Origin of the sequence: Cellvibrio sp. BR (assembly GCF_000263355.1) — a bacterium.
In the GTDB taxonomy this organism is placed as follows: Bacteria; Pseudomonadota; Gammaproteobacteria; order Pseudomonadales; family Cellvibrionaceae; genus Cellvibrio.
This window is the reverse complement of record NZ_JH668200.1, coordinates 980,414-1,038,084: the sequence shown is the minus strand read 5'-3', so window position 1 is coordinate 1,038,084 and position 57,671 is coordinate 980,414. Positions and strand designations below refer to the sequence as shown.

45 protein-coding genes (2 of these 45 running past the window's edge) are annotated in these 57,671 nt (G+C 49.6%); 15 read left to right on the top strand and 30 right to left on the bottom strand.

All coding sequences use genetic code 11. The annotated features are described in order from the left end of the window. Together O59_RS04275 and O59_RS04270 are read right to left on the bottom strand one after the other, a co-directional pair. On the bottom strand, window positions 1-163 hold the beginning of the coding sequence (locus tag O59_RS04275) for an MFS transporter (protein ID WP_007639845.1). Its footprint begins 1,250 nt before the window's first position; the window shows 163 of its 1,413 coding nt (coding positions 1-163); the start codon lies at window positions 161-163; its stop codon lies off the left edge, out of view. A 35-nt stretch (window positions 164-198) separates the two neighbouring features. Further along, a complete protein-coding gene (locus O59_RS04270) occupies window positions 199-873 on the bottom strand; it encodes a M15 family metallopeptidase (RefSeq protein WP_157152448.1) in 675 nt (224 codons plus the stop codon). A 230-nt stretch (window positions 874-1,103) separates the two neighbouring features. Between O59_RS04270 and O59_RS04265 the strand changes: the two genes are divergently transcribed. The 6 genes from O59_RS04265 (at window position 1,104) to O59_RS04240 (ending at window position 6,189) form a co-directional block, all read left to right on the top strand. Beyond that, complete coding sequence (locus tag O59_RS04265) at window positions 1,104-1,391, top strand: TfoX/Sxy family protein (protein ID WP_007639843.1); 288 nt, start codon at window positions 1,104-1,106, stop codon at window positions 1,389-1,391. A 107-nt stretch (window positions 1,392-1,498) separates the two neighbouring features. Continuing rightward, window positions 1,499-2,293: a Crp/Fnr family transcriptional regulator gene (locus O59_RS04260; protein WP_007639842.1), complete on the top strand. Its 795-nt coding sequence runs from the start codon at window positions 1,499-1,501 to the stop codon at window positions 2,291-2,293. A 358-nt stretch (window positions 2,294-2,651) separates the two neighbouring features. Next, complete coding sequence (gene htpX, locus O59_RS04255) at window positions 2,652-3,527, top strand: protease HtpX (RefSeq protein ID WP_007639841.1); 876 nt, start codon at window positions 2,652-2,654, stop codon at window positions 3,525-3,527. Between the two features lie 16 nt (window positions 3,528-3,543). Then, the gene (locus tag O59_RS04250) at window positions 3,544-4,587 is read left to right on the top strand and encodes a S1C family serine protease (RefSeq protein WP_007639839.1); all 1,044 of its coding nucleotides are present in this window, start codon (window positions 3,544-3,546) and stop codon (window positions 4,585-4,587) included. A 21-nt stretch (window positions 4,588-4,608) separates the two neighbouring features. Continuing rightward, window positions 4,609-4,938 carry a Rieske (2Fe-2S) protein gene (locus O59_RS04245; RefSeq protein ID WP_007639834.1) on the top strand — a complete coding sequence of 110 codons (330 nt, stop codon included), beginning with the start codon at window positions 4,609-4,611 and terminating at the stop codon, window positions 4,936-4,938. Window positions 4,939-5,034: 96 nt separating this feature from the next. Next, the gene (locus O59_RS04240; protein ID WP_007639832.1) at window positions 5,035-6,189 is read left to right on the top strand and encodes an iron-containing alcohol dehydrogenase; all 1,155 of its coding nucleotides are present in this window, start codon (window positions 5,035-5,037) and stop codon (window positions 6,187-6,189) included. Between the two features lie 94 nt (window positions 6,190-6,283). Here the strand turns inward: O59_RS04240 and O59_RS04235 are convergent, their stop codons facing one another. From O59_RS04235 to glnE, 8 genes are all read right to left on the bottom strand, one after another. Beyond that, complete coding sequence (locus O59_RS04235) at window positions 6,284-7,831, bottom strand: methyl-accepting chemotaxis protein (protein WP_157152447.1); 1,548 nt, start codon at window positions 7,829-7,831, stop codon at window positions 6,284-6,286. Window positions 7,832-7,939: 108 nt separating this feature from the next. Then, window positions 7,940-9,364 carry a bifunctional D-glycero-beta-D-manno-heptose-7-phosphate kinase/D-glycero-beta-D-manno-heptose 1-phosphate adenylyltransferase HldE gene (gene hldE, locus O59_RS04230; protein ID WP_040391153.1) on the bottom strand — a complete coding sequence of 475 codons (1,425 nt, stop codon included), beginning with the start codon at window positions 9,362-9,364 and terminating at the stop codon, window positions 7,940-7,942. A gap of 100 nt (window positions 9,365-9,464) precedes the next feature. Then, the gene (gene msbA, locus O59_RS04225; protein ID WP_007639827.1) at window positions 9,465-11,225 is read right to left on the bottom strand and encodes a lipid A export permease/ATP-binding protein MsbA; all 1,761 of its coding nucleotides are present in this window, start codon (window positions 11,223-11,225) and stop codon (window positions 9,465-9,467) included. Further along, entirely contained in the window at window positions 11,222-12,433 is a 1,212-nt protein-coding gene (locus O59_RS04220) for an O-antigen ligase (protein ID WP_007639825.1), read from the bottom strand. The genes msbA and O59_RS04220 overlap by 4 nt, the downstream gene beginning before the upstream one ends. 15 nt (window positions 12,434-12,448) lie before the next feature. Further along, window positions 12,449-14,407 carry a lipopolysaccharide core heptose(I) kinase RfaP gene (gene rfaP, locus O59_RS20890; RefSeq protein WP_007639824.1) on the bottom strand — a complete coding sequence of 653 codons (1,959 nt, stop codon included), beginning with the start codon at window positions 14,405-14,407 and terminating at the stop codon, window positions 12,449-12,451. Next, complete coding sequence (gene waaF / locus O59_RS04210; protein WP_007639821.1) at window positions 14,404-15,510, bottom strand: lipopolysaccharide heptosyltransferase II; 1,107 nt, start codon at window positions 15,508-15,510, stop codon at window positions 14,404-14,406. Before waaF ends, rfaP begins: the two co-directional genes overlap by 4 nt. 64 nt (window positions 15,511-15,574) lie before the next feature. Beyond that, window positions 15,575-16,504, bottom strand: a complete 930-nt coding sequence (locus O59_RS04205) for a branched-chain amino acid transaminase (RefSeq protein ID WP_007639820.1) — start codon at window positions 16,502-16,504, stop codon at window positions 15,575-15,577. 87 nt (window positions 16,505-16,591) lie between these two features. Then, on the bottom strand, window positions 16,592-19,576 hold the full coding sequence (gene glnE / locus O59_RS04200; RefSeq protein WP_007639819.1) for a bifunctional [glutamate--ammonia ligase]-adenylyl-L-tyrosine phosphorylase/[glutamate--ammonia-ligase] adenylyltransferase: 2,985 nt from the start codon (window positions 19,574-19,576) through the stop codon (window positions 16,592-16,594). A 315-nt stretch (window positions 19,577-19,891) separates the two neighbouring features. Here glnE and O59_RS04195 point away from each other — a divergent pair, with 315 nt between their 5' ends. Both O59_RS04195 and O59_RS04190 read left to right on the top strand, forming a co-directional pair. Further along, window positions 19,892-20,428 carry a glycine zipper 2TM domain-containing protein gene (locus O59_RS04195; RefSeq protein ID WP_007639817.1) on the top strand — a complete coding sequence of 179 codons (537 nt, stop codon included), beginning with the start codon at window positions 19,892-19,894 and terminating at the stop codon, window positions 20,426-20,428. 271 nt (window positions 20,429-20,699) lie between these two features. After that, entirely contained in the window at window positions 20,700-21,482 is a 783-nt protein-coding gene (locus tag O59_RS04190; RefSeq protein ID WP_007639816.1) for a sulfite exporter TauE/SafE family protein, read from the top strand. A gap of 77 nt (window positions 21,483-21,559) precedes the next feature. Here O59_RS04190 and O59_RS04185 read toward each other — a convergent pair whose 3' ends face one another. Further along, the gene (locus tag O59_RS04185) at window positions 21,560-23,323 is read right to left on the bottom strand and encodes a GspE/PulE family protein (protein ID WP_007639814.1); all 1,764 of its coding nucleotides are present in this window, start codon (window positions 23,321-23,323) and stop codon (window positions 21,560-21,562) included. Window positions 23,324-23,611: 288 nt separating this feature from the next. On the opposite strand from O59_RS04185, the gene O59_RS04180 reads away from it, so the two are divergent. From O59_RS04180 to ilvD, 5 genes are all read left to right on the top strand, one after another. Then, entirely contained in the window at window positions 23,612-24,289 is a 678-nt protein-coding gene (locus O59_RS04180) for a TIGR00153 family protein (protein ID WP_007639812.1), read from the top strand. 23 nt (window positions 24,290-24,312) lie between these two features. Then, entirely contained in the window at window positions 24,313-25,587 is a 1,275-nt protein-coding gene (locus tag O59_RS04175; RefSeq protein ID WP_007639810.1) for an inorganic phosphate transporter, read from the top strand. A 132-nt stretch (window positions 25,588-25,719) separates the two neighbouring features. Continuing rightward, complete coding sequence (gene argE / locus O59_RS04170; protein ID WP_007639806.1) at window positions 25,720-26,874, top strand: acetylornithine deacetylase; 1,155 nt, start codon at window positions 25,720-25,722, stop codon at window positions 26,872-26,874. 41 nt (window positions 26,875-26,915) lie between these two features. Next, window positions 26,916-28,229 (top strand): amino-acid N-acetyltransferase, encoded by a 1,314-nt coding sequence (gene argA, locus O59_RS04165; protein WP_007639804.1) that lies wholly within the window; start codon window positions 26,916-26,918, stop codon window positions 28,227-28,229. Between the two features lie 169 nt (window positions 28,230-28,398). Then, entirely contained in the window at window positions 28,399-30,243 is a 1,845-nt protein-coding gene (ilvD, locus tag O59_RS04160; protein ID WP_007639802.1) for a dihydroxy-acid dehydratase, read from the top strand. Window positions 30,244-30,376: 133 nt separating this feature from the next. On the opposite strand, the gene O59_RS04155 is transcribed toward ilvD, so the two are convergent. From O59_RS04155 to rppH, 11 genes are all read right to left on the bottom strand, one after another. Beyond that, complete coding sequence (locus tag O59_RS04155; RefSeq protein ID WP_007639800.1) at window positions 30,377-31,753, bottom strand: lipopolysaccharide assembly protein LapB; 1,377 nt, start codon at window positions 31,751-31,753, stop codon at window positions 30,377-30,379. An 11-nt stretch (window positions 31,754-31,764) separates the two neighbouring features. After that, entirely contained in the window at window positions 31,765-32,391 is a 627-nt protein-coding gene (locus O59_RS04150) for an energy transducer TonB (RefSeq protein ID WP_007639798.1), read from the bottom strand. Window positions 32,392-32,397: 6 nt separating this feature from the next. Next, a complete protein-coding gene (locus O59_RS04145) occupies window positions 32,398-32,802 on the bottom strand; it encodes a biopolymer transporter ExbD (RefSeq protein WP_040391150.1) in 405 nt (134 codons plus the stop codon). A 39-nt stretch (window positions 32,803-32,841) separates the two neighbouring features. Beyond that, complete coding sequence (locus O59_RS04140; RefSeq protein ID WP_007639790.1) at window positions 32,842-33,369, bottom strand: MotA/TolQ/ExbB proton channel family protein; 528 nt, start codon at window positions 33,367-33,369, stop codon at window positions 32,842-32,844. A gap of 10 nt (window positions 33,370-33,379) precedes the next feature. After that, the gene (locus O59_RS04135) at window positions 33,380-34,747 is read right to left on the bottom strand and encodes a MotA/TolQ/ExbB proton channel family protein (RefSeq protein ID WP_007639789.1); all 1,368 of its coding nucleotides are present in this window, start codon (window positions 34,745-34,747) and stop codon (window positions 33,380-33,382) included. Then, window positions 34,744-35,526: a DUF3450 domain-containing protein gene (locus O59_RS04130; protein ID WP_007639787.1), complete on the bottom strand. Its 783-nt coding sequence runs from the start codon at window positions 35,524-35,526 to the stop codon at window positions 34,744-34,746. Before O59_RS04130 ends, O59_RS04135 begins: the two co-directional genes overlap by 4 nt. 275 nt (window positions 35,527-35,801) lie before the next feature. After that, window positions 35,802-36,299, bottom strand: a complete 498-nt coding sequence (locus tag O59_RS04125) for a dihydrofolate reductase (RefSeq protein WP_007639786.1) — start codon at window positions 36,297-36,299, stop codon at window positions 35,802-35,804. A gap of 57 nt (window positions 36,300-36,356) precedes the next feature. Next, complete coding sequence (locus O59_RS04120) at window positions 36,357-37,196, bottom strand: thymidylate synthase (RefSeq protein WP_007639785.1); 840 nt, start codon at window positions 37,194-37,196, stop codon at window positions 36,357-36,359. Window positions 37,197-37,221: 25 nt separating this feature from the next. Then, window positions 37,222-38,025, bottom strand: a complete 804-nt coding sequence (gene lgt / locus O59_RS04115) for a prolipoprotein diacylglyceryl transferase (RefSeq protein WP_007639784.1) — start codon at window positions 38,023-38,025, stop codon at window positions 37,222-37,224. Between the two features lie 77 nt (window positions 38,026-38,102). Continuing rightward, window positions 38,103-40,370 (bottom strand): phosphoenolpyruvate--protein phosphotransferase, encoded by a 2,268-nt coding sequence (gene ptsP, locus O59_RS04110; RefSeq protein ID WP_007639783.1) that lies wholly within the window; start codon window positions 40,368-40,370, stop codon window positions 38,103-38,105. A gap of 36 nt (window positions 40,371-40,406) precedes the next feature. Beyond that, complete coding sequence (gene rppH, locus O59_RS04105; RefSeq protein ID WP_198284738.1) at window positions 40,407-40,910, bottom strand: RNA pyrophosphohydrolase; 504 nt, start codon at window positions 40,908-40,910, stop codon at window positions 40,407-40,409. A gap of 246 nt (window positions 40,911-41,156) precedes the next feature. Between rppH and O59_RS04100 the strand changes: the two genes are divergently transcribed. Next, window positions 41,157-41,813, top strand: coding sequence for an HAD family phosphatase (locus O59_RS04100; RefSeq protein WP_007639781.1), 657 nt, complete (start codon window positions 41,157-41,159; stop codon window positions 41,811-41,813). Between the two features lie 25 nt (window positions 41,814-41,838). Here the strand turns inward: O59_RS04100 and O59_RS04095 are convergent, their stop codons facing one another. After that, on the bottom strand, window positions 41,839-43,032 hold the full coding sequence (locus tag O59_RS04095) for a class I SAM-dependent rRNA methyltransferase (RefSeq protein ID WP_040391149.1): 1,194 nt from the start codon (window positions 43,030-43,032) through the stop codon (window positions 41,839-41,841). A gap of 345 nt (window positions 43,033-43,377) precedes the next feature. On the opposite strand from O59_RS04095, the gene O59_RS04090 reads away from it, so the two are divergent. Next, window positions 43,378-46,944 (top strand): hypothetical protein, encoded by a 3,567-nt coding sequence (locus O59_RS04090; RefSeq protein ID WP_007639777.1) that lies wholly within the window; start codon window positions 43,378-43,380, stop codon window positions 46,942-46,944. An 84-nt stretch (window positions 46,945-47,028) separates the two neighbouring features. Here the strand turns inward: O59_RS04090 and O59_RS22175 are convergent, their stop codons facing one another. The 7 genes from O59_RS22175 to O59_RS04060 form a co-directional block, all read right to left on the bottom strand. Further along, window positions 47,029-47,157: a hypothetical protein gene (locus O59_RS22175; protein ID WP_255321694.1), complete on the bottom strand. Its 129-nt coding sequence runs from the start codon at window positions 47,155-47,157 to the stop codon at window positions 47,029-47,031. Between the two features lie 450 nt (window positions 47,158-47,607). Beyond that, the gene (locus O59_RS04085; RefSeq protein ID WP_040391147.1) at window positions 47,608-50,625 is read right to left on the bottom strand and encodes a TonB-dependent receptor; all 3,018 of its coding nucleotides are present in this window, start codon (window positions 50,623-50,625) and stop codon (window positions 47,608-47,610) included. 477 nt (window positions 50,626-51,102) lie between these two features. Next, window positions 51,103-51,642: a glutathione peroxidase gene (locus O59_RS04080; RefSeq protein WP_007639771.1), complete on the bottom strand. Its 540-nt coding sequence runs from the start codon at window positions 51,640-51,642 to the stop codon at window positions 51,103-51,105. A 456-nt stretch (window positions 51,643-52,098) separates the two neighbouring features. Beyond that, on the bottom strand, window positions 52,099-53,109 hold the full coding sequence (locus tag O59_RS04075; RefSeq protein ID WP_007639765.1) for a cupin-like domain-containing protein: 1,011 nt from the start codon (window positions 53,107-53,109) through the stop codon (window positions 52,099-52,101). Between the two features lie 32 nt (window positions 53,110-53,141). Further along, complete coding sequence (locus tag O59_RS04070; protein ID WP_007639763.1) at window positions 53,142-54,653, bottom strand: tryptophan halogenase family protein; 1,512 nt, start codon at window positions 54,651-54,653, stop codon at window positions 53,142-53,144. A gap of 27 nt (window positions 54,654-54,680) precedes the next feature. Continuing rightward, window positions 54,681-56,231, bottom strand: a complete 1,551-nt coding sequence (locus O59_RS04065) for a tryptophan 7-halogenase (RefSeq protein ID WP_040391145.1) — start codon at window positions 56,229-56,231, stop codon at window positions 54,681-54,683. After that, on the bottom strand, window positions 56,228-57,671 hold the 3' portion of the coding sequence (locus O59_RS04060) for a tryptophan halogenase family protein (RefSeq protein WP_007639758.1). 167 nt of this gene lie beyond the right edge of the window; only the last 1,444 of its 1,611 coding nucleotides appear in the window; the start codon falls outside the window, past its right edge; the stop codon is at window positions 56,228-56,230. Before O59_RS04060 ends, O59_RS04065 begins: the two co-directional genes overlap by 4 nt.

The following is a 57,671-nucleotide window of genomic DNA, read 5'->3' as shown; positions in this document are numbered from 1 at the left end:
AGACAAAATAAGGCCCGAAAATAAAGGTAATCACCACCGTAAAAAATGGCTGCGCGGCCCAATCAAATAACATCCAGGAGCGAATAGCCAATTTAGATACCGGTGGCTGATGTTGCACTGGCGAATTATTTACACGCGGCGAGGCGATAGAAGAATCAGTCACACTGCAATCCTGTCATGTGGTTGGTGGCTTTTGGGTTAAGGTTTACTGATACAAATAAAACGCTGATAAATTTCACTCAGGCTTTCCAGTACAGTATTTTTTAATTGCAACTCCGTCTTCTCCAATTGCTCACGCAACAAGGTTTCGGAATATTCCCGGGCAAATTCATTGGCCAGTGGTGCATAACTTAAATGCCAGGGCTCGGGGGCTATGCCGCCGCAATCCTGCGCGTAAGGGCGAAAAAAATTACCGGTAGAAGTACACAACTCCTCGCTCAACCAGCAATGAAATTTTGCGAAAGGGCCATCACCTTCCGTCTCTGCCACCGTAAGTTGCAATTGATAATCAGGCGCAATGCGCGATGCATCATACACATCAATATCGGTGCCCCAGTGATGGCGCGATGCGCCGGGCAATGCCGACCAGCGCAGAATCGCCAGGACAATATCCCGCTCGCTCATTAGGCTTAAATCCAGCGGTGCTCCGGCGCTATCCAGCACCGGACGCAACCCCAATGCCTTGTTATTCCAGATCATCCGCTGGCGCTCAAAACTGCGATAACTGCTGGCAATTCGCAAATCAAAACCGGCGGCTGCCGCGCGTGTTTGCAAACCTAGCAACGGGGTTTCCAACGCGCGATGCACACGGCATTGCAGCGCAGGTAATTCAATTAACTCGCGCTCATCCAGCCCGAGTAATAATTGTTTCATCCAATTGTGCATAGCTATTAATTATCCAAATTTTTCCACGCTCATGATCACCGACACTAAGCGCGGTAGCGCACAAACTTCGCGCTGGCACTCAATATTGCGTAGCTAATTTTTTGACCGAAGCCCCATAAAAAGAATTGCACCACTAAATCAAGCCTGTAAGATAAGGCCCGCAGTAAACGGAAAATTTGAACACAACATCCGACAACAATAATGGAGAGTCGCACTGTATGACAGCCTGTCAAAGTGAGTTATTACAGTTAAAGAATCTGGGCGTAGCATCGGTCAATATCCTCCGCGCAATAGGGATTAATACCCACGCGGATCTCAAGCGTCTGGGGGCAGTAGAAACTTATCGCCGCATTCGCGCCCGCAATATTAATGTATCCAAAGTCATGCTCTACGCCCTTGAGGGTGCACTGATGGATATTCACTGGAACGACATTCCCCCTGACCTTAAAGCCCGCTTGGTGCAAGAAGCCGAACAACCCGACGAGCTAACTCACGCCACCGCATAAATAAAAACCACATCTGTGCGCAGATGTGGTTTTACACGCAGTTTTTTCTCCGTCACAGGCTACACTAAAACTTTGCCTAATTTAGTGTTTTTGTCGCCGGGGATTCTATGTACCTTTCAACCAAACAATCCGAATTAATGTCCGAGCTGGCCGCCAAACTGGGTGCGCTGACTGAACTCATCTGCACACCGGTAACACCGGCTGAGGAGCCTTTTCGGGTCGCCGCGAGCGATGACATTTTTGCCGATATCGCCCCCACCCGCCTACTGCGCCTCATGGAAGGCCAGGTCGATTATTACCTGCAGGGCAAGCTGGTCATGCATTTTGAGGCGGGCGACCTGCTCGGATTACCGCGCTCACTGAACTTGCCGCAAGGCCAATTCAGCTGCAGCAGCCCGGTGGAACTAGTGGCCTACGAACGCGACGCGCTGGTCGAGCAGGCCAACAGCGACCTGAAATACCAGCGCAATTGGACTTACTTTTTGGTCTGCTCCATCAGCTACTTTGAGCAGGCACTCACCCAGGAACTGCGTGGTGAATTCCAACCTGCCGCTGGTTTTTTACACTTCCGCAGCGGTGAAACCATTATCCAGCAAGGCGATACCGCGGATCAGGTTTATACCCTGTTGGAGGGTTCCGCCAAGGCAGTATGCGATGGTGTCACTGTGGGGCAGATCCACCCGAACGAAATTTTTGGCGCCCTCGCCGTATTCACTCGCCAACCACGGATGGCTTCGGTGGTGGCGACCAGTGATTGCACTGTACTGGCGGTACGCAAAGAGGAGTTTATCGCCTTGATTGAGCATCAACCCCAGATTTGCTTGGGGCTTATCGAGGAAATGGCCGCCAAAATTAACCAGCTAAATAGCCAGTTGCTGCAACTCAAAAGCCCGGAACTTTAAAACACAACCTCACAAACAAGAATTATTCTCAAAAAAGACTTGACCGAACAAATGAGAACGATTATCGTTAATTCGTTGCTGCGGATTTCTCCCCACAGCAGCTGAGCGGAATTGATGATCGCCCTGCAAGTCGATTGTTAAAACGGCTCACCCCTTGGGACTTTCTCTGCGAGCATTTCTGCACAAGTCTCTTGGCTAACACGGTTGCTTGGGCCGCCCCTGTGGCGGCCATTTTTCTTTTGCCGTGATTTTTTGCGATTCTTAACCTGCCGCGATTGAAATAATCCCTCCCTGCACACATATACTCCCCCGACGCTGCGTATAAACCAGCGCATCAACTTCTATGGGAGATCCTATCGTGTTACGTATTGGCTTGTTTCTGTTAACGAACATCGCGGTTCTGGTTGTTGCCGGCATTGTGCTCAGCCTTTTGGGTGTAGGCAGCTATCGCACAGCAGGTGGACTGGATTTGCAGAACCTGCTGGTATTCTGTGCGGTCTTTGGTTTTGTCGGCTCCTTTATCTCGCTGTTCATTTCCAAGTGGATGGCAAAAAAGACCATGGGCGTGCAATTGATTGACCAACCCCGCAATGCCGATGAGCAATGGCTGGTTGATACCGTGGTAGAGCTGTCGCAAAAAGCTGGCATTAAAACCCCGGAAATCGGTGTATTCCCCGCACAGGAATCCAATGCCTTTGCCACCGGTTGGAACCGCAACGCGGCGCTGGTGGCGGTGAGCCTTGGCCTGCTGCAACGCTTTGAGCGCGACGAAGTGAAGGCTGTGTTAGCGCACGAAATCGGCCACGTTGCCAATGGCGACATGATTACTCTCAGCCTAATCCAGGGTGTGGTGAACACCTTTGTGATGTTCTTTGCGCGCATCATTGGCGACTTTGTCGACCGTGTATTGCTCAAGAATGAAAGCGGCCGTGGCTTTGGTTTTATGATCGCCACCTTTGTCGCTGAAATCGTACTGGGTGTTTTAGCCTCGATGATTGTGGCGGCCTTCTCCCGCTACCGTGAATTCCGCGCCGACCACGCCGGTGCTACGCTGGCGGATCGCGGTGCCATGATTCGCGCCTTGCAACGCTTGCAAGCTGAAAGCGGCGCCGGTGCAGAAAGCCAAATGCCAAGCAGCATGCGCGCCTTTGGTATCAGCGGTGGTATGCGCAGCCTATTTGCCAGCCACCCACCGCTGGAAGCGCGTATCCAAGCCCTGCGCGACGCCGCCTAAGTACGAGGATCGCCGCATGACACTCTGGCGCTGGCTGCTTGTTACCTTAATGAGTGGCGCCAGCGCCTTGAGCGCTGTCGCCAATGCTTTTTCCACCGATGATGAGCGCAATAGCATGGAGGTGTTTGACGCCGCTCGCCCGAGCGTCGTTTTTGTCACCAATCAACAGCTGGCGCGCAACCCCTACTCGTTTGATCTCGTCACGGTGCCACGCGGTTCCGGCACCGGTTTTGTGTGGGATGAACGCGGTTACATAGTCACCAACTACCACGTGGTAGAGGGCGCCCGTCAAATCACCATCACCCTGCAAGATCAATCCAACTGGCCCGCCGAAGTGGTGGGTTTAGCACCGGAGCGGGATTTAGCCGTACTGCGGATTAAAGCGCCCGCCGACCAATTAACCGCTTTGCCACTGGGTGACTCAGCCGACCTGCGTGTTGGCCGCAAGGTGTTAGCCATTGGCAACCCTTTTGGGTTGGATGCCACCCTGACAACGGGTGTGGTAAGCGCCTTGGGGCGTGAAATTGAATCGCCCAACCAACGCAAAATTACCAATGTGATCCAGACAGACGCCGCCATCAACCCCGGCAACTCGGGCGGGCCGCTACTCAACTCCGAGGGCAAGCTGATTGGTGTGAATACCATGATCTATAGCCCCAGCGGTGCGAGCGCTGGCATCGGCTTTGCGATTCCAGTGAATACCGTAAAAGAAGTGGTGCCGGAGCTGATTAAACATGGCCGCATCGTGCGCCCCGTATTGGGCGTAGCGGTGGCACCCGATCACTGGGCGCAACAAATTGGTATTCAGGGCGTGCCCATTTTACGGGTAGAACCCAACTCCGCCGCCGCGCAAGCCGGTCTGCAAGGCGCCAAACGCAATAGTTGGGGGCAAATCAGTTTGGGCGATGTGATTGTGGCGATTGAGGACTATCCAGTCACCAACGACGATCAACTACTCAGCGCTCTGGAACACTACAAACCCGGTGATAAGGTTAATGTCAGTGTGGTGCGCGATGGCAAACTACTCACCCGCAAATTGCGCCTGACTAGCCCTGACTAGCCCCAACCTGAGTTGATATCTGTGACTGCATTGATCCCCCTGTGCACGCTTGACGAAATACCCGAGGGCAGTAGCAGAGGGTTTGTACAGGGCGATCTCAAACTGCTGGTGGTCAAGCAGCAGGACAAGATAGTTGTCTATCGCAATGCCTGCCCCCATTTGGGCATACCGCTGGAATGGGTAGAACACCAGTTTCTGGATAGCAGCGGCACCATGATCCAATGCGCCAACCACGGCGCACTGTTTGTGATCGACTCAGGTAAATGTGTGGCTGGGCCCTGCGCTGGCCGCAAGCTTGAGGCGATTCCTTTTCGCATCGACGGCAACCAGCTGTCGATTATTCGCTCGTAAATTTGGGTAAACCCCATCGTGTTAATGCAGTGCAACAGCTAAAGTGATAGCCAATTTGTAATACAATATTAATTATCTTTTACCGGATTATATGCCATGCAAAATTTTACTTTTTCCAACCCCACCAAAATTGTTTTTGGTGAAGGCCAAATCAAAGAAATTGCCAACCTGATTCCCGCCAATGCCCGCATTCTGGTGACCTATGGCGGCGGCTCCATCAAAAAGAACGGTGTTTATGATCAAGTTGTTAAAGCACTGGAAGGCAAAACCTGGTTTGAGTTCTGTGGTATCGAACCCAACCCCCATTATGAAACCCTGATGCAAGCAGTAGAACTGGTCAAAAAAGAGCAGATCGATTTCCTCTTGCCCGTTGGTGGTGGCAGCGTGATTGACGGCACCAAACTGATTGCAGCGGCGGTGAATTTTGACGGTGAACCCTGGGATATTCTGGCTAAACATGCGCCGTTTAATAGCGCCCTGCCTATTGGCTGCATCTTGACACTGCCTGCCACCGGCACCGAAAGCAATGGCAATTCGGTGATCACCAAAGCAGCCACCCACGAGAAACTGGCGTTCGGCAGCCCGCTGGTGTATCCACAATTTGCAATTCTCGACCCCACCACCACTTACAGCCTGCCACCGCGCCAGATTGCCAACGGTGCAGTGGATGCCTTTGTGCACATTATGGAGCAGTACCTGACTTACCCGGTAGACGCCAAGGTGCAAGATCGTTTTGCCGAAGGCCTATTGATGACCTTGATCGAAGAAGGTCCGCGCTCGCTGAAAGAGCCGACCAACTACGCCGTGCGCGCCAATGTAATGTGGGCCGCGACTATGGCGCTCAACGGTTTGATCGGTGTGGGTGTACCGCAAGACTGGGCGACCCATATGATCGGCCACGAACTGACGGCGATGCATGGCTTGGATCACGCCCAAACCCTGGCGGTTGTTTTACCGGCAGTGATGCAACATCAGCGCGCGAAAAAACACGCCAAGCTGGTGCAATACGGTCGCCGCGTATGGAACCTGAATCACAGCGATGAAGAGGCTTTGATCGATGCCGCCATCGCCGCCACCCGCGGTTTCTTTGAGCAGATGGGCACCCCCACCACGCTCAGTGGCTACGGTGTAGGCCGCGACTCCATCCCCAAGTTGGTCGATATGCTGATCAAACACGAGCTGCTGGCACTGGGTGAGCACGGCGCCATCACCCCGGAAGCCTCCCGTGAAATTCTGGAGCTGGCGGCTTAATCGCCGCGCCCTATAACCCATAACCCATAAAACAAAGCCCCCGCCAGTTGTGCTGACGGGGGCTTTTTTTATGCTGCCGAATCGACACCATCGCTTAGTGAAATTTGGTCAAGGCTTGTTGCAGCTCCGCAAATGCACTTTGTAAATGCGCAATCATCTGGCGATTCTGCGCCACAATGCGCGCCGTTTCCTCACTCAAACTATCCAATTGTCCGGTTTGCTGGGTAATGGACTCGGAAGCCTGGGTCTGCTCTTCAGTGGCGGCCGCGATTTGTTGGCTAATTTTATTGATCTCGGTAACTGCTTTGGCAATACGGCCAAAGATCTGCTCTACCGCCTCGGAACTGGTGACATTCGCCAGTACGCGCTGTCGACTTTCACTCATCGCCTGCACCGATGCGCTTGAGCCTGACACCAAACGACTGACGATCTGTTTGATATTTTCGGTGGAGACCTGGGTGCGTCGCGCCAAGGTGCGCACTTCATCCGCAACTACGGCAAAACCACGGCCCTGCTCTCCGGCACGAGCCGCCTCAATCGCCGCGTTGAGCGCCAGCAAATTGGTTTGTTCAGCTATGCCCTGTATTTCTGTCAGGGTAGACGTAATGGCAGCACAATCACTCGCCAAGGTATCGATAGAGTGGGCGGTATCCCCCAAAATACGCGACAACTCGGCAATCCCCTCGCGCGCGACCTTCACTGCCACTTGCCCCTCGCGCTGGGCATGAACCGTCTCCTCGGTGAGCACGGCCGCGCGCTGGATCTGCGCGGCAACCTCCACAAACGATTGATGCATATTGTCCATAGCATGGCGAATGACTTGCGCGCCACGGCGCGATTGCCCCGCCATATTTACCAGCTCACCGGCATTAGCAGCGAGCACACTCAGGTTTTTATCCGCCTCATCCTGTGCGGACAAGGCAGAGCGAACCGCTTGGGCAATAGACTCCAGCAGCCAATTTAATCGATCCAAAATAGCATTGTTGCGCGCGCGGGAGCGAACCCCCAGATCGATACGGCTATCATCAACCACCATCGTTTCGGTGACCTCAACCAACTCGTGAGCCACTATTAACAAGCGACTGGCAAGCCGCACCAGAACCACCAGCACCGCGGTTTCAATAACCACATAAAAGGCGTGCATGGCCACTATCGACCAGGAGTGCATATGATCAGGGAAAAGATAAATCGGGACGCCCGCCTCTTGCAGCAGGTGAATAACCACATGCAACACCGCAGCGGCGACAGCAGCCCAGATTAAGGGGCGCCAATCAAGGTAGGTAAAAAGTGCAGCCAGAAATACAAAATAACCAAAATGCGCCTCAATCATGCCCTTGAGTTGATGCACATGAAGCGAAACAAACAACATATAAACAATGGCAATGATTGCCGGTGTGATCTGTGGATGATTCACCAGTTTGATGGCAAACCAGTTAATGCCCATAAACAAACCACCGACAACCAATGCCAGCATCCAGGTGCCATGTACCGCTGCGTAGAGCAGCGACATAAGCCACGCCAGCCCCGTTACCCAAAGCATGATGTTATCGATGTGGTGACGATAGTTAATCACAAAATCAACCAGACTACTGGTTCGGGAAGAGGATGGATAAGCAGAACGAGAGGGGTATGAGGTTTTCACAGGAACACCTTGTTGTCGGATAAGACACTATACGAAGTCTAGTCAATATCTGATGACAAGGCGGCACCAAAAATGTGCAGCCATAGCGGTTATAGCTGCACTGTGAGATTACTGATGCAGAATTTTATTCACAATCGAGGTAGTCGAGCAGTTTTCGACAAAACCCAGCACCCGTACCTCGCCGCCGTAAGCTTTGACCAGCGGTGCGCCAACTACCTGATCGGCGCGGTAATCACCACCTTTGACCAATACTTCAGGTTTGACGCGGCGCAATAAACGTTCGGGGGTATCCTCCTCAAAAGGCACCACCCAATCGACAGCTTCCAGACCTGCCAGCACCGCCATGCGGCGATCAAGCGGGTTGATGGGGCGACCTACACCTTTGAGTTTACGGATGGAAGCATCGGAATTCACCGCCACAATCAGGCGATCTCCCTGCTTGCGCGCCTCCTCCAGGTAACCGACATGGCCGGCGTGGATAATATCGAAACAGCCGTTGGTGAATACAATGCGCTCGCCAGCGGCGCGGGCATCTTCTATCGCCAACAGCAGCTGCTCTTCGCTCACCACCCCCCTTTGCGCACCCTGATCCGCAATAATGGCGCGACGCAACTCCGGGCCACTCACAATAGCCGTACCCAATTTGCCCACCACTATACCGGCGGCAATATTCGCCAGCGCCGTTGCCTCAGGCAGGCGCTGCCCGGATGCAATAGCAGCGGCCAGTGTCGCGATAACGGTATCGCCCGCGCCGGTTACATCAAATACTTCGCGGCCGCGCGCTGGCAAATGCAGCTCCGCTTGGCCGGGGCGCAACAGGCTGAGGCCATGTTCGCCGCGAGTCACCAGCAAGGCCTGCAAGTCAAGGCCAGCCATGAGGGTTTCGCCGCGGGCGACGATTTCTTCCTCACTCGCACACTCGCCCACAATCGTTTCAAATTCGGCAAAATTGGGAGTGATAACGTCAGCGCCCTGATAGCGGTTGAAATCATCACCTTTAGGGTCGACCAGAACCGGAATGCCCGCCTTGTGCGCGAGGGCAATCAGCGAACTGCAGTCCTGCAAGCTGCCTTTGGCATAGTCGGAGAGCACCAGCACATCAACATCCGCAATCAACCGCTCAACTTTGGCGACAAAATCGCAACTGTCTTCAGGGCCGTATTTGTCCTCAAAATCCATGCGCAACAGCTGTTGGTGATGGCTGATAACACGCAATTTGGTTACTGTGGGTTTGGTGGCAGAGATTTGAAAATCAGCCTGCACCTTGGCCGCCGCGAGGCTGCGCTGCAGAATCTCGCCCGCTTCGTCATTGCCAATCACTCCCACCAATGACACCTTGCACCCCAGGGCACTCATATTCAATGCCACGTTGGCGGCGCCACCGGGGCGATCTTCGGTTTGATTGACATTCACGACGGGGACTGGCGCCTCCGGCGAAATGCGAGTACTCATGCCATGCCAATAGCGATCCAACATCACATCGCCCACCACCAATACACGCGCATTTTCAAAATGGGGCATCGTTATATGCATAGTCATTCCTGCAGAGGTAAGTTCCATTAAAAAACCCATTCCTGTCATTCACATTAATTTCACACTGATCGCCAGTATCAATCTGTACCGGCGCTAACCACTAAGCCGACTCATCCTGGTCATTAAATTCTTTGGCATGCAGCCGCGCATAATGCCCACCAAGCGCAATCAGCTCGGCGTGGGTGCCCTGCTCCATAATTTCGCCCTGCTCCATCACAATAATGCGATCGGCGTTTTCAATCGTCGACAGGCGATGAGCAATCACAAAGGTGGTGCGCCCTTTCATCACACGCTCCAGCGCCGCCTGGATATAGTGCTCGGATTCATTGTCGAGTGCGGAGGTGGCCTCGTCCAAAATCAGGATAGGTGCGTCTTTTAACAGCGCACGGGCAATCGCCAACCGCTGGCGCTGGCCGCCAGACAAGCGCGCGCCGGATTCACCAATCATGGTCTCAAACCCCTCGGGCAGCTTATCGATGAATTCCGTCGCATAGGCGGCGTCAGCCGCGGCCCGAATAGCTTCAGGACTGCGTGTTTGCAAACTGCCGTAGGCGATGTTCCCGGCAACCGTATCGTTAAACAAGGTCACATTCTGATTCACCAACGCGATATGGCTGCGTAAATTCGCGAGGCGGTAATCGCGCACCGAAACACCGTCAATCAGTACATCGCCCTCAGTAGTATCGTGAAAGCGATTCAGCAAACTCACCAGCGTGGATTTGCCGCTGCCCGACCTACCGACTAAAGCAATTACCTCGCCAGCGCGTACCGACAAATTCACGTTGCGCAGTGCAGGCCGCTGCTGATTTGCATAACTAAAACCAAGACCCTTGAAACTGACCTCCCCCTTAACACGCGCAACTTCATAGGTGCCGGTGTCTTTTTCTGTGGGTGTATCGAGCAAGGTAAAGACGCTATCCGCTGCCGCCACACCCTTGAGAATCATTGGTGCCACTTCACCTAATTGGCGGATCGGCGTGACAATCAACCCTACAGCAGTGATGTAGCCGATAAAGGCAGCGGTGCTATCCATTTGCATAAAACTCAACGCGGCATAAATCAACAAACTCATGGATACTGCAATCAACAAATGCATCACCGGTGCATTGGCCGCACTGGTCACCACAATTTTCATATTCTGCGCATAGTTCTTTTTGCTCGCCTGCATAAAGCGATCCTGCTCATAGGTCTCACCGCCAAAGGTGCGCATCACCTGATAGCCATTGATCATCTCGCTCGATACCTGGGTGATATCCCCCACCGAATCCTGCACTTTACTACTCAGGCGACGCAAACGTCTGGCCACTTTAGTCACCAGTAGCCCCATGATTGGCGCTACGGATAAAAACAGCAGCGTCAACTTCCAATCCAGATAGAACAACCAGCCCAACAAGCCAATCACCGTTGCGCCTTCGCGAATACCTTTTTTTAGTGCATCGGTAGCGGCTACCGTCACACCATTAATGTTGTAGGTAATCAGGGAGATCATATGACCACTGGGGCGCTCATCAAACGCACTCACCGGCAACTGGGTCATGTGGTTAAACACCTGCACGCGCAAGTCATTAACCACATTAAAGGCCACCTTCGCCATAAAATAACCGCCGATAAACATACCCAAACCACGCATAAGGGTCGCCCCCACAATAAGCAGTGGCACCAACCAACGCGCCGCCGGATCGGCAGATTCAATCGCCACCACCAGCTGCTCCATTACATGGGAGTACATCACGTTTGCGGCGGCGTAAATGATATAGCCCACTACACTGACACCGAACCAGAGCAAATAAGGTTTAAGGTAGCGCAGCAGGCGCTGGTAGATACGCCAGGAGGTGGTTTCAACGATAGCGTTATTTGTCATCTAGTCTCCATTGACTGCTCAGGTATACGTTGATTACAAGAAAATGAAGGGTGTGACAATATTTGCAAAGCAGTAATCAACCCCGCCGGGATCCAATACATAAACCATCTAACATCGATTTGCCAAAAAAAGCCTCTTGAATCAACCATAGCGGTTAAACAGCCATACAAAAGCCAAAGATATAAAGGCAGCAGCTGTTTCGAAGGTGAAAACTTACTCAACAAATAAAACAAGTGAATTAACCCCAGGACCAAGCCAATAAAGCCAGTCCTGTAGAAAATATCCAGCCAAGCATTATGCGCATGATTAAATACATCCACATCGGGAATGATGATTCTCCCTTCCTTTTCCATTCCAACACCAAACCAAAAGTGTTCACTTACTGCGCGAGAGAAGATTTCAGTCCATACCGTTAATCGGTATCCGTCATCCAAACGAGACGAAAACATAACAAGCAAGTCATCAAGTTTGATTAGCACGCCGATAAAAACAATTCCCGCAGCAAAAACATGTAAAAAAATCTTCTTAGGACTTGGCCACCTGTAAAGTAGCGACATAGCAGCAACAACAAATAACGCCAGGATCGCTCCCCGGCTTTGCGACATTAGCAACGGAATTGCCAACAAGATTATTGCAACAAAATATTTAACATCGCCCTTAATGCTTTTAGATTCCAACCATTTAAAATATGCAAAAAAAGTCAACACCCCAAAAGCAGCCCCAACTGAATTAGGGTTGCGCAAAACTGACCATCCAGCCAACCGTGATGTCACGTCATTTTTAAGATAGAAAACCACCAATAAAGATATACCAACCAAAATCCCTACTATGATCAATCGATCCATGAGCACATCAATATTAATTTCTTTCAGCGATGCCAGCCAAGTGACACCAAACAACCAAACAGTTAACACCACAACTTGAAGAGTGAAATAACCTATATCTGGCTCCGCAGACCATAAAGTGGTTAGCCCTGCATAAATTGCATAGATCAGTGCACTTGCGAAATACCAGCCGCAACTAAAATACAGCCTCATTTTGCTCAAGGAAAACACAAACAGAATTGGAATAAAAAAAGCTAAGGCATACACAGCCTCCAGACCATCGCGCGATGGCGCCCAGAAAAATGCCGTTATAAATACCAATAACCCACCGAATGACCAAGCAAACAATTTTTGCTCTAGCCACTCACACTTAAATAAATTCATAAAAAACTAACCCCTTCACCCCGGCAATAATGGATCATGACCAAAGTCGCGACGATATGTTGAACAAGCACGCGCCCGCATCTTCTCAAGCAGTTTTTTTTTGTCAGATAAAATAACACGTAGATCTTGCTTAAAATAAACACACAAAAAGTGTAAATAATCACGCGAGGTGAAATGTAAATTTAGCGAAGAAAAAAATAGGCCCCCCAAGTCCTTTATCAACCACCGCTCAGGAACCTGTAGACGCAACTGGGCACGATGTAAATCAATTAGATAAATATCCGGTTCAACATTCTCTGCCAAAGAGGCCATATCTAACATAAAATGACACAGGTAAAAATCACGATGATTAATGCCTGCAGCATGCATTTCGCGTGAAATAACAGCTATTTTTGTTAGAATTAGACGCTTGGTCTTAATACTTACTGAATGCTGCTCAAAAAAATGATCCAGCTGGATGACATCCGTTAACTCACGCGTGACGATAAATGACTGCTGATACGCCGGGCTTTTACCGCGCACACCATAGGCGAGAGGAACTAAACTGGGGACATTCAACGCACACAGTTTGTTAAGCGCATCCCATTCATTTTTAGCGCCTAGTACAGGCATGCGTAACTGTAAAAGGTTTTTGAAGACCTCTTTCCAACCCACACCACGATGCCATTTACGGTAATAACCCTGGCCATTTATTTCAAAGCGCAGAGTCTGACGATCAGACATTTCGCGCGCAACCACACCAGGCATATTCTCCATCAACGAAAAGATATCTCTCCCTGAAAACTCTGCGAGCAACTCTTCACGCAGTATTACCTTCTGCTTAGAATTAGCGACAACCACTTGATGTCGTTTGCTCGAAGTAAAAAAATCCTCTAAGATAGAAACGACCGTTTTTGTACTGCAAAAAAAACTTTCTTTTTGCAACAGATTTTGCGCACAGCAGCTCCAATAATTTTTATCCACACTTAATACTGAAAGTATAATTCGTGCAATATTTTGCGGTTTTTCACCACTATCAATGACCTCACCCATCAAGTACCTTGATATATATGGAGCATACCCACAAACTTTACTCGCTATGACAGGCAAGCCAGAAATCATTGATTCAAGGATTACGTTTCCGCCCATTTCTTTACGCGCCGGATGCAAAAGAACATCAGCTGCTGCAAGCACATCACCAATTGGACTTAGCGCACCTAAAAAAAACACACTCGCATCCACACCCAAATTTTTAGCAATTTCCAGGTAACGCCCAGGCTCATCTGCACCAACTACTACCAAAGCATATTTATTATCAGTATCAATTTTTGTTAATTCAAAAAATGCGGCGATGCTAATATCAACGCCCTTAGTATGAAACCCAGATCCAATACATAAAATAATTTTAGCGGCATCTGGCAAGTGTAATTTTCGACGAAATTCAAGCTTAACTTCTGGCAGACCAGAACTTTGTATATGTTTAAGAGAAATATCTGGTGGCCACAAAAAAAATCTATCAATTGCCGTCGAATAAAAACGGGCAAACACTTTTTGTTCGCTCATTATTTGAGTCAATATATTGGTGCAACTATCTCCCCCAAACACAGATTTTTCATAATTCAGATACAAAACACTTCGAGGAGCAAATTTATATAAAAACGAACGTTCCAGAAGAGCTTTTTGCGCAAAACAGCTATCGCCAAGAAAATAAAAATCTAACCCTGGCATTTTATTGAACCCAATCAACAGATCAAATTCTGACTTGTTATAAACATCCTGAAATGCAGCGGTAAAACTTCGCACACCGGCAACATTAAACCAAACGGGACGTTTGATAACACGAACATCCACCCCTTCAGGAAAATCGCCTTGCCATACACCACAAAAAACTGTCACTTTGTGACCACGAGCAACAGCTTCATTAGCCAATGCAAGCATATAACGCTGAAGTCCACCAAAAGGAAAATACTTGAATATAGTAATGGCGATATTCATATTTCCCTCTCACTAAAATTCAACTTTTTATTCTGCAACTTATCAAGTGCCACCAACACTTGCTGCGGCATTAATTCGCGCAAACATTTGTGATGCACTTTAGGACACTCACGCTCAAAACAAGGTGCGCACTCAATTTTGTTGCTGATAATACTTACGCTATTGGAGAGTGGCGGTGTGTGCTCAGGTGAGGTAGAGCCATAGATCACCGCCAACGGTTTTTGCAGCGCTGCAGCGATATGCATCAAACCCGAATCATTACTGAGCACTGCATCAGCGCAGGCCATTAATTCGATCGCCTCACCCAGCGACGTGTTGCCCGCCAGGTTATAACAATGCTGCCGCTCTTCATCCAACAGCAAATTACGAATTGCATCAGTCACTAGATTATCTTTAGCCGACCCCATTAACCACACCTGCCATCCCGCACGAATTTTTTCATCGGCGATTTCAGCAAAATAATGCTCAGGCCAACGCTTGGCAGGGCCGTACTCGGCGCCAGGGCAAAGTATCAACAGTGGGCGATTAAGCTGCAACGCAAACTTTGTTAATAATTGTGGTTGCTGTGTTTTATCAACACGCAATTCCGGAAAAGGAAAAACGTGTAACGGCGCTGCAGTTTTTGGTAGCGCCAATGCTGCATAGCGCTGAACCATTAATGGGTAGCGCTTTTTATCCAGCACGCGCACATCATTTAATAATCCGTAACGAAATTCTCCACGCCAACCGGTGCGCAGGGGGATATTGGCAAAAAACGGGATAAACGCTGATTTAAAAGAATTGGGCAATACAATGGCTTGCTCGTAACCTTCGCTGGCGAGTGATTTGCCTAATGCGCGCCGCGCGCCCAAACCAAAGGCGCCATGCCCGAGCGGCATATCAATCACGCGATGAACTTCTGGCATGCGTGCGAGCAATTGGCGCGTCCAACCCGAGGCAAGCACATCGATGTGTACTTGTGGATTCCGCAGTTTCAGTAATTTGAATAAGGTTTGCGCCATCATCATATCGCCGATCCATGCAGGGCCAACCACCAAAATTTTTTGGATCTTTTTTAACTCGGCAGGAAAATCCATTTCGATCACAGGCGACAACTCGGTCATAGGCGTTTGATATTACGAAGAGGAAAAACAATAACGGAGCCATTCGGCTCCGTTAGTTTGGCGGTTATTTTGCAACCGGCGCCAACCAGTTGGTGTGCGCGGGTAATTCGCCACGTACGGATTTGAAATACAAATCCTGCAACTGGGTCGTGATCGGGCCACGACGACCTTCACCGATAATACGGCCATCCAATTCACGGATCGGCAATACTTCTGCTGCAGTACCGGTAAAGAATGCTTCGTCAGCGATATAGACTTCATCGCGCGTGATGCGTTTTTCTTTGATGGTATAACCGCAATCGGCAGCCAATTGGAAAATGGTGTTGCGGGTGATGCCGTCCAAACAAGAAGTCAGTTCCGGTGTGTAGATAATGCCATCGCGCACCAAAAAGAAATTCTCGCCGCTGCCTTCTGCCACATAACCTTCAGCATCGAGCAACAGAGCCTCTTCACAACCGCTGTCCAGCGCTTCTTGCAGTGCCAACAGTGAATTGATGTAGTGACCGTTAGCTTTCGCTTTACACATGGAAATATTCACGTGGTGGCGAGTGTAGCTGGAGGTGCGGATGCGGATACCTTGATCGCGCGCTTCCGGTGACATATACGAAGGCCAGTGCCAGGCAGCAACCATGATATGCACTTTCAAATTGTCGGCGCGCAAGCCCATACCTTCAGAACCGTAAAATGCCATCGGGCGGAGATAGGCTTCGGCCAAACCATTTTCACGCACCACCATTTTGTGCGCTTCATTCACCACGTCTTTGGTGAACGGCATTTTCATGCGCATGATGTGCGCCGAGCGGAACAGGCGATCAGTGTGTTCTTGCAGACGGAAAATACTGGTGCCCATGGTTGAGCTGTTGTAAGCGCGCACGCCTTCAAACACGCCCATACCGTAATGCAAAGTGTGGGTTAACACGTGAACCTTGGCGTCGCGCCAGGGAATGAGTTCACCATCAAGCCATATAACGCCGTCGCGATCGGCAAAAGACATAGCAACTCCAATAATTCTGTATGTATGTTTGAGGGATTGTTAGGCGCGGCCACAGCCGCGCAGCACTCAATGTTCGGGGCGATAAAATCAGTTGTGATCGATTAGCTGCTGCCACAAAGCGGTGACTTGCGCGCGTTCGGTCAGGAAGTGATTGTCGCCTTCTAATACCGCCTCCTGACGCTGTAGCGCGAGGCGGTGCCCGGTGGATCGGTATGCTTTGTAAGCCGCGATCAGGTGGGCCACGGATTGGGCATCGAGTAAACCTGCCTCTTCCAGTGATCCGAGTATGCGAATGTTGTCCGTGTACCGGATGATCCCGGGCGCTTTAGATGCCCAAGCCAAGGCCGCGTATTGAACCATAAATTCAATATCCACGATACCTCCCGCATCCTGTTTCAAATTAAATAAAACCGGCGTTTTAGCGGCATTTACTGCACTATTTTTGGCTTTGGACTCAGAGCCTAACTGCTCGCGCATCTTGCGGCGCATGTCGCTTACATCAGCGCGCAATTTATCCAGATCCCGCTCGCGCGTGAGGATGCGCTGCCGCACCTGCTCGAACTCCTCACCGAGGGCTGCACTACCGGCGACTACTCGTGCGCGCACCAGGGCCTGATGCTCCCAGGTCCAGGCCTCATTGGCCTGATATTTCTCGAACGCCGTGAGCGATGACACCAGCAGCCCCGAGTTACCTGACGGCCGCAAGCGCATATCCACTTCGTAGAGTTTGCCCGAGGGCGTGTAGGTATTCAGCACATGGATGATGCGCTGACCGAGGCGGGTGTAAAAGGTAATATTGTCGATGGCGCGCTCGCCGTCGGTGCTGAGATTGGCATCGGCATTATGGATAAACACCAGATCCAGATCCGACCCGTGCCCCAGCTCAATCCCGCCCAACTTGCCGTAGCCGACGATCACAAAATCCGGCGCCGTATCGACCGAACCATCACTGCGACGCGGCCGGCCGTGGCGCTCGACCATATGCTCCCAACCCAAATTGAGCACATGCTCCAGCACCACCTCGGCGATCCAGGTCAGGTAATCGCTCACTTTCATCAACGGCAATGCACCAGTTACCTCACTCGCCGATACCCGCAGCGCATGGGCCGAGCGGAAATAGCGCAGCGCCTCCATATGGCCTTCAAGGTCATCCCAATTCAGGCGCAGCACATCGCGGCGCAATTCATCGCGCAGCAAGTCTTTATCGGGCGGCGCATACAAACTTTCCGGGGTGAGCAATTCGTCGAGCAGCGCTGGATATTGCGCAAGCTGGTCAGCAATCCAGGGGCTCGCTGAACAGAGTGTAATTAGCTGCTGGATAGCCGTAGGGTTTTCCACCAGCAACACCAAATAAGCACTGCGGCGCGCAATCGCCTCGATTAGCGGGATGACTCGCGCAAAAGCCTCGGCAATAGTCAGCGGCAGCTTACCGCGCTGCGCCTCCTGCAACAGCATCAGCAGTAAACGCGGGATAAATGCATCCAGACGTGTGCGCCCACTCGCTTGCATCGATAACACAGTGCGACTCTCGCGCAGATCGGCAAGGTTTTTAATTAGCGCGGCGGCCCCCTCAATATCCCTCGCTTCCAGCGCGTGAATGGCATCCTCGCCCTGCAAACTGCCCTCCCACAACCCCAACCAAAAACTTACCGCTTTTTGATCAACAGAAACCTCTTCATCCGGTGCGGCAATTACTGCTTTAAATTCGGCGTTAACGCAGTGGCGATAGCGACTGAGTGTTTCAAAAAAACTGTCCCAATTTTCAAAACCCATCACCCAGGCCAAACGTAATTGTCCGATAGGATCAACCGGCAGCGATTGGGTTTGTTTATCCTGATAACCTTGAATCGCATGCTCGGTATTGCGCAGAAAAATATAGGCTTCAAGCAATGCCGAACCCGCGCCTGGCGGCAAATAATTTTCCTGCTCCAAAAACGGCAAGAGCACCGGCACTTTGCGTTTGCGCAAACGCGCATCGCGTCCGCCGCGAATTAATTGAAAAACCTGCACCACAAATTCCACTTCACGGATGCCTCCCTCGCCCAATTTCACATCGAGATTCATACCTTTGCGCTGCACTTGCCGCGCAATTAATCCTTTCATTTCACGCAGGGATTCAATCGCACTGAAATCGATATATTGGCGATAGGTAAACGGCTGCAACATTTTACCCAGCAATTTGCGCGCAGCAATTTGTCCTTCGCCGCCAGCCATCGCTACCGTGCGTGCCTTGATCATCGCGTAGCGCTCCCACTCGCGCCCTTGGGTCTGGTAGTAATCTTCCATACCCACAAAACTCATCGCCAAAGCACCGCTCTGGCCGTGCGGGCGCAAACGCATATCCACGCGGAAAACAAAACCATCGGCAGTCACCGTATCCAAACTTTTAATCAGCTTTTGCCCAAGCTTGATAAAAAACTCCTGGTTGCTAATCGCACGGCTGGCGTGATTGGTTTCACCGCCTTCGGGAAAGGTAAAAATCAGGTCGATATCCGAGGAGACATTCAATTCCCCCGCGCCCAATTTCCCCATGCCCAACACCATAAACGGCTGCGCCAAATTCGATTCGCGCCCAATCGGTGTACCGTACATTTTTTCAAGAGCGCGATAGTGAAACTCTGCCGCGAGCAAAATGGATTTATCCGCAAAGCGCGACAACTCTGCCGTCACCTCGCGCATATCCGCTACACGATTCAGGTCGCGCCAGATAATCCGGATCATCGCCATCTGCCGTTGTTGCCGCAGACATTTATCCAACTCCGCATCGGTATTGCACGCATTAACCGCCGCCGCAAATGCCTCCAAATGCGCATCCGTCTGCGCCTCAAACAACGAACCAGATTGCACCAGCTCAATTAAATACGGCGGCCGTTGCGCGACGGTTTTGGCAATAAATTCACTCGCGACAAACGCGCGCGTCAACTGACGAAAAAACTCGTCAGCGGCAACCGAGGATGGTAACAAATCGCGCGGATGCGGAAGATTCTGACTCTGGACAGCTGCTTCAAATTGATCCCAATAGCGCTGGGCAGGGGCATGTAATTCGGCGGGAATTGCGGAAAAATTCAACATAAACGCAGGACTCTTAACGCGGTTATTAGGGGGCACGATTATTGGCCAGACGGGGGAATACTAGCAGTTTATAGCACGGGGATTTCACTATATCCGTATCCGCTCAAGGAACAATCAGCCAGCGAAAACAAGGCAATAGTGAGCCCTATTTGATTCCCTATTTGTGTGCCATTGAGTACAAGCTTCACAGTCAAAATGCCAGCCAGATCTCACCACAAAAACCCGTTTGGAATCATTAAGCTCTGGTTAAGACAAATAAAGCGTAGACTGCGCCATCGCCCCTGATTAGAGGGCATCACTGCAGGAGATTACCAAATGAACAAATCGATGATTATCGGAACACTGTTAGGCGTGGGTGTGGCTACCACAGGTGGGGCTATCGCCAGCTACCAATTTTTAAAAGAGCCTTCATACGCTGAAGTACTCAGCTCAGTGCCAGTCACTAAAACCACCAAAATTCCCCGCGAAGAATGCTATGACGAAACCGTCGTTCATCAAAAACCCGTAAAGGACACCAACCGTATTGCCGGTAAAGTGATAGGGGCGGTAGTGGGCGGTGCGCTGGGTAATCAGGTGGGAGGTGGTAACGGCAAAAAAGTGGCGACTGTGGCCGGTGCGGTAGCCGGTGGTTACGCCGGTGATAAAGTGCAGGCCAATATGCAGCAAAAAGACACCTACACCACCGTGGAAAAACGCTGCAAGACTGTCTACGACAGCCGTGAAGATGTGATCGGCTACGACGTTGCCTACCGTTTGAAAGACAAGGAATCTTCCCTGCGTTTGGACTATGACCCAGGTTCACGTATCCCGGTAGAAAATGGCCAGTTAGTATTGAATCAAACAGATCGCTAGGTATTTTTTGCACAGGGATGTGCAGCCAAATCACGCTATAGACCTCGCTCTTATTCGTTGCCCACCCCCCTCACCCGCTTTCATAACTAAACACGCACTGATTGATCACAATCAGCCCAGATTAATCCGTAAAGTTATAAGCACCTAACTAATGATTATTAGCCGCCTCCGCCATGGGCTGTTAGCCTGCGCGCCCTGTTTATTTTTAAACACCTTCAGTTTCTGACGCCTTTAACCGGATACCGGGTGTAGCCGGCGCACGTGGAGTGGTATGGATTTTCATTTTGGCTATGTTATCGCCGGTTTGGTGGTGGGATTTATTGTAGGTATGACCGGTGTTGGCGGCGGCTCGCTGATGACGCCGATTCTGCTCTATTTCGGCGTTAGCCCCGCCAATGCAGTGGGCACCGATTTACTCTACGCCGCCATCACCAAAGCGGGCGGTATTCATGTCCACCACAAGAAAAAAAATATCGACTGGAAGATTACCGGCGAGCTGGCACTGGGCAGCCTACCTGCAGCAGCACTGACCCTCTGGCTACTGCATTATTTACACACCGATACCGACACCCTCAACAGCATTATTCGCACCACCCTTGGCTACGCGTTGATCCTCACCGCCATCGCTATTTTGTTTAAACGCCGAATCTTTGATTACAGCCGTAAAAATGACGCCTGGATTACCCGCATGAGCCGTCGCGAACAGATGATTGCGACGGTGCTTACCGGCATGGTGCTGGGCGCGGTAGTGACCATCACCTCCATCGGTGCAGGTGCACTGGGCACAGTAGCTTTATTTATGCTCTACCCACTGCTACCCACCGTGCGTTTGGTGGGAACTGAAATCGCCCACGCCGTGCCACTGACGCTGGTAGCGGGCATGGGGCATGCCGGTTTAGGCAATGTGGATTGGGGATTATTGGCAAACCTGTTGATTGGTTCGCTACCCGGTATTTACCTGGGCAGCCACTTGGCACACCGCGTGGCCGACCATTATTTACGCCCGGCGCTGGCGATTATGCTGGTGTTTGTAGGGATCAAATTGCTGTTCTGATAGCCGTAAACCTTGCCGCTAACCATAAAAAAATGGCGACTCACGGGTCGCCATTTTTTATTGGGCATATTCACCACCTAACCCGCCTTCTCCGGTGGTGGCGCAACCCGCAATACCTCTTCCATCGTCGTGAGTCCCGCCGCGACTTTTTGAGCGCCCGACAAGCGCAAGGTGCGCATGCCCTCCTTCATTGCCAGTTTACGCAGCTCCTGCAGGTTGCAGTCGCTGGTAACTTTTTCCTTGAGCGATTCAGACAACATCAGAATTTCGTACAGGCCTTGTCGCCCCAAATAACCGGTATTGCGACATTCGAGGCAACCCACCGGGCGATAGACTTTGGCCGGCACATTCACTTTCCAGGGCGCAACCAATTCCTGCCAATCCGACGCGCTGATACTGCCCTCCTCTTTGCAATGTGAGCAGAGCGTGCGCACCAAGCGCTGCGCCATTACCCCGAGCAAGGTGGCATTAATGAGGTAGGAAGGAATGCCCAAATCCAGCAAGCGCGCAACGGTTGAAGGCGCGTCGTTGGTATGTACGGTGGATAGCACCAAGTGGCCGGTAAGCGCGGCTTGCACTGCCATTTGGGCGGTTTCTAGGTCGCGGATCTCACCCACCATGATAATGTCCGGGTCTTGCCGCATCAGGCTGCGGATACCGGCGGCAAAATCCAGCCCGATTTTGTGGTGCACTTGCGTCTGGTTAAAACGCTCCTCCACCATTTCAATGGGGTCTTCAATAGTGCTGACATTCACCTCATCGGTGGCAACTTGTCGCAGCGATGAATAAAGGGTGGTGGTTTTACCGGAACCGGTGGGGCCGGTCACCAACAAGATGCCATTGGGGCGGGTAAGCATGGAGTACCAGCGCGCATAGTCATCGCCCACTAAACCCAAGTCGGTAAAACTGCGCAGCAGCACTTCCGGGTCAAAAATCCGCATCACCAGTTTTTCGCCAAAGGCGGTGGGCAAGGTGGACATACGCAATTCAATTTCACTGCCATCGCTGCGCCGGGTTTTGATGCGGCCGTCTTGCGGCTTGCGCTTTTCGGCAATATCCATGCGGGCCAACACCTTGAAGCGGCTGGTGACAGCGGTGGATACATTGGCGGGCAATTCGTAGACGTAATGCAAAACGCCATCGATACGGAAGCGGATGCGCCCTACTTCCCGGCGCGGCTCTATATGAATGTCACTGGCGCGCTGGTCATAAGCGTACTGCAACAGCCAGTCCACAATCTTGACGATATGCTGGTCATTGGCATCCGGATCGCTGGCTTTGCCCAGCTCCACCAGCTGCTCAAAGTTAGTAATCGCCGAGGCCGCCGTCGCTCCGCTGGCGCCGGAGACAGAGCGCGCCAAGGTGTAAAACTCCACCATAAAACGCTCGATGTCGGCGGGATTAGCCACCACGCGTTTCACCGTGCGGCGCGCCACATGCTCCACCTGTGGCTCCCAACCAGCCATAAAGGGTTGAGTACAGGCGATGATGACGTGATCCGACTCCACTTTGACGCACAAAATACCGTGGCGCTTGGCAAAGGCGTAACTGATCACCTCGGTACACTTGGCGACATCAATCTTCATCGGATCTATATGAAACAATGGCAGGCGCGCCTTGTTGGCTAACCACTCGGTGAGCGTATCGCCATCCAGAATCTTGCCCGGGCGCTGTAAATCTTCCAGATTTTGGGTGGCGACATAGGCCAGCGGGTGCATGATCGCCTGTTCGCGGCTGCGTGAGGCGCCGAGCAACATATTGGCATCCAGCTGCGACATGCGCCCATCAACGACCAGATCATTGATCAAGCCGCGCAAATCCAATACCCGATCCAGCACCATCGACGTTATTCCTGTAAATAAGAGAGCTGCGACTAAAAACCTGCACTGATTGTAGCGGCTCTGCCGACGCGAGTCTGCCCACAAGGCGACAGGCTGGCGTTTTGGTCAGCAACCACTAAGCTCAACACACCCGAAACCTAGACACCTATGCCTAACAACCCATACCAGCCACTAACAAAAGTTCAGCTAAAAAGCATCACAACTTTGTCATAAATAAGTAATAAAGCTGCGTGACCTTGGCGAGTGATGTTTTTATACTGCGCACACTTTCAACCCGAGGGGATAACCATGCCTTTTGCAAACTTGTCGAACCTGTTTGGCCGCTCGCCCATCAAGCCCATGCAAGAGCACATGGCGCTGGCTGTTAAAGCCGCCGCCGAACTCGTACCTTTTTTTGAAGCTGTCACCGGCAATGACTGGCCTCTCGCCAGCAGCATTCAGCAGCAAGTGGTGAAATTCGAAAACGATGCGGACGAAATCAAAAAGCACCTGCGCTTGCATCTGCCCAAAAGCCTGTTCCTGCCGGTACCACGCACCGACCTGCTCGAACTGCTAACTATGCAGGATCGCATTCCCAACCGCGCCAAAGACATCGCCGGTATCATCATGGGCCGTCGCATGACCATCCCCGAAAGCATGAAACCGCAGATGAATGAATTTGTGCGCGCCAGTGTTGCGGCAGCCGAGCAAGCGCTCACCGCCATCAACGAACTGGACGAGCTGCTCGAGACCGGTTTTAGCGGCCGCGAGCTGACCGTTGTCGAAAATATGATCAAGGAATTGGACATTCTTGAGGAGAAAGCCGACCAATTGGAAATTGGCGTGCGCACCTCACTCTTTGCCCTCGAAGCCCAGCTCCCCCCGGTAGATGTGATGTTCCTGTACAACATCATCGACTGGGTGGGTGATATCGCCAACCGCGCACACGATGTGGGCGGCCGTTTGCAACTGCTGCTGGCGCATTAATCCTTTACCTTGAGGAATTCAAGATGACTTTATTTGCTGAATACGGCCATGTGCTGTTTATTCTTGCCTGTGCTTTTGGCCTCTTTATGGCATGGGGCATAGGTGCCAACGATGTATCCAACGCAATGGGAACCTCGGTTGGCTCGCGTGCGCTTACCATGAAACAGGCCATTTTAATTGCCATGGTATTTGAGTTTGCCGGGGCCTACCTGGCTGGTGGTGAAGTGACAGAAACCATCCGTAGCGGGATTGTTGAACTGGACGTGATGACCGACCACCCGGATTTATTTGTCTTCGGCATGCTCGCCTCGCTGCTGGCAGCGGGTAGCTGGTTATTAATCGCCAGTATTTTGGGCTGGCCGGTATCCACCACCCACTCGATTGTCGGCGCCATCATTGGTTTTGCCGCCGTGGGCATTTCCGCCGATGCGGTGCAGTGGAGCAAGGTGTGGGGCATCGTCGGCAGCTGGGTAATTACCCCCGTTATTGCAGGCTTCCTCGCTTTCTGGATTTTCCGCTCAGTGCAATTCCTGATTCTGGACACAGAAGATCCGTTTTCCAATGCCAAACGCTACATACCCATTTACATGTTTGCGGTAGGTTTCTTTTTGTCGATGGTCACCATCCTCAAAGGCCTGAAATATGTACTTAGCTCACACAACCTTTCGTTTAGCTTTCTGGAAAGTACCTTTATAGCGGCGATTATCGGCCTCGTGGTAGCAGGCTTTGGGATGTACCTTCTCAGCCGCATTACCCAGGACAAGACAGCGGATAAAGACAACCGTTTCTCCAGTGTAGAGCGCGTGTTTGGGGTATTGATGATCTTCACTGCTTGTTCCATGGCATTTGCACACGGCTCCAACGATGTAGCCAACGCAGTGGGCCCTATGGCAGCGGTAATCAGTGTTGTTCAATCGGGTGAGGTGGGCGCCAAAGCCGCCGTCGCCCCATGGGTTCTGTTATTGGGTGGCGTTGGTATTGTTGTTGGCCTGGCAACCTATGGCTACAAGGTAATGCAAACCATTGGTAAAAAGATTACCGAACTCACCCCCAGCCGTGGTTTCGCCGCCGAAATGTCGGCAGCCGCCACCGTAGTCATTGCATCCGGCCTCGGCCTGCCCATTTCTACCACTCACACTCTGGTGGGTGCGGTGCTGGGGGTAGGTTTGGCGCGCGGGATAGGAGCATTAAATTTACGGGTCATAGGCGGTATCTTCGCCTCTTGGGTTATTACCTTACCCGCCGGAGCAGGCCTGTCGATTCTGTTTTTCTACTTCCTCAAAGGCGTGTTCAGTTAAGTCTCATTCCACCCAAAAAAACCCGAGCAGGGAAACCAGCTCGGGTTTTTTATTGCCTGGTGTTTTCCACAAGCTTGCATTTTCAGGCGCAATCATCGATAACACCCCGAATGTTTTTCTGCGAGCAGGATCATGACCGTCGACCTTAAACGCTATCAACATCGTCTGCACAGGCTTGTCGCCCTGCCTTCGGTGAGCTGCGCCATTGAACAGTGGGATATGTCCAATCAGGGCGTGATTGACCAACTTGCCAATGACTTTTCCGCACTGGGTTTTAATACCCGTATTATGCCGCTCACCCAAGCGGGTAAAGCTAATCTAATCGCAACGCTAGGCCAGGGCGATGGTGGCCTCGTCTTGGCAGGTCACAGCGATACAGTGCCCTACGATGCCAATCGCTGGCAAACTGATCCATTTCAGCTCACCGAGAAAGACGGCAAGCTTTATGGCCTTGGCGCCACCGATATGAAGGGATTTTTCCCGGTCATAATGGCTGCAGTAGAACCCTATCTTGCGCACCACTTCAAACACCCGCTTATTGTGCTAGCAACGGCGGATGAAGAGAGCAGCATGAATGGCGCCCGCGCATTGGCACAACAGGGGCTCGGTGGTCTCTCGCCCCGCTATGCCGTTATTGGCGAACCCACTAATCTCATCCCCATCCGCGCCCACAAGGGAATCATGATGGAAGCCGTGCGAGTGCGCGGCCAGAGCGGCCATTCATCAAACCCGGCGCTTGGCAACAACGCGCTGGAGGCGATGAATCAGGTAATGAACGAGCTGCTAAGCCTGCGGCAGGAGCTGCAAACCAAATATCGCAACCCCGCGTTTGCTGTGCAAACACCCACCTTGAATCTAGGTTGTATTCACGGTGGCGATGGCGCCAATCGCATTTGCGGTGAGTGCGAATTGCATTTTGATTTACGCCTGTTACCGGGCATGGATAACAACGAGCTGCGCGCCGCTATACAACAGCGTCTCGCCCCTATCGCCGAATCGAGCGGAACCGATATAGTGTTCTCCTCATTATTTGAGGGCGTCGATCCATTTGGCGAAGATGAACAGAGCCTGTTGATAAAGACCTGTGCCGAGCTCACCGGCAATGCCAGCGATAGTGTTGCCTTTGCCACTGAGGCGCCGTTTATGCAGCAACTGGGAATGCAAACCGTCGTATTGGGCCCCGGCTCTATCAACCAGGCCCATCAACCCGACGAGTTCATACCACTTAATCAAATCGAACCCGCCGTAAAACTGGTTCGTGGCTTAATAGAGCGATTTTGCCTGTAACAACTGACCATTAACTGATCACTTTAAGAAAGAGAACCACAGTGCCCGCAAACACCCAGGATTACGTCAAGTGGTTTCGCCACTCCACGCCCTACATCAATAGACACAGTGACAAAACCTTCGTGTTGATGTTGCCAGGCGAGGCCATTACGCACACCAATTTTCACAATATAGTGCATGACATCGCCCTACTTTGTAGCCTGGATGTGCGCCTGGTATTAGTTCATGGCGCCCGCCCGCAGATTGATGCGCGCCTGCAACTTGCCGGCAGCCAGAGCCAATTCCACAAAGGTTTGCGCATCACCGACAGCGACAACTTGAGTCTGGTTATCCAAGCGATTGGCGAGGCACGGACAATTGTCGAAGCGGCACTTTCAACCAGCCTGCCTAACTCGCCAATGCAGGATGCCGATATGCAAGTTATCAGCGGCAATTTTGTGGTTGCCATGCCCCACGGCGTTATCGAGGGTGTCGACCTGCAACACACGGGTAAAGTGCGCAAAGTACACACCAAATCACTTAACGCCGCGTTGGATTCCGGAGCTGTAGTTCTGTTGTCGCCACTGGCCTACTCACCCACAGGTGAGATTTTCAACCTGTCATTCAGTGATGTCGCTACCCATGTCGCCAGCGCCATCAAAGCCGACAAGTTATTGGCATTTACTGCAGGCAATGGGCTAAGCGATAGCGAGGGCAATCTCATTCGTCAACTGTCGCTGCCAGAGTGCAAGGACTACCTGACTAGCCAAGGGGAAACCATCGGCACCGACCTGTATCAGGCGGTGAGCGCCTGTTACCACAGCTGCCTGCAAGGTGTGCAGCGCGCGCAATTAATCAGCTATGAAACCGATGGCGCACTACTGACTGAACTCTTCACCCGCGATGGATTGGGAACCATGATCTATTCCGGTCAGTACGAACAGCTGCGCATCGCCAGTATTGATGATGTTGCAGGCATATTGGAGCTGATTCGCCCCCTTGAAGAACAAGGTATTTTAGTGCGGCGCTCCCGTGAATTACTGGAGACGGAAATCGGCCAATTTCATGTTATGGATAAAGACGGCACTATCATCGCGTGTGCCGCGCTCTACCCCTATGGCGATATGGCCGAACTATCCTGCGTAGCCACCCACCCTGAATATCGCAACGGAGGGCGGGCCTCGACACTACTGCAACAGATGGAAATACAAGCGCGCAAATTGCACATCAAACAGCTATTTTTGCTCACAACCCAAACCGCCCATTGGTTTATCGAGCAAGGTTTTGTGCAGGGCAAACTCGAGGATCTGCCAATGCAGCGGCAGCAGCTTTATAACTACCAACGCAATTCCAAGATTTTCATCAAAACACTCTAGCCCTGCCGGCTCTTCGGGGCCGGACACACACCAATCCACAAATCCGAGCACTCAGCGCGCAAGATCTACCTGCCGATAGCGGGTGATTTCTGCTATGCTTTTGCTCTTTTCTGTAACTCGAATGTCACCGCTGTTAACTGCCCGCAACAGCTCCACGAGGTCATCTGCTATGCCTATTTATCGCTCCAAAACCACCACCTCTGGCCGCAACATGGCCGGTGCTCGCGCACTCTGGCGCGCCACCGGCATGAAGGATGGAGACTTTGACAAACCCATTATTGCCATAGCCAACTCCTTTACCCAATTCGTGCCCGGCCATGTGCATTTAAAAGATCTCGGTCAGCTAGTTGCTCGCGAAATAGAAAAAGCAGGTGGTGTAGCGAAAGAATTCAACACCATCGCAGTGGACGATGGTATCGCAATGGGCCACGACGGCATGCTCTACAGCCTGCCCAGCCGCGACATCATCGCCGACTCGGTTGAGTATATGGTAAATGCCCATTGCGCCGACGCAATTGTCTGCATCTCCAACTGCGACAAAATTACCCCCGGCATGCTGATGGCGGCCATGCGCTTGAATATCCCGGTAATTTTTGTATCGGGTGGGCCAATGGAAGCAGGTAAAACCAAACTCTCTGAGCACAAACTTGATCTGGTCGATGCCATGGTTATCGCTGCCGATGATCAAGCCAGCGACGAAAAAGTGAATGACTACGAACGCTCTGCCTGCCCGACTTGTGGCTCCTGCTCAGGCATGTTTACCGCCAACTCAATGAACTGCCTGACTGAAGCGCTCGGTTTGAGCTTACCCGGCAACGGCTCGCTGCTAGCCACTCACGCCGATCGCGAACAACTTTTCCTCGAGGCCGGTCGTCGCATCGTAGAAATAACCAAACGCTACTATGAACAAGATGATTACAGCGTATTACCACGCTCGATTGCCAGCTTTGAAGCTTTTGAGAATGCTATGGCATTGGATATCGCAATGGGCGGCTCCACCAACACCATTTTGCATTTGCTCGCCGCCGCACAAGAAGGAAACGTGCCCTTCACCATGTTTGATGTGGATCGCATGAGCAGGAAAGTACCACAACTGTGCAAAGTCGCCCCCAATACCCCAAAATATCACATGGAAGATGTCCATCGGGCAGGTGGCGTGATGGGCATTCTGGCGGAGCTAAATCGCGGTGGCCTATTCCACAACCAACTGCCAACCGTACATAGCCAAACCTTTCAAGAAGCATTGGATAAATGGGACATCATAAGTACCTCCTCTGAAACGGTAGCAACTTTTTATAAGGCGGGCCCGGCAGGCATCCCAACTCAAGTTGCCTTTAGCCAAGCAACGCGCTGGCCAACACTCGATGGTGATCGCGCTGAAGGCTGCATCCGCTCTGTCGAGCACGCCTACAGCAAAGAAGGTGGATTGGCCGTTCTTAAAGGCAATATCGCTATTGACGGCTGCGTAGTAAAAACCTCAGGTGTAGATGAAAGCTGCTGGGTATTTGAAGGTAAAGCTTATGTCGTAGAAAGCCAGGATAAAGCAGTAGCCGACATTTTAGATGGCAAGGTAAAAGCTGGAGATGTAGTGGTGATTCGCTATGAAGGCCCCAAAGGTGGCCCAGGCATGCAAGAAATGCTTTACCCCACTAGCTATCTAAAATCGAAAGGTCTGGGGAAAGCTTGCGCACTGCTGACTGATGGCCGTTTCTCCGGTGGGACTTCAGGCTTATCCATTGGCCATGTATCCCCTGAAGCCGCTGCAGGCGGTGCGATCGGCCTGGTTCAGACTGGAGATATCATTCGCATCGATATTCCCAACCGTAGCATTAATCTTGTCTTGACTGACGCAGAGCTGGAAACACGTCGCGCAGCAGAAAATGCTAAAGGCTCCCTTGCTTGGAAGCCAACTGAAATTCGCCCACGCAAAGTCTCCGCCTCGCTAAAAGCCTACGCTATGCTGGCAACCAGTGCCGACAAAGGCGCGGTGCGCGATTTGAGTAAACTGGATTAAAGGGGCATTCATAACTGCTTGCGCAGCTACAAAATGCACAAGCAGTTCTTAGCAACATTTTGACAAGTTAGCGACAATAAAAAAGCCAGCTAATGCTGGCTTTTTTATTGTCTGTTTATTAACGCAACAAGGATTATTGCTGTGCCAACGCTTTCAATCTAGCTTGTTCACGCTCAGAGAAAGTAACCCATTGATTGGCGAGCTTGGAACTGCGCGCATCTTTTGCCGCCTCTTTAAAAAACTTGATAGCTTCATCAAAGTTTTTCAGCTCAAACTCCGCTTGGGCAACAGTGATATTCGCATGGTCGACACGCTTAATACCACCTTTTTTCAGAGCATCGCGGCCCCACTTAGAAGCCTCTTTGAACTTATCATTGGCAAGATAAGCTTGCGCCAAGCCAATGATCATTTCTCCATCGGTTGACTTCTGTGCTGCTTTTTCATACTCGACCAAAGATTCTTTGGCGTTTTGCGACAAGCGATATGCATCTGCAAGCAACTTCAGATTCTTAGCAGTAGGCTCAACATTTTTATCAGTGTAAATACCTTTTTTCAAAACCTTAACGGCCTTATAAGGAACTTCCGCCTCTAAAAATGAATATGCCAAATTGATAAGATCTTTTTCAGTAGTCAATCCATCCATTAAATAGCAAGTTTCAAGTGCATAGAGTGCATCGTTAGTGCGATCCATCATGCGATAAACTTGCGATAGCTGCTTCCAGTACTGCGCCTTTGGATAGTGTTTGATAAGTTTTTCAAGAACAACCAAGCCGCTCTTGTAATCTTCTTTATCAAAATACAATCCACGCTGAAGAATATACCAAGATTCAGCAGGAACCTTACCAGCTGCCTCCTGCGCCCTAACAGCCTCGTTAATATTTAATAGCGCATTATTATTATCTTCAAGCTGATAATAAAGCGTAGAAAACATGTACGAGTCTTCTGGCTTCAAGGATTCAGCATAGTCAGTCCACTTAAGCAATGTTTCTAATGCTTTCTTTGGATTATCCAGCTGGGAATAAAGTTGCCCAACAATACGAATGGTGGACGCCTCGGTTGCTAATGGCATGTTAGGCGATTGAGCAAGCATTTTATTGAAGCTTTCGATAGCCTTAGTATAGTTCTCGGCCCCAAGATGAGCATAACCAGTATACTGATTAAGCAACACCAGCTCATACGCATTCGCCTTAGCTGAGTTAGCAGCCATTTCATTCAACAATTGCATAGCCTTGCGTGGATCGGGCTTTACAGATTCGTCTTGCGGTTGAAGGAAGTTTGCAGCCTCGGTAATTTTTTTACCGAAAGATTCGCTAACATTGGGGAATTTGCGTTGCTCCGCCGAAGCATATTTATTCTTCGCTTTAACCTGTGCGTGTACAACTCCGATTTCAATAACGCCGGGAGCAAAAACATTCACAGCGTTATTAACAAAAATTGGCGAAATAGCAACGGCGGTAACTAGCAAAGTTTTGCCAAGAGCAATTGAAACGGCAGGAAATACTTGTCTCATTTCATTACCCCTTATTTCTGCATAGTGTAAGTGAAGCGGTTCTTCACACCAGGCACTTCGACTGGCTTGCCGTCCACAACTTTTGGCTTGTATTTAAATTTGAGCGCTGCACGAACAGACGCGCGGTTAAATACTGTTGTCGGCTTGCCCTCTTTGGTGACGCATTGATCAGCAATAGGCTCTGGATCGCGAGTAGCACCAGTTTCTGTAACGGTATACACAACCGTACAAAAGCCTTCAATACCACGCGACAACGCAGTACTTGGATACTCTGGCGGCACTTTAACGATAGGTAAATATTCACCCTCACTAAAAGCCAATGAACCAGCACCAACATCAATGCCTGCTTTAGCAATAGGAGCACTCATATTCAATGCTTCACCAGACACATTAGGCGCTTCAAACTCTGGCTCCGGAAGATCTGGAGGAGTTTCAGGGGCTTCTGGTTTCTCTGGTTTAGCATCCTCAAAACGAGTCTCAATTTTTGTATCAGGCATGTTGATATCAGGAATTTTCACAGACTTTTTCTGCGCAACTTCGCCTAAATCATTATTCACTAACTGATACATCAAAAATAAGAGCAAGAAGGTGGTAACCACCCCCAACAGCCCTGCTATACCTACTTTTGCGAAGTTCATAGCAATCTATTTCTCTTCAGTAGAGACAGACACATCGGTAATGCCAGCTTCACGCGCAGCATTAGCGACCTCCAATACGAATTCAATACGAGCTTTAGTATCTGCTTGAATTGAAACTGAACCATTGGGATTGTCTGCGCGCATACGCTCAATCACTTTAACAACGCTACGTGGATCAACTTGTTTCTTATCAATCCAAATTTCATTGTCATCACCAATAGCAATCAGAATACTAGCATTAGGCTTCGAATCACCAGTAACCGCATCAGGTCTCACAACCTCTTTGCCAGCTTCTTTAATGAACGTTGCCGTAACTATGAAGAAAATCAGCATAATAAATACAACATCAAGCATAGGCGTGAGGTCGATTGCCTGCGGTTCTTCTTCAGGTTTTGCGTTGTTCCTGCTCATGAGACATCTCTTAATTACAGGTTAATACTGCGGCATCACTTAGTGATCCATTGTCAAATGGTCAGCAAACAAGCGATCTTCACGCTCAGCAATTCGAGAAAGATATGTATTTACAAACAATCCAGATAGAGCTGCAACCATGCCAGCCATTGTAGGAATTGTTGCTTTCGATACCCCACCCGCCATTGACTTGGCATCACCACCACCAGTCAGAGACAGAACACTAAACACTTCAATCATACCGGTAACAGTTCCCAGCAACCCCATAAGGGGGCAGAGAGCAATTAATGTAGTGATCATGTCCAAGTTTTTGTTAATTTTTGCTGACATACGCGAAACCATAGCTGCACGAATTTGATGTGCATTCCATGACTTTCGCTCTTTACGCTGCTCCCAACTATTCAGAGCCTGTTGGACTTCACCTTTTAGACCACCTTTAAAGTAGACCACACGCTCAAAAACGAGAGTCCACATTGCAAAGGTAAGGGCGGCAATGTAATACATCAAAGGGCCGCCCTGATCCATAAAGGCTCCAATGGCTGCAAAAGCGTCCGTTAAAGCCTGCATGTGTTATCTCCTACTTACGCTCAGAGTTTTCAGCAATAATGCCGGTAGTTTGTTCATCTAACACTTGAATAACTGCTTTAGCGCGACCGTTAACCAAGGTGTGCATCAACACAACCGGGATTGCAACCACAAGACCTTGAACAGTAGTAACCAACGCTGCCGAGATACCACCGGCCATGTTTTTAGGATCACCAGCACCGAAGATAGTGATAGCCTGGAAGGTTTCGATCATACCGGTAACAGTACCCAAGAGCCCCAAGAGAGGTGCTACAGCTGCGATGATCTTCAATACGGCCAGACCACTTTCAATTGATGGACGCTCTTTAAGAACAGCCTCTTCAAGCTTCAGCTCCAAAGTTTCGGTATCAACATTCTTATTTTCTTCTGCAACCTTCAGCACACGACCCAGAGGATTGTTAGAGTTGGGCTTATCTGACTTCAATTGCGCCTTCACCTTTGAGGTCATTGCGAACAAAACTAGCATCCGCCACAAACCAAGGAAAACACCGATGAAACCTACCGCAACAATTACATATCCAACCTCACCACCCTGATCAACACGCTCAAGGAAAGTAGGAGTATCAATCAAAGCCGTCAGAAGTTGACCACCAGCAGGACCTGTTGGATCCACACCAAAGTCAACAATTCCTGAAGTCGAGTCTTGCAGTGCTTTTGCACCTGCCAAATGATCAACTGGTTGACGAGGCAGCTCTTGTATCTTAGAACCGTCAAATGTCAGGTACATGCCATTAGAAACCAGGTTATAAACACCAACACGAACAACTTCTTGTTGTGCTTGCTCACCACTTGGTTTAATAACTGTTGAGTTGAATTTCACAACACGACCAGTCTCAACCATTTCTCTTTGCACTTCGTACCACAAGCGCTCAATTTCCTCGATATCTGGTAATTGAGTATTGCTGTTCATTTTCTCGATTAATGTATCGAGGAACTCGCCACGGTTAGGGTACTGCGCACTTACTATTGAAGTTTCCAGTGTTGCCCGGAGGTCACCGGCTGTAGACGTCAAATGACCAAAGAGTTCTTTCATAGAACCCAAACGCTCATTCAATTGAGTCTTTTTTGCGGCTACCAAAATATCTTGTTCTTGATATTTTTTCTCGAGCGCAGCAGAACGAGCTTCTTCCGCTTGACGAGTTGCTTTTGCTTGGGCAAGCAAGTTGGCCTGATTAGCTTTGTCACGAGCGAATTCTGCTTCACGTTGCTTATGCTCTGCAGACTCACTGATTTGAGACTTCTTAACCATATCCAATAACTGGTCTAAAGTCTGAGCCTTTTCTTGTGCAACAGCGAATGAACTGCCAAGAAGACCAGCAACAGCAAGCATCAAGCAGCTTTTTACAAACTTCATTTTCATTGTGCTGCCTCCGGCGCTTGAACTGTCATGGTCATGATATCTTTGGATGCTTGATTGCGCGCGATGCGGAGCCCCTTGAGAATGGAAGAATTGTATGAACCATCAAGAGAAACCCACTGACCTTGAGAAGCATCCCAAGTACCGCACTGCTTGGCATCAGTTGTTTGGTACATCAATGAAATGCGACCAACACGAAGAATGTTTACTTCACGATCTTGTCCATCAATAGGCAGAGTACCTTTGTAAGCTTCGATTGTGCTGCCATATGCAGATTCAATCTTATAGGCTTCCAACACCTGACGGAATTTTTCGGAAACAGAGATGTCAGCACGATCCTGATTCGCCCGCAGCATAGTAATACGCTCTTTACGCTCTTCTACTTGGAAGGGCTTATCGAGACTTACAAATTGCTCCAGACTATCCAGCATGCGGAAGACCAGAGGCTGAATCTGACGCTCAATAACAGTCACCTTCTCAATTGACTGCTCAAGCTCTTGAACAACAACCAGCTGCTTGGCAACTTGTTTTTCCATTTGGGCGTTAAACACACGAAGATCGTCAATCAACTTATTCTGTTGTTTGAATTCTTGTGTCAGATCGTCAGTTTCCTGAGCCAATCTGTCGATGCGCTTCTGGGAGTCTTGCGCCAAAGTAGTTTTGGCTTGACCCGCCTTAAGTACGGCATCCAGAGTTTGATCTGCCATGGCTACGCTACCCATTAGCGCGCCGGCAGAAAGCATCGTGGTCATTGCCACCGCTTTCAATCGCTGCTTTTTCATAATCCCCCCAACTGGGTGTTCAATCAAGTGAGTTTGCGGCAACAGGCTGCCACAGACGCGTTATCCACGTAGCCTCTTCGAGGCGGCTAAGAACGGCGGCATTGTAATAAGCGACATAGCCTACTTCCAATGATTTATCCTTATACCTTCTACATGTGTATTTAGGTATCAAACCGGTAACACATTACCTTTCAAAATAAGCGAACCGGTAACACAAAAAATTAAAACAACAAAAACCACAACGAAAAAAATCAAAAAAAGAAAAATGCATTTAATTAGGCGTTTCGCCGATAAACCAAAAAGCGGTGGGGTAGCTGCGCAGATTCTTCGCCGGCTATTGACGACTCAAGAGACCAAATCCGCATATCCGGTAATGAAAAAAAAGCATCTCCCTCTGGCTCAATACCCACCTCGGTTAAATACACCCTATCTACCAAGGGAAGAGCTTCTCGATAAATTTGCGCACCACCAATAACCATTGCCTCTTCAGCGCCCGACTCATTGCATGCAGCAACCTTAAGCGCATCATCAAGACTATGTACGACCACCAAATCAGATGATGCGTTCCATGACTTATCGCGCGTCACTACAATATTCATGCGCCCCGGCAAAGACCGACCGATAGACTCATAGGTTTTTCTCCCCATGATTACAGGCTTACCCATGGTCACTGACTTAAAGTATTTCAGATCTTGGGGGAGGTGCCATGGCAAACGATTTTCTATACCAATGACACCATTTTTTGCTGCCGCCACAATAATGGCTAGTTTCATGCGGAGCCTTCGCCTTTTTATTAAAACTTAAATTTGCCAACAACCTACAACTACCAACTAGACGGCAATAGGCGCAACTATGCGAGGATGAGGATCATAGCCTTCAAACTCAAAATCTTGTAATTCGTACCCAAATATCGAATCAGGTCGACGCGAGATTCTTAGTGTAGGCAAGTTTTTGGGAGTGCGTGTTAATTGTTCGTAAACTATGTCGTCAGAGATATGATTGTTGTACAAATGGCAGTCGCCAAAAGTATGCACAAAATCACCCACGCCCAAATCACACTGCTGCGCAATCATATGCGTCAGCAATGCGTAACTGGCAATATTAAAAGGTACACCGAGAAATAAATCCGCACTGCGCTGATACAACTGACAAGACAGTTTTCCATCAGCAACATAAAATTGAAACAAGGTGTGACATGCTGCAAGCGCCATACGTCCCTGCTCCACATTTTGCTGTGGACTCATGGATTCGTCGGGTAAATCAGCAGGATTCCAAGCACTGACAATCAAGCGCCGCGAGTAGGGATTCTTTTTTATCTGGGCAATAACCTGGGAAATTTGATCTATTGTAGAGCCATCTGGGCAAACCCAGCTACGCCACTGCTTGCCGTAGACAGGTCCCAAATCACCACTTTCTGTTGCCCACTCATTCCAGATATTGCAGCCGCGTTCTTTGAGCCAGTTCACATCAGTGCGCCCTTGCAAAAACCACAACAACTCAACGATGACACTCTTTAAATGCACCGTTTTAGTTGTTACCAAAGGAAACCCTTTGCCAAGATCAAAACGTAGCTGCCGACCAAAAACTGAACGAGTTCCAGTGCCGGTTCTATCGCCGCGAGTGACGCCGTTTTCTACGACATCACGCATTAAATCAAGATACTGCTTCATTCAATAACCCGTCAAAAATTGTCATTTATTTAGCGCTATCACTTTTACCAGTCACCACATAGGCGTATATCAACAGCCCAAGCCCCACGGCAAACATTGGGAGGCAAAGCAACTGGCCGCGAGTCATCCAGCCCACCAGCGCCACCCCTTTATCGGGCTCACGCACAAACTCCGTCGCGAAACGAAAAGTGCCATAGGCGATAAGAAATATGCCAGAAATAGCTCCGCGTGGGCGCGGCTTGGCGGAGAACCAAAACACAATAATGAACAGCAGCAAACCCTCCAGACATGCCTGATAGAGTTGACTGGGGTGGCGACCTACGCCTTCCGGATCCATGGCCTTGGGAAAAACAATAGCCCATGGAACATCCGTAACTCGCCCCCATAATTCCTGACCGATAAAGTTGCCCAAGCGACCGAAACCCAAGCCGAGTGGCACCATTGGGGCCACAAAATCCATGAGCCCAATAAATGAGCGATCAATACGTTTGGCATAAATCATCATGGCAACAATTACACCAAGAAGACCACCATGAAATGACATACCCCCCTCCCATACGCGGAAGAGCCAAAGCGGATCGGTCAACCAATAGTCAAAGTTATAAAACACAACATAGCCAAAACGGCCACCCAGGATGACGCCGAAAGCGCCATAGGTAATCAGATTTTCAACCTGAGCTTTGTTGATCAAAGCGCCGGGTTGTTTTGCGCGATGCATAGCTACAAGCCAGGCGCTGACAAAGGCAAAGAGGTACATGATCCCGTACCAATGCACTTTAAATGAACCAAGAGAAAACGCGACGGGATCTATATCGGGGTATTGCAGCATAAACAGTTAGACCTGACTCATCCGGCGTGGGGCCGGGATTATGACGCTGATTTATGACAAAACTATATTTTTTACGCTCAATTACTATCGGAAGTGACTGGCCGAATCAAACGGGTCAACCCGGTATCGCGCAACTCACGAGCGATGTGATCGCGAATCTGATCGCCATTGGACATACTCATCACCTCTGCCAACAGCTGTTTGGCGCGCGCAAAGGTGATCCCTCTAATTACGGATTTGACCTTGGGTAGGTTCGTGGCATTCATAGATAACACGTCGAAGCCCATGGCCATCAACAGAATGGCAGCCCCCGGATCACCCGCCAATTCACCGCAAATACTGACACTAATACCGGCATCGTGGGCGGCATAGACAATATATTGCAGGGCACGTAATACCGCGGGATGAAAGGCCTGGTATAAATCCGCTACTTGTGCGTTATTGCGATCCACCGCAAGCAGGTACTGCGTCAGGTCATTACTGCCGACAGATAAAAAGTCCACCTTGCGCGACAACTCCGGCGCAAGATAAACAGCGGCTGGCACCTCAATCATTACGCCGACCTGCGGTTTTCGAACCCTATACCCCTCTTCGAGCAATTCCTTGTGCACACGCTGAATAAGCCCCTTGGCTGCATCAACTTCCTGCATATTGGTAATCATGGGCAACAAAATACGCAGATTGTCCAAGCCCTCACTGGCCTTGATCATGGCGCGGATTTGCGCCAAAAATATCTCGGGGTGGTCAAGCGTCACCCGAATGCCACGCCAGCCAAGAAAAGGGTTGTCTTCCTCAATAGGAAAGTAAGGTAGGGCCTTATCACCACCAATATCAAGAGTGCGCATAGTGACAGAATGAGGGGCAAATGCCTCTAACTGCTCGCGATAAATTGCCCGCTGCTCTTCCTCACTGGGAAATCGATCACGCAACAAAAACGGCACCTCTGTGCGGTACAACCCGACACCTTCTGCACCGCGCTCCAATGAACGCACCACGTCAGCCATCAAACCCGTATTGACATGCAGCGGCAAACGGTAGCGATCCTGGGTTTCGCAGGGCAAATTTTTAAGCGCCTCCAAGCCCTTCACCAAGGCCTGCTCTTCCAGATAGATAGCCTTGTAGTGCTTGCGCAGCTGAGCACTAGGGTCGCAGTACACCGCTCCCTTATAGCCATCCACAATGACCGGGCGGCCATTCATTTGCGCATAAGGCAAATCCACCGCCCCCATTACCGTGGGGATGTCCATTGCCCTCGCCAGGATTGCAACATGGGAGTTTGATGAGCCCAATACCGACACCAAGCCCGCCAGCTTTTCCTTGGGAATCTCGCCCAGCATGGAAGCTGTTAGCTCCTCGCCGATCAAAATAGTTTTGTCGGGGTAGACGCGAGCTTTCTGATTGGACTCTTGCAAATAAGCCAACACACGGCGCCCCAAGTCACGCACATCGGTAGCGCGCTCACGCAAATAGGGGTCATTCATGCTGTTAAAGATGGTTTCGTGTTCGATGATCACCTCGCTCCAGGCATAGGGTGCATTGGCACCTTTGCGGATACGGTCAGTGACTTCGCGGGCAAGCGAAGCGTCATCCAACATTGCGAGATAAGCATCAAACAGCGCCTGCTCTTCGCGATTAATTCGCGCACGCAACTGCTCACCGAGGGATTTAATATCCTCGCGCACCGCAGTGAGGCTGCGCTGGAAAAAGACAATTTCCGCCTCAACATCCTTACAAACCTGATAAGGCACCGCGCGCAGATCAGCGGTGGGCGTGAACACCACCGCCTCACCTATAGCGATGCCGGATGCACCAGAGACACCGAGGAATTTAGCTTGCGTCGCCTTGGCGCCGGGCGGAACTATGCCCCCGGTAGCTTCAGCGTGGGCAATAACACCAGCCAACTGCGCTGACATAGTTACTAAAAACGCTTCTTCTCCCTCGTCAAAACGGCGCTGATCAGCCTGCTGGACAACCAACACCCCCAACACCTTGCGATGATGGATAATTGGCACCCCCAAGAAACTGCTGTAACGCTCTTCGCCCGTCTCCGGGAAATATTGATAACTGGGGTGCGCTTCGGCATGCTCCAGATTGATCGGCTCCTCACGCACCACCACGCGCCCAACCAACCCCTCGCCTGCCGCCAGACGAACCTTGCCCACCGCATCAGCATTTAGGCCATCAGTGGCCATCAGCACATAATCACTCTTGAGGTCGCGCAGATAAACAGAGCAAACCTGGGTTTTCATCACCTCTTTGACTCGCGACACAATAATCGCCAACGCCGATTTCATATCGCGCGCGGCGTTTACTTCCTGAACGATGGACCTAAGTGAGTTCAACATAGAGTCTGGATTGAGCCTGTTAAAAGATGATTCGGGTTAGCGAGCGCGAGTGCGGCGATCCTCGTGCAGCGAATGGAATAATGACAGCTCTTTGAGCGCACGACGGTAAACATCGCGTTTAAAAGACACAACCTTGCCCAGCGGATACCAATAGCTAACCCAGCGCCAGTCATCAAACTCGGCGCGGCCGCCATTGTTGAGGCTCACTTTATTGTCGTCACTGCGCAAGCGCAGCAGAAACCACTTTTGCTTTTGTCCTACGCAAAGCGGCATAGAGTTATGGCGCACCAGACGATGTGGCAGGCGATAGCGCAGCCAACCACGAGTGCACGCCAGTATTTCTACATCCTCGCGACGCAACCCCACTTCCTCATAAAGTTCGCGATATAGTGCTTGCTCGGGGGTTTCGTTAGGATTAATCCCGCCTTGCGGAAACTGCCATGCATCATGCCCGCCCACACGGCGCGCCCACAACAACTGGCCCTGATCATTAGTCAGAATGATGCCCACATTGGGGCGAAATCCGTCGGAATCTATCACGGGGGGAATCATCCATATAAAGAGTTTTGCTGATGGAGCCGCTAACTGCGCGCACAAAAAAGCAGCAGCCATGTTCCACGAAATAGCGTTTTCCGCACTATATCAGGCTTGCTCAAAGCCGCAACCCTGAATCTTGGAAATGGTTTTGTGATTGAGTGCTCACAGCACTCTCGCTATCCTAGCGCCCCCTTGATCGCGCCCAAGGCCGATGCAAGTCCCACTTCGAACGACATGAGGATTACCCCTGTGGCATTGGCTATTTTTGATCTCGACAACACCCTGATTGCAGGCGACAGCGACTACAGCTGGGGCGTTTTTTTGGTAGAGAAACAATTGGTTGACGCCGAAACCTACCGGATTGCCAACGAGCGCTTCTATCAGGATTACAAAAATGGCACCCTGGACATTCGTGCTTATCTGGAATTCTCACTGGCACCACTGACCCGCTTTACTCAGGATGAACTGCGTGAGCTGCACGCAGAGTTTATGCAACAACATGTTGAGCCGCTGATGCTCAACAAAGCGGAAGCGCTGCTGCGTCAGCACCGCGAACAGGGCGATCACCTGTTAATTATCACCGCCACCAACGGCTTTATTACCCGCCCCATCGCCAAACGCCTGGGCGTCGCCGATATTCTAGCCACCGACCCGGAAGTAATTGATGGACGCCATACTGGCAAGTTTGTTGGCACGCCCTGCTTTCAATCCGGCAAAATCACCAACCTGCAGGAGTGGCTTAAACACACCAATCACTCATTAACGGGCGCGTATTTCTACAGCGACTCGATCAACGATTTACCTTTGCTGGAATTAGTGGACAAGCCGGTAGCAGTAGATCCGGATGAGCGTCTCACCGCTATCGCTAATGAGCGCAACTGGAACATCATCAGCCTGCGCGACTAGCGCACAGGCTTGACCAGAGGAAAAGCTAAGCGAGGTAAACCCGGACAAACACGGCTTTAAGATAATCCGTTTCAGGAATAGCCGGGTGAATCGGGTGATCCGGTCCCTGCCCGCCTTGACCGATGATCTGCACATGGCGATCCAAATGGCGACCCGACGCACGCACGATTTCCAGTAGCGTGTCCTTGCCCAAATGCATAGAGCAGGATGCCGACACCAGCAAACCATCGCGCCCTAAAAGACGCATACCCAATTCATTGATATGGCGATACGCCGCCTCGCCGGCTTTTTGATCTTTGCGCTTTTTGATAAACGCGGGAGGATCAAGCACCACTACATCAAAGCGCTCCTCGGAGGCGATCAACTCCTTCAGCACATCAATTGCCTTACCCTGAATCGCCGCCACTTTGTCGGCGACACCATTGAGCTGGGCATTCTCAAGCACCGCATCGGTCGCAGCTTCTGAAGCATCGACACAGAATACTTCGCTCGCACCAGCTACCGCCGCCTGCACCCCCCAACCGCCAATATAGGAAAACACGTCCAACACGCGCTTGCCCTGCACATATTGTTGTAACAAAGCGCGATTCATACGGTGATCATAAAACCAACCGGTTTTTTGGCCGCCGCGTACTGGCGCCATAAACCGCGCGCCGTTCTCAATCAATTCCACCGACTCAGGCACCTCACCGTAGGCCACCTCGGTGTATTCAGACAACCCCTCCAAACCGCGCGCACTGTGCTCATTGCTCAGCAACACCCCCTGTGGCTTGAGCACCTGTACCAGCGCTTCGACAATCTCATCCTTCACCAGCTCCATGCCCGCACTGGCAATCTGCACCACCAGATAATCGCCAAAACGATCCACTACCAAACCCGGAAGTAGATCGGCATCACCGTAAATCAACCGGTAATAAGGCTCGGGAAATGCCATCTCGCGCAGCGCCAGCGACTGCTTGATGCGATGCACCAACAGGGATTTATTTAGCGGGTATTTCTCATCGCGACTCACCAAGCGGCCGCAAATCAAACCATTGGGATTAATCAATGCAATCCCCAGTGCCTTGCCGCCCTGTGTTGTTACCAGTGCTTGCTGCCCCATAGCAAAAGTTTTGAGCGGCGATTTATCAACATCCACTTCGTTGCTATAAATCCACAAATGCCCCAGCTTCAGTCGACGATCGGCTTGGGGTTTTAAAATTAGAACTGGCAAATTCATGATAGCGCTCATCAGGCAAAATAAAGTGGCGCGATTATAAGCCTTGTGCGACCAACACACAGAAATAAAAAGGCGGAGTGTACAAAATGATCGCGTGTCAACTCGATGCAGCCGGCAAAATGCTAAGAAACGCACAAATATCAGGATATATGCGCCAGCCAGCGCATTTTTTGAACACGCGGGACTTTATCATTATAGGGATATACGCTAACGTAAGCTGTGGCGATAAGTACCAATAAGCTCAAGAGCTTAGCGCTGATTGTTTATGCCATTTATATCATTGAATTCACTACCTGCTTCCGCCTGAACTGCAATCCAGCGCGGCCGGTAACCTAGGAAGACACCATGCGAACCCTAAAAACAACGACGATTGTCAGTGCAGCGTTTCTAAGCCTGTTACTTTCCGCCTGTGGCGGCGGCGGCAGTTCACCATTAGATCCCAGGCCAAGCTCATCAGCGGCAAGCTCTAGCGCCGCAACACAGCCAAGCTCAGGAGCAGCAAGCAGTATTGATACAACTTCACCTGCCGATATAGGTCGTGGGGATGGAGACAACTTTGTCTCAGGGCAAATAGCGGTCAGCCATACGACTGAAGAGTTAGCGGCGGGCGCAGCTACAACGCTGTCAGTAAATATCGTCAGCAGCACCAACACGCTGGTTACCGCACCGATTGAAGTCACATTTAACTCACGCTGTTATGCGGCTGGTGAAGCGACCTTAACTGTAGGAGGAACAGCAACTAATAAAACCTCTACAGCAATAGGCCAAGCCAGCATTATTTACACTGCAAAAGGCTGCGTTGGTGCCGATGAAATAACGGCATCCGCGGTTATCGATAACACGGCCAAAGTTGCACGGGTAACAGTTACTGTTGCGCAAGACACAGTTCAATCCATCCGGTTTGTTGACGCAACTCCAGACAAGATATTCCTGAAAGATAGCGGTGGAGCCCAAACTTCTGCTGTGCGCTTCCTGGTTCTCGGTAGCACAGGGGCACCAATCAAAAATATTCCCCTCAATTTTGCCCTGAGCACCCAAGTCGGTGGAATTGCCCTAACCGCCGCTTCAGCAACTACAGACAGCACAGGCCATGCATCAACCGTTGTTCAAGCAGGCACAATTCCTACAGCAGTTGAGATTATTGCCACTGAGCCTGCATCAGGTGTTAGCGCGCGCTCCAATAAGCTTTCTATAGGCACCGGCATGCCTGATCAAAACAGCATGTCTATTTCAGCCTCGCGCTTTAACCCACCAGGTTGGGAGTATGATGGAGAGCAGGTTGATATAACTATTCGCCTTGCCGATGCATTTAATAACCCTCCACCAGATGGTACAGCTGTTCAATTTACCACTGAAGGTGGCGTGATAGCACCGAATTGCACCACCCTAAACGGTGCATGCACCGTAAAATGGGCAAGCCAATCTATCCGCCCAAGCAATGGCCGAGTAACTATCCTTGCTACTACTGTAGGTAATGAAAGCTTTGTGGATGAAGATGGTGATGGCCTCTACACACCAGATGTAGATTTTTTCAACACGTATAACACTCCAAATGTTAATGGCAATTGCGATCCTAATGTACCTGTATCAACAGCATCCTCAAATGGTAATGACTCCCCATGTGACGACCTAGCTGAAGCCTATCTGGACAAAAATGAAAACGGTGTGCGTGATAGCGGCGAAGAGTTTATCGACTTTGACAAAGATCGTGTCTACGACATTGAAAACGGTATATTTAACGGTGTGCTCTGCAGCACCCCAGGCCAAGGCTGCTCCAAGGATCCCGTCAATATCAGACAAGACATTGTGTTAGTTATGTCTAGCGAAGTACCTTTAACACAAAATGGCCGACTGGTAGGTCAGCCAGAATCTATCGAAATAGGAGCTGGGGAGACGGTTAGTTTTACTGTTGCATTAGCCGATAAAAACGGTAACTCAATGCCAATTGGAACCACTATAGGCACCTCCTCAACCACTAGTGATGCAACCATCACCAACAGCATGGGAGGAGCAGTTGCCAATACCACTAGCCCTACCTCGTTTGTGGTGACGGTTAAAGCAAGCGATAACAAGGCTCCTGTAGGAAATCTTGTAATTACGACAACATCCCCAAAAGGAACTAGCTATTCTTTTGTAACCACCCTGCAACCCAAACCATTAGAAAACACAACAGCCCTTTATCTCGGATCAGGCACTGGCGATAACTTCAACTCAGGTGTGATTCAGATTCAGAATGACGCATCAGTCCTACCTCCTGGTGGTAGCGCAAGATTGTCAGTAAATCTGGTGGATAATGAGCGCAACCTGACCACCGGTTTAGCAAGCATTACTTTTACATCGCAATGCTACAGAGATGGTTTTGCTAGATTTACGAACAGTTTAGGAGAAGAGACCAATATTGTAGAGACTCGCTCCGGTAGCGCATCCATTACCTACATTGCAGAAGGATGTACGGGTGCAGATGAAATAGTTGCAACCTCAGCGCTATCTACTCTCGCGGTAAAAGATGCAACTACCATCTTGAATATCGTTGAGGCCAACGCTCAATATATCTCGTTTGAGAGCGCCACACCTGAGTTTATTACCCTGAAGGGAACCGGAAGTGGCGAAGTCTCGCAAGTGAGCTTCAAAGTTATTGGCTCAAATAACACTCCCGTATCAGGTGTTTCGGTAACATTAGGCCTAAATGACACCCCCGGCGGAATGTGTATCATTAATGGTAATAGCTGCTCCGCACAAATAACACAAACCAGTAACGCTCAAGGCTTAGTCACAGCACTCGTACAATCAGGGACAGTGCCCGCGTCCGTAAGAGTTACTGCTACAACGTTGAGCGGCACCGGTGGAATTACAGTTTCAGCGCAGTCAAGCCGTCTCGTTGTAAGCACTGGTATCCCTGATCAAGACAGTATTTCCTTGGCTGCCAGCCAGTACAGCATCCTATCTACTGCCGATGGCTTTCCTGTAACAATGACTGTTCGTCTTGCAGATGCATTTAATAATCCGGTGCCTGAAGGTACAGCTGTTAACTTCACAACCACTCATGGAACCGTATCCCGCCTGAATGATGACAATTCAACAAGCGTGGAGGGTGGATGCTTAACCGATGAGAACAGTGCTTGCAGGATGCAATGGCGAAACACTGGCACCAGACCTGCCGACGGAAAAGTGCGCATTCTTGCTACTACAGTGGGCAATGAGAGCTTTATCGACAAAAATGGAAACGGCATCTACGATGCGGGCGATGTGTTCAGCATTGGAACCCCCACCGGAACAAATCCAGTCACCTATCCAGAATGTGAGCCAAACGCGCCAATACCTTCGACTGCAGGTGATGCAAATGCGTGCGATGACTTGGCTGAAGCGTTCCTGGATAGAGATCATGACGGCATTTATGATGCAGCTGGCGACTCATACATTGATTTTGATGAGAACCTAATAAGGACTGTAAAAAATGGGATGTATGACGGTATTTTGTGTCCAGATAGTGCTAATAACTGTACAAAAAACACAGTTACCGTTCGTGAAGACCTTATGCTTGTTGTTTCTGAAGGAACACCAGCCACAAACGTTGACTCCCGCCTGATTGGGCAACCCGGTTCTTTATTGCTGGGATTGAACGATGAAGCTTCGCTTGTTCTGACACTTCAAGACGCAAAAGGCAATAGTCTGCCTTCCGGCACAACTGTAACCCTTAATACAAGCGGCCTTGCCAATGTGAGTGCATTCACTAATCCAGAGCCCGTGATTGTGCCGTCGAACAGAACAGAACCCACGACATTTACTGTCACTTTAAATTCGGATGCTATCAATGCTGCATCTGGCACTCTAAGAATTGTTGTCACAATCCCAGCAGTGCCGGAATTTAATCTGGAAGAAAGGGTATATAGCTACTCCACGAAAATTAACTAACTCAAGGCATCATCTAATCGATCATCTCCAAGCCCCGATAACCTCGGGGCTTTTTTTGCCCCCCCCCCCCCACAAATCCAAACATCATTCACCCCAAAAACCGCAATGAACGCACGACGGGAAATGCGGGATGCGGATGCGGATGCGGATGCGGATGCGGATGCGGATGCGGATGCGGATGCGGATGCGGAAAAAATAGCTCGATAAAACCATCGCACAACTCCCGATAAACCAGCGCTACCTTCTCGCTACGCAAGCCCATCGCATTGTTTTGAAATGAACTTTTAATATCGCAAAACCCCAGCTCAATTTCCCATGGCTTGTAATTTCACTCGACAATCTATTGCGCACTGATTGACGTAATTGGTAACGAGGTAAATACAGTTTTTCCTTGTCGCATAAAGATACTTATCGGAAATGGGCCTTGATGATAACTGGCGGGTTACAGCTTTGAACAAAAGAATAACTTTTATAAGAAGGCGCTAACCTTCATGGGAATTGCGAAGGACGGCAACAGATAGGGGAAAAATAGTGAAAACCAAGGGATGAAATAAAAACGCCCGAGACCATGACAGCCCCGGGCGATTAAGCCTCCCAACTCCGGCAATCCAACCTCTCACCATCTAATTTAGACAAAAGGGATAGTGTGCCGGAATAGAGGAATTACAAACGCACGCGCACACCAAGAGCTACACGACGCTCCTGAACGGATAACGAGTGGAATTGATCTTCAAATTGAGCGTAATTGCGATAATTAGTCTCTGTCAGATTAGTCCCTTGCAAATAAAGGGTTACATTTTCAACTAGATCGTAATTAATGGAAGCATCCAAATAACCGGCCGCTTCGGTCCAATTACCCAAACTTATGGCCGCTTCATTAGTATTCAAACCAACGCGCCCCTGATAGATCTCGCTGCGCCAATTGTAGGCGATACGCGAACTAAGCTTGTCTCCCTGGAACCATAGGATGGCATTGTACTGATGCTTTGAGTTGGACTGTAGCGGGAAGCTGCTACCCTCCAAATCTTCATCACCGGAATCACTATCCGAGAAGGTATAGTTAAACTCCATACCGGTTTTACTCAACAACCCGGGGAGGAAGTCGAACGCTTGTTTATAACCGATCTCAAAACCCTTCAAGTCAGAGCCAGTCACGTTTTGGGTAGTCCAAACGTTGGCTGTACGGCGCACAACACCATCCGAATCAGGATATGCACGTGCCTCCTGCAGAGTTTCGGTAGCGGTATCTACCTGGATTAAGAACACACCCAACCCAAGAATACCACCCTCGCTGAAGTACCATTCGGTGGAGGCATTCCAGTTATCCGCGCGCCAAGGTTTAACGTTGGGATTACCTTGATCGTTGCCGCCACCGGGGCTATTGACCACTTTGTATTTACCCTCCGCATCTTCACGATCACCATCGGGGGTATAGACCTTGTATTCCTGATACCACAGGGTTTCGTCTTCGCCCACATTAACCAAATCGTTGCGACTCATGGTTTTGTTGTAGCCAAAACGTACAATTACATCATCTGCAGGGAAGAAACTGATGTTTGCAGCAGGGAGCACATCAGTGAATGATGCCTCAGTCGTTTTGGTGCCCAGCGACTTAAACATTACCTGCCAACCTTGCGGCGGCTTACCTAATGCAGCATCAGCACCGCCACCGTAATAGGTGCCTTCTGCCGGTACTGCACTTGCGGCATAAGTACTGTTGACAACTTCGCGCTCGGTTTGCACAACCCGCACGCCAAGATTACCCGAGTAGGGAATACCAAATAGACCAGCATCACTCTCAAAGTTGCCCTGGAGGTAAGCTGATGCAGTTTCCTCTACCACCGAATAAGCCTTGGCTGGATCAGCAAACTTGGTTGCACCGGGATAAATGGAGTTCATAAAGCCATTTACATCATCCAGTGATTTGGGATCAAGGGCAGCAACCCCCGTCTCAAACCCCTGGAAGGGGCCAAAGTCAGTGTAAGAGATCAATTGCGATCTCAAATCATCAAACGGCGCCAGGCCAATATCGGCGTTGCCTTTGAAGTCATACCAATCCGGATAACGCTGCCACACATAATCACCAGGCAAAGGCTGGAACCATAAATCAGTGGGAACGTTAGGATCAGCCCATGTGGAGTAACGGCCAGTTGGGGTCAAATAATCATATTTTGTGGTTTCGACATCGCGACGATCCAGACGCAAACCAAAATCAACCGATTTAAAGCCGGAGAATTCGAATTCATATGAGCCATCGCCACGCAACACATCCATGGTAGCTTCGTCTTTTTGCCCTATAGCAAACGCCTGAAACAGGTTTAAACGGTCGGCACTGGAAAGATCATCGGCGTAAGCAAATGTTGGATACTCTTTCGTGTAATCCACGGTTACGAGAAAGGGGTCAACCGGATCATCCTGTCCATCTCCGTCAGCGTCCACCCAGTACCAAACAGGAGTACCCTGCTGAAACGTTGCCTCTTCAAAGGTTTTATTGGCTTCGGAGTGTACGTAACGAATCGTTCCTGTAAACGCATCACCGGAATCAAAAGCCAGCTCGAAATTCGTATTAATGGCATCGGTATGATTTTGTTTGCTTTTGGTCGTCGCCTGAAAATCCGGCGCCTCTACTACGGCAACTTGAACTGAGTTAATAACACGATCAGGCGTGCTGCCACTGCCTGGAACCACCGCCTCTTTCTGGGTCACCGTGCCAGGGCGAAGCACATCGTAGTTAGAGTCGCGACTACCGTTAAATTGCGTTTCTACACCGCGATCATACTGATCCATTTTGGTGTAAAAAACTTCACCTGTGAAAGTCAGGGCATCGCTCAGATTGGATTGGAATGACGCAGCAAAACCTTCCCGCTCACGCTCCATTACATAAGCTTTTACACCATAACCACCATGTACCAAGTATCGATCAGTTGTGGTATTACCGTCATCATTTAGATCATAGGGGTCACCACCAGAGTTAACAAAACCCAAGCGTGAATCTTCATACATTTGATAGTTAGCCGCGTTGGTCAAAGAGCTAAATGCGCCAAACGTGAAGCCCATATCACCATTATTCCAACCCACAAAACCATTAAAATCATGGTTGGTGTCTTTAGTAATAGAGCCCTCAGAACCCTCGATTGCCGCCGTCGCCGTCCAACCTTCGTCCATATTCAAAGCACGACGGGTTTTCAAATCAACTACACCGGAAATCCCGCCCGCCGTAGTCGAGGCTGATTGTGATTTGATGACATCAACTCCAGAAATCATTGATGCCGGGATATCAGAATAGTTAGCGCCAACACCAGTAATCGACCAAGGACTTAGAAAAGACTCGCCGTTAAGGGTGGTCAAAACTTGCGGCATACCACGCACGTTCAAACTAGAACCCTCACCTGCCGTACGCTGGATTTGCACACCGGTTACACGCTGCAATGAGTCAGCAATCGTCACATCCGGCAATTTACCTATATCTTCCGCCACAATTGAGTCAACAATTACTGCCGAGTTACGCTTTACATCTACTGCCGCTTTTTGAGAGCCGCGGATTCCTGTGACAACAATCTCTTCAATCATTCCTTGCTCATCGGATTCATTTTGAGCAAAAGCAGGAGAACCCAATGTGGCAACTGAAACAGCGGCCACAAACGATGATAAAAGAGTCTTTCTAAACTGTGGATAACTCATAAACTACCCCTCGTAGTATTAAACCGCAATACCGAAACACACAAAAACGATAAGAAAACACCCAACAAATGATGTTGAACGACCTTAGGTCTGCATTGGTTTCAGGTGGCGATGGGTCTGTGGTAAGGCAAGCGTTAGGATCACCTGCTCTGTAAATTTTTATCGTATCAATGAGGTTTACCTTCCTCATTTCGGGAATATCTTGCATAAAAATGTAATCGTTTACAATTATTTTAAGTGGAAAAACTCTATATTTTTTGCTGCTTCTGAAAATAGAAAATGGAAAAAATGAAACCTTCGTTAGTAAAAAAAGAAATATCCATTAAAAATCATAATGTTATGTTTTTTGGATACCTGAAAGAGAAGGGGGGACGAGAAGGAAGGGTAATCAGGTAGAAGGCTCAACTGATGGGTAATAAAGTAACCGGTTACCGAAAAACAGCAGCACGCTTGGCGTGCTGCTATTGATAAGCTAGATCACAAGTGCTTCTCAATTGCTCTGGTCAGCTTCGTCGATTCGGGCTTGGTCATACTGCCAAAATGCTCAATGACCTTGCCATCTTTACCTAACAGATACTTATTGAAGTTCCACTTGGGTTGTTCGCTTTGTGCAGCCAGCGCCTTGAATAGGGTGTTGGCCTTATCACCCGTGACAGGTGTAGGTGAGAGCATGGTGAAGGTCACACCGTAATTCAGGTAGCAGATTTCCGCCGCTTTCTCTTCACTGGCGTCTTCCTGTTTAAAGTCATCGCTGGCAAAACCAACCACCACCAAACCTTTGTCCTGATACTTTTTATGTAGGGCTTCCAGACCTTTGAACTGGGAGGTGAAACCACAGTGGCTGGCGGTATTCACTACCAGCACGGTTTTATTTTCCATTAACTCACAGATATTGATCATGTCTTTGGAGTGCAACTTGCGGTACTCCCCCTGCATATACTCAGGGCACGCAGCGCTGGCTAGCTGTGTCAAACCTAAAGCAGCAAGGGCGATGATAGGCTTTATCAAACTGTTCACAGATGAATCCTCGTGGTGGGTGCTACCAATTAACAATGTATGGTTTCGCTTGATTTACGCAGTGTAAGCCTTTTTGGATGCGCTGCCAGCTGGCGCAAATCGACTTAACCAATCCTTACGCATTGCTGTTTTCAGCACCGCACAGCATTACACAGGAAAACGAATACCCAGTTATAAAAAAGCCAGAACAGAGTCTGGCAAGTCACGGGAAACAACAACAATTGATTGGCTAGAGACGCCAGAGCACCACAAAAAAAATCATCAGCATCATGAGGTTGATAACACGCATTAAGGATATCAATTTGTTGTTATTGCTTTGCATGAAACTTCTCACAGAAAAATAAACTCACATCAACAGTAGCAGCTGCTTTTTAGCGGGACAATGATGACTTTGCGCAAAACCAAAAGTCGAACGATGGGTGAAAAAAAATACCTCATACACAACAGAAATAGCAGCTACTTAATTCCCATTCGCGCATACAAATAGCTGCGAATAATTTGTTGTAATTCCGGTGTCATTGTAGATAAAACACCACGCGCCGACTCGGGTAAATGATCAAGCGGGTGGCCAGCTTCCTGAAATACGTAATGATCAAAAAAAACTTTCCATGCACGGCGCTCAGCCTCAGGTAGCGAACTAATCGTGAGCACGCCGTGAATAAGTGCGGCATAGGGATCTTCATTCGCTAACGCTGCTGATTTCCACCAATAGTTAACCAAACCATTAAAAGATTCCAACCCCTCAACACCATGCCACCACAACGAGGGAATAAAAATAGCGTCGCCAGGTTCGAGTTCGACCACTACTTTATTTTTCTGTGCATCGGCATAGCGCGGAAATTTTTGCAGATCAGGATTGTTGATGGGAACCAAACTCATGGGCTGGCCGGCGGGAGTAACATCAATCGGCCCAACGTATAAGTTGCCGATTTGATCGGGAGGAAATAGGGTGAATCGCCGGCGACCCGCAACCACCACCGCAATATTATCGGACACATCATAATGCGGCTGCACCAGGGTTTTTCCGCCCAACCACAGGCGCGGTTTAATACTATTCCCCAACAATGTCATTGGGTTTTCGTGCTTTAAACGCGGCAATAAATCCTCTGTGGGTGTGGAGCCCATATAAATTAACGGCGATGGATTTTCGCGCTGGGCCAACAGCAATCGCTCCAGACAATGAGAAAATGGAACTTTAAGTTTATTAAAGTTAAAACCATTCATGGCATCATTGTAGTGCATACGTCCATCCGCTCCGGGCGGCGCATAAAAAATGTCAACCACATCAGCATGGTGGCCGGCACTGCTCTCCAACAAATACTGCGCAAAACCATGTGACGATTCCCTGCCCTTTTTTACCAAAGGCCACGCCGAACATAGCCCTCTGAATACACAGGGCCTGTAGCGAGGAATAATGTCATTAAAAAATAATTCGCGGTTTATATCGCGGTATTCATCGATTACCATCACACTGCCCTATCGTTTTGATTACCTGCAGATTACGCCTTACAGTAACGCGCAATATATTCAGCATGGGAAGGTATAACATCGGTAGATTCGCGAATCGCTCGCGCAATATCACCAAGCATTGCGTCGAATTTAACCTGTTCAACTGAATCAACCAGTGGGTGATAATCCTCCACCTTCACACCCTGCCCTTCCATCACTGCAAACCAGCTATCTTCGGTAAATAACTCATTGTTATCCCGGTAAAGGCGGCCACTCTTGATATAAAGCTCCATTTTTTTCCGCAGGCCATCGGGCACATCCATAGTTCTGCAGTGATTCCAAAAGGCGGAGTCAGTGCGGGACGTTGCCTTGTAATGCAGCAAAATAAAATCGCGAATAAACTCTATATCAGTCCGCATTACATCATTGTATTTATCGATATCCACTTGCGACAAAGCACCGGTAGGAAAAAACGTTAGCAATTTATGAATTGCACTGTGAATCAGGTGAATACTGGTGGATTCCAACGGCTCGATAAAACCGCTGGACAAACCAATGGCGACACAGTTTTTATTCCACAGTTTTCGCCGGATACCCGTTTTGAATTTTACTGTTCTTGGCCCTGCAAGCGCAGGTGTGGGTAAATGTTGCAACAGTAAACTGGTCGCTTCATCTTCCGACATAAAACGGCTGGAAAAAACATGCCCATTGCCCGTGCGGTGCTGCAGCGGAATACACCATTGCCAACCAGCAGAATGTGCAGTCGAACGAGTAAAAGAGGGTAACGGATGAATAACTTCCGAAGGGACCGTGACCGCAGTATCCGACAACAGTAAATGGCTCCAATCCTCATAACCTGTTTTTAATGCCTGCTCAATTAACAAACCGCGAAAGCCACTGCAATCAATAAAAAAATCGGCGCTGTGCGTCTGTCCGTCTTTTAAGGTAACTGAGGTTATGCAACCGGAATCATCATCAAGGCTTACGTTTGTTATCTCGCCTTGAACACGAATAGCACCTTGCTGCTCAGCGTAATTACGCAGATAAAGCGCATAAAGCCCTGCATCAAAGTGATAGGCGTAACGAATGTCAGCAAGCGGGGAGTTTGGTAAGTTGGGTGCACGCATAAATTTGTTATGGCGCGCCGCCTGGATATTAATTGAATAATCCCCCACATCAGTATCCGGCTTAATTTTTTGCTGTTTAAGCAAAAAATTATAAAAAGCCAGTGAGCCAATGCCTTTGCCATAAACACCAAATGGGTGAATATAGCGGTCGTCAATGTTTCCCCAGTTAACAAACTCAATGCCCAGCTTAAATGTCGCCTGGGTTTTTTTCATAAACTGACTTTCATCCAAACCCAGAATTTGGTTAAAGGATGTTATCAATGGAATCGTTGCCTCACCCACACCAACAGTTCCAATATCATCGGATTCAATTAACACTATGTCGTAGCAACTTGTGCCTAACACTTTTGAAAAGGCTGCAGCCGTCATCCAACCCGCCGTTCCACCGCCCACTATGATTATCTTTTTAATTCTACGCTTGGCATTATCGTTCATAAAAAAATCCTGTAAAACTTAGCGGGATTATGGCGCGTTGCTGGCGAGATATTGCGCCAGATAAGTATTGTGATCTGGCATTGCCTGCGCTGCTTGGTACATCATGTTCTGCATTTTCTGCAACTGCTCTTTAATCCACACAGAATCATTTTGCTCGATTAAACAGCTGTAATCTTTCGGCCAGCCGAACAAGCCCACCATAAACGACAACCATGCGGATTCAGCCAGTGTTTCACCTTCAAAAAAAGGCACTCGTCCTGCTGATGTAAATAAACTGATACGGTGCTGGAGTCGATCAGAAATAACAGCCTTTTTCTGCACTGACCAAAAATCAGTAAGCGGCATGCCCGGCACCTGAAAATGAAGTGAATGGAAATCCTCCACATGATCATATTCAAGATGCGTAAGGCGATTGTACTCAGCCGACAAATGCGCAAATGAAGGCGACGCAGGAAACAGCGTCGCCAAACGCAAAGCGGCGCTTTGGGTGAGATGCAATTGATCGATGCAGGTTGAGGTCAAATCACCTGCAGAGGCTCCGATAGCCACACAATTTTTATACCAGAAACTTGCTCTTCTTCCCGGTTTTAACTGGATTGCTGCACTATTGTTTTCGAGTGAGTGGCGCGCAATTTCATACTGCGCTGACAACTCAGATAATGCCTGGTCCTCGGTTATAAAAGCAGAGTTATAAATATAAGAAATAGCATTATTATTTTTTAGGGATACGCTGCGACTCACCCCTGAAGATAAAAACTGCAGCTGATTCACAGGCGCGCCGCGAGTACCAGCTTGCATAACATCTATGCGGCGATCAACCGGAAGTGACCGGGTTGACTCAAGCCAAGTGACGGCTAACGCATCACCCATCACCGCGGCGCGCTTACCGGAACAATCCACTATTAAATCGCATTCCAGTGTTACTTGCTGACCGGGTGTGTAGTTCTCCCCTGCCGCATTGACTTGCAGCATTAATTTATCAATATTGCCTGTGTTTGCAGAAAACACATATTGCTCAATGGTTGCATCAATAAATTCAACGGATTTTTTTTGTGCATATTGTGTTAAGTAACGGGAAAATAATGACGTAGAGAAATTTAATCCATAAGCCAAGGTTGAATATAAGGATTTCGCTTCTGCTGCCGGATGCCGAAAGCGCCCGAGTGAAGCCGCAACTGCACTTAGCGAATATTGATCATATGGGGTATTGTCACCCAGAGATTGCAGGTGCGCTGCATAGGAAAAAAAGTTCATGCCCTTTAGCGTAAAACCATGTTCACCATAAGGAAAAAAATATGCAGATTTATGATGACCGGTATAACGCTGGGCCAGCGTAAATGTAGCGGCTGTTGCCGCCACAAGATCGGCCTCGTGAATACCCAGAATTTTATTGAATACCTGTATGGACGGCGATAACGCCGCGCAGCGATCCACTTCGTCTTCTTGCGCCGTTTGAATCACTGTAATTTTAACCGCTGTGTTTTCAAGCGCATTGGCCAACACTGCCGCGGTGACCGCAGCATCTACCCCACGGCCCACAATCACAAGGCTAAACACTCGCGGCTGCTGCATACTCATGAAAACACCTCGTACAGACTCAAGGCAGCGGGCGGCCACACATTTGACATTGCATTGGTATGTTTTTCTATCGCCAGGGAATGCGGCGGCATGTCAGTGCAGTAATTATTAATTTCTGCGCGCAGGTTCGCCATGTGCGAATCCAGTTCGGTTTTATTTAAACGCTCCACGGCCGGGTGATAACCTTTGGGAACTATGCCCTGCCCCAGATAAACCGCCACCCAACTAGGCTCAAGAAACATGCCTTTTTTGTATTGCATTACATGCCCCTGCTCTACAAAAAGGGCGATTTTTTCATCCAGACTGGCGGGCTTTTTCATATTGCGCATATAGCGCCAGAACTCAGTATCGTCACGAGTGGTTGCGGTGTAATGCAAAACCAGAAAATCGCGCACACGCTCATACTCCAAACGCATGTCGCGATTAAATTCTTCCGCTAACGTAATGTCATTTTGGGTGCGCGGGAAATACTCAACCAGTTTGGTGATGGCCATTTGAATTAAATAAATACTGGTCGACTCCAGTGGCTCCAGAAATCCACTGGATAGCCCTACTGCAACGCAGTTTTTATACCAGGTCTTTTTTCTACACCCGGTAGTGAAACGAATATGATTAAGATTAGCGAGAGGTTTGCCATCCAAACTCGCCAATAAATTTTCAGCAACCTGCTCTTCCGTCACATAGTGACTGCAATAAACCTGGCCATTGCCATTTCTATTTTGTAACGGAATTCGCCATTGCCAACCGGCAGCTTTGGCCGTTGCTTTGGTGTAGGGCAGCGGTGGGGAAATTTTTTCGGAGGGAACGGCAATAGCGCGATCACAGGGCAGCCACTGGCTCCAATCGTCGTAACCCACCTGTAAAGTTTGCTCTATTAGCAAGCCGCGAAAGCCGGAACAGTCGACAAACAAATCCCCACCAATGGTGGAACCATCATCCAATATGACTGAGGTGATGCAACCCGAGTCAGTGCATTGATTTACCTGTTGAATTTTTCCTTCGCGCCGGGTGATGCCTTTTTGCTCAGCATAGGTACGTAAAAATTGTGCGTAACGCGATGCATCAATATGAAATGCATAACTGTATTTGGAGGCCAGTGATTCCGGGTTAGCAGAGGGGTAAGAAAATTTGGACTGTAAGGCCGCTTGCACAGCCAGAGAATAATCGCCGATTGGCCGACTATCGCCAGCGAGTTTTGCCTTTAACCAATAGTGATGGAAACTGACATCGTTAATTGTTCGGCCGTAGATACCAAACGGGTGAATATAGGCATCGCCCAGCTTTCCCCAATCAATAAATTCGATACCTAATTTGTAGGTCGCATTGGTTTGACGAATAAACTCATTTTCATCAATTCCCAAGGTCTGATTAAAATAGCGGATATGTGGAACCGTAGCCTCGCCCACACCCACAGTGCCGATTTGATCGGACTCGATAAGC

Coding starts and splice junctions, on each gene's coding strand:
- O59_RS04180 (WP_007639812.1), top strand. CDS start 23,612: ATGCCTTTTGCAAACTTGTCGAACCTGTTTGGCCGCTCGCCCATCAAG.
- O59_RS22175 (WP_255321694.1), bottom strand. CDS start 47,157: ATGGTTTTATCGAGCTATTTTTTCCGCATCCGCATCCGCATCCGCATC.
- O59_RS04085 (WP_040391147.1), bottom strand. CDS start 50,625: ATGAGTTATCCACAGTTTAGAAAGACTCTTTTATCATCGTTTGTGGCC.
- O59_RS04130 (WP_007639787.1), bottom strand. CDS start 35,526: ATGAAAAAGCAGCGATTGAAAGCGGTGGCAATGACCACGATGCTTTCT.
- O59_RS04265 (WP_007639843.1), top strand. CDS start 1,104: ATGACAGCCTGTCAAAGTGAGTTATTACAGTTAAAGAATCTGGGCGTA.
- hldE (WP_040391153.1), bottom strand. CDS start 9,364: ATGCATATAACGATGCCCCATTTTGAAAATGCGCGTGTATTGGTGGTG.
- O59_RS04185 (WP_007639814.1), bottom strand. CDS start 23,323: ATGGTGCTGGATCGGGTATTGGATTTGCGCGGCTTGATCAATGATCTG.
- O59_RS04205 (WP_007639820.1), bottom strand. CDS start 16,504: ATGTCTTTTGCCGATCGCGACGGCGTTATATGGCTTGATGGTGAACTC.
- O59_RS04240 (WP_007639832.1), top strand. CDS start 5,035: ATGCAAAATTTTACTTTTTCCAACCCCACCAAAATTGTTTTTGGTGAA.
- O59_RS04065 (WP_040391145.1), bottom strand. CDS start 56,231: ATGAGTATGCAGCAGCCGCGAGTGTTTAGCCTTGTGATTGTGGGCCGT.
- O59_RS04260 (WP_007639842.1), top strand. CDS start 1,499: ATGTACCTTTCAACCAAACAATCCGAATTAATGTCCGAGCTGGCCGCC.
- O59_RS04140 (WP_007639790.1), bottom strand. CDS start 33,369: ATGCAGGCTTTAACGGACGCTTTTGCAGCCATTGGAGCCTTTATGGAT.
- argE (WP_007639806.1), top strand. CDS start 25,720: ATGACCGTCGACCTTAAACGCTATCAACATCGTCTGCACAGGCTTGTC.
- glnE (WP_007639819.1), bottom strand. CDS start 19,576: ATGTTGAATTTTTCCGCAATTCCCGCCGAATTACATGCCCCTGCCCAG.
- lgt (WP_007639784.1), bottom strand. CDS start 38,025: ATGCTGCAATACCCCGATATAGATCCCGTCGCGTTTTCTCTTGGTTCA.
- O59_RS04135 (WP_007639789.1), bottom strand. CDS start 34,747: ATGAAAATGAAGTTTGTAAAAAGCTGCTTGATGCTTGCTGTTGCTGGT.
- rfaP (WP_007639824.1), bottom strand. CDS start 14,407: ATGAATATCGCCATTACTATATTCAAGTATTTTCCTTTTGGTGGACTT.
- O59_RS04270 (WP_157152448.1), bottom strand. CDS start 873: ATGAAACAATTATTACTCGGGCTGGATGAGCGCGAGTTAATTGAATTA.
- O59_RS04125 (WP_007639786.1), bottom strand. CDS start 36,299: ATGAAACTAGCCATTATTGTGGCGGCAGCAAAAAATGGTGTCATTGGT.
- O59_RS04250 (WP_007639839.1), top strand. CDS start 3,544: ATGACACTCTGGCGCTGGCTGCTTGTTACCTTAATGAGTGGCGCCAGC.
- O59_RS04150 (WP_007639798.1), bottom strand. CDS start 32,391: ATGAACTTCGCAAAAGTAGGTATAGCAGGGCTGTTGGGGGTGGTTACC.
- O59_RS04090 (WP_007639777.1), top strand. CDS start 43,378: ATGCGAACCCTAAAAACAACGACGATTGTCAGTGCAGCGTTTCTAAGC.
- O59_RS04195 (WP_007639817.1), top strand. CDS start 19,892: ATGAACAAATCGATGATTATCGGAACACTGTTAGGCGTGGGTGTGGCT.
- O59_RS04220 (WP_007639825.1), bottom strand. CDS start 12,433: ATGAATTTATTTAAGTGTGAGTGGCTAGAGCAAAAATTGTTTGCTTGG.
- O59_RS04095 (WP_040391149.1), bottom strand. CDS start 43,032: ATGAATTTGCCAGTTCTAATTTTAAAACCCCAAGCCGATCGTCGACTG.
- O59_RS04070 (WP_007639763.1), bottom strand. CDS start 54,653: ATGAACGATAATGCCAAGCGTAGAATTAAAAAGATAATCATAGTGGGC.
- O59_RS04155 (WP_007639800.1), bottom strand. CDS start 31,753: ATGAGACAAGTATTTCCTGCCGTTTCAATTGCTCTTGGCAAAACTTTG.
- O59_RS04120 (WP_007639785.1), bottom strand. CDS start 37,196: ATGAAGCAGTATCTTGATTTAATGCGTGATGTCGTAGAAAACGGCGTC.
- O59_RS04190 (WP_007639816.1), top strand. CDS start 20,700: ATGGATTTTCATTTTGGCTATGTTATCGCCGGTTTGGTGGTGGGATTT.
- ptsP (WP_007639783.1), bottom strand. CDS start 40,370: ATGTTGAACTCACTTAGGTCCATCGTTCAGGAAGTAAACGCCGCGCGC.
- msbA (WP_007639827.1), bottom strand. CDS start 11,225: ATGACAAATAACGCTATCGTTGAAACCACCTCCTGGCGTATCTACCAG.
- waaF (WP_007639821.1), bottom strand. CDS start 15,510: ATGACCGAGTTGTCGCCTGTGATCGAAATGGATTTTCCTGCCGAGTTA.
- ilvD (WP_007639802.1), top strand. CDS start 28,399: ATGCCTATTTATCGCTCCAAAACCACCACCTCTGGCCGCAACATGGCC.
- O59_RS04145 (WP_040391150.1), bottom strand. CDS start 32,802: ATGAGCAGGAACAACGCAAAACCTGAAGAAGAACCGCAGGCAATCGAC.
- O59_RS04075 (WP_007639765.1), bottom strand. CDS start 53,109: ATGGTAATCGATGAATACCGCGATATAAACCGCGAATTATTTTTTAAT.
- O59_RS04175 (WP_007639810.1), top strand. CDS start 24,313: ATGACTTTATTTGCTGAATACGGCCATGTGCTGTTTATTCTTGCCTGT.